Origin of the sequence: Dyadobacter crusticola DSM 16708, assembly GCF_000701505.1 — a bacterium.
GTDB lineage: Bacteria > Bacteroidota > Bacteroidia > Cytophagales > Spirosomataceae > Dyadobacter > Dyadobacter crusticola.
On the sequence record NZ_JNJB01000007.1, the window covers coordinates 23,302 to 80,972 of the forward strand.

Consider the following 57,671-nt stretch of genomic DNA (forward strand, 5'->3'; position numbering starts at 1 on the left):
CTGCGCGTCCCGTCCCGCGCAGAGAAGTTGAGCCGGGGGGCTAGCCCAGAACCGCAGATGATACCTGGCCCGCGCGGCGCGAAGCAAGCCGGGTAAAGTAGGTCGGGCCGCACAGGTAGTCGCCACAATACCATTACTAATACAAAAGCGCCTTGCAGAAATGTAAGGCGTTTTTTGTGCATAAGACCTGGTGTTTGCCTCTTGCCAGACTGCGCGCCCCGTCCCGCGCGGAGAAGTTGAGCCGCGGGTGTCTAGCCCAGAACCGCCGATGATACTTGGCCTGTTCGGCACGGATCAAACCTGGCAAAGTAGGTCGGGCCGCGCAGGTAGTCGCCACAATACTATCAATACCTAAACGCCTTGCAGAAATGTAGGCGTTTTTTATGCCTGAGACCTTCGTGTTCCCAGGTTCACTATCCGTTCCGGGCCAGAGAGGGTATGCGGATGCCGATGCGTTGCGCTGTTCAGAAAAGGTAAATATCTCTGTCCGGATTAAGCCTTTAACCCTTTCAATTGAAAGACTGCCTGAAAGCAAGTGGAGAAAGACTGGTTTTGATTTTGAACAGGCGACTGAAAGACTGCGGGTACTCGAATCCGAGCTCGTAAGCGATTTCAGAAACAGACATATCTGAGGTCGACAATTTTTCTTTCGCTTTTTCAATAATCTTTTCATGGATATGATGCTGCGCGTTTTCTCCTGTTAGGGAGCGCAGCATATCACTAAGATAACTTGCCGACATTCCGAGTTTTTCTGCCAGCACCTGAACTGTTGGAATCCCGCTCTCAGCTGCATTGCCTTTTGTGAAATACTCGTCTAAGATGTCCTCGATATTTTGCAGCAAATTATTGTTAGCTGCTTTTCTGGTAATAAATTGACGACCATAAAACCGGTTGCTGTAATTAAGTAAAAGCTCGATCTGTGAGACTAGTACGTCCTGACTAAAGTGATCGATCCTGCTGTTTAGTTCTTCTTCAATGATATTGAAAACTGAGAAAATAGCAGTACGCTCTTTGTCTGAAAGATGTAATGCCTCATTGGCAGCATAGGTGAAAAAGCCAAACTGTTTAATTGTGCTTGCCAGCGGGTAGGATAGTAAAAAGTCGGGGTGAACAAGCAATATGTAGCCGGAGCTTGCATTGCCGCTGGGGCCTTCAAGGATTTGCCCGGGTGCTGTAAATACCAAACCACCTTCGCCGAAGTCATAGAAGTTCTGCCCGTATTTGGCTTTTCCGCCAAGGGTTGCTTTATAGGCGATCTTATAAAAAGGCATAACAATCGACGGCGGTAATGCACCAGGGTTGATCGTCATGTCTTTAATGTTGATAAAACTTACCATCGGGTGCACAGGCTTGAAAAGCCCGAACACCCGATGAAAGTCGGTCAAAGATTCAAATTTGTACAAAGCAGGAGCTGCTGTTTTCATAGTTTAAAGATATTGAACTTTAACCTGAATAACCTACCAGGGAGTTACGCCTGTTTCCGGGTTATATTCTTCGCTAAAAAATTGCCCGGTTGGATCATCGCTGCCAATCATTGCGTATTTGGCGATCCGTGCGCCGCCTTCCTGAACTGTTCCGGTGCCCCGGTGCGCATTAAAATCAGTAGCGACAAAGCCTGGACAAACTGCATTAACTTTGAATGGGGTATCCCGCAGCACGTAAGCTAAATCTATGGTGTACATATTCATTGCAGCTTTTGATGCGGGGTATACTGCTGCTTTGTGACTATAATATTTCCAGGATGGATCGCCGTGCAGCGTTAGGGAGCATCCACTTGATGATACATTTACAATGCGGGGCGCTGGTGCATTGCGCAGCAGGTCGATAAATGCTTGCGTTACCCGGACAACCCCGTATAAATTGGTATCAAATACCGCTTTAAACTGTTCAATACTCGCCTCCAAAGCCGACTGCGGCATTCCACCATTGATCCCGGCATTGTTAATCAGCACATCCAATACATCTGTTTTATCTCCAATGATGTTGCGGGCGGCCAGTACAGACGCTCCGTCCGTTACATCCAACTGGATCGCCTCTACATTGTCCAGGCCTTCTGCTTGCAACTTTCCTATTGCTTTCCAGCCGTTTTCTAAAACGCGGCTTCCGAGGAATACATAGTAGCCCTGTCTGAGAAGCTGCCGTGCTGTTTCAAAGCCAACACCTTTGTTCGCTCCGGTGATCAAAACTTTTTTCATGATTACTCTATTGTTTGTGATATGTCAATGCAAATTCTTTTGCGAAATCGGCCAGCTTCACTTGGCCCCAGGTTGGTTTGTTGCGGTAAAAGTCTTCGTACAGACTTCCGTTTTGTTGCGCCGCTTGCATTTGAACCATGCCGTTTGCGATCCATTCGTTCATGCCTGCATCCAGCATTTGTTGCAGCATTTTTTCACGCGGAATCACCTGCCATTCCAAATCGGGCATACCAATAGCTTCACCGATTGTTTTCGCGATCTCGTTGGGAGACAATTCTTCACTAGCCAGGTAATGCACTGACCTGCCATTGAATGGTTTTTCCATTTCCTCAGCTACCACAGCCGCAATGTCCAGCGGGGAAACCCAGGGCTCCTTCTGGTCACCTCCATAAGTTTGTATGATCGCCGATTGGGATTTGATCGAGGCTATGAACTTGTATAGGTTGGTATAAAAACCGACCGGTCGCATGAATTTGATTGAGACGTTGTCCGGTAGCTGGTTCAGGATGGTCTCAACTGTATTATGCAGATAAAGGCTGCCAATCTCTTTGTTAGTATGAGCTCCGATGCTACTTAAATGTACAATCTGCTTTACGCCGGAAGTCTCAACTGCTTGCCTATAGTTGTTTGCTATCCTCGTAAAAGCAGCAACAAAATCTACGTTTTTATCAAAAACGCTGCCGATACCTTCATGCTTCCATCAAATACACGATGTCGGCGCCTTTGAAAGTTTCTGTGAGAAATTCTGCGTCCTGTATGGTACCGATTGCCACTCTCGCACCCAATGCTTCAATCGCCACGTGGCGCTCTGCTTTACTGCTGATGATGGTAACCGCATGTTTCTTTCGGATCAATTCTTCTGCCAACGGCTTACTGATGTTGCCCAGTGAGCCAGTGATTACGATTTTCATAATGTTCTGTTTTTTGATAGTGCAAAGTTGTGCAGCCGCCAAAAAGCAGATCTAACAGAATCGACTGAGTTTATAACAAAATTGAGGGTAAAGAAAGTTAGCGGGCGCCTGAGAGGCGGCCAACGCCCATTGTTTTAAGAATTCAAGTTACCGTCCATATAAAATGAATCATGCACTTGTTTGGCGAGCAGGGATAAATGTTCTAGCAACGGCACAGGCTCGATAACTTTTATAGCTCCGGCAAACGGCAGCAACCAGGTTGCCAGATAAGGGAGAGAGCCTACAAGAAGTAAAACTTCCAGGCTTCCATCTGCCAGCGCTTGTTCGTGCGTCCAACCATATCTATGCTTGGTGTCATGAAAATGCTGAACCTGGGCAGGCAGCAACATGGAAGGGTTGAAGTGGATCACCACTTTCTCCTGGTCTCTTCTTTTAGCTTCGTCAGCCCAATATTGTTGCAGTGTTTCCTGACGTGCAGGGAACACCTCATCGCCCATTGCGAGGCTGTTGATGCGGTCAAGTCTGAAATCTCTGAATGCTTGCCGGAGCCTGCAATATGCTACCACATGCCAGTGCTGGCTGAGATACAGACCGATAGGTTCAATGTCACGCATGGTAGCTTCTCCGGATTCCGCAGCCTGATAACCAATGCATACAACCCGGTGAGATGTGACGGCGGTGACCAGCTGCTGATACGTGTTAGGTCGCTCTGACGCGCTGGCTGGCTCCATTACATGGATATAGGGAGCTATTGTTTCCAAATGGTCGCGATCTGAATGGCGGAGTGCCGCCCGGACTTTATCCATTGCCGCGCCACTTAGCCGGGCAGTTGCAGTATCTGTCAGTCTTGATGCAAGCTTTTCGGCTGTGAGCAGTGAGATCGCTTCTTCACGGGTAAACATGACTGGCGGAAGGCGGTATCCTTCCAGCATTGCATAGCCTTTTCCCTCCTGGGTGACAATGGGTATTCCCGCACTTTCGAGCGTCCGGATGTCACGGTAAATAGTGCGGGTGCTCACCGAGAAGCGCTCTGCAAGTTCGGTCGCAGTCACTGTCCGTTTTGTCTGCAGCAGAGTAAGCAGGGCTACTAAGCGGGAGAGACGGGTAACTTCGGAGTCGATCATAAGATCAGTTAGATTTAGCGGCTATGCAAAAGAGCCCGCAGCCGGGCTCTTTTAATCTGGTCAAGATAGCAAATTACTTTACCACAGTAGCCTCCAGTTCGATGGTAAGTCCACCAAAAAGGTTCTTAACTTCAAGCAGGGTAGTTGCTTGCTTGATGCCGTGATTGGCAATCCAGGTTTGATAAGTTTGCAAGCAGCTTGTAAAAAATTCCTGCGTCGAAGTGGTGTAAACATTCAGTCTGACGATGCCGCCGGGTTCGTATCCTGCCTCGGTGATAAGTTGTTCCAGGTTTCGGATAGTCAGCTCAAGTTGCGCATTCATATCGCCCGCAAGTGGCTGGCCATTAGCGTCCATTGCAACTTGCCCCGAACAGTAAAGCGTTCCAGCCGGCTGTTTCACTTCGACTGCTTGTACCGAATTCGTGTACTTACCCCATTCCCAGGGATCGGTTGTGTTCTTTTCCATTTTTGTTTGTGGTAACGTTTAATTGTTTTTTGTTTCCACAAATTTCAACCGACCGGGTGACAGCCCTATGTCATACCTGTTTTAGTGAGAAAAAATTTATTTAATAAACTTCCAAACTGAATACAAAGCCTAGTTTCTGGCGTAAACTTTACTAATGAAATCTCCCATTGTCATCGGCTTTCTGCCCAGAAAGGTTTCCAGCGTGGGATCATTCACGTCCATTGTACCTTGTGAGATAGCGACGGCCCACATGGTGAACATTCCAATATATTGTTCCGGAACACCAAGGCTTTTCAGCGTTGATTCAAATTCCGCGACCGGAGGCGTTTTGTACAAAACCTCTTTTCCCAAGACCCTAGATAGCTCACCGGCGATGTCGTAAAAAGAATAAGATGCTCCATTTGTCAGCTGATAAACCCTGTTAACGTGGCCGTCCGAGGTCAAAACATGCGCAGCAGCTTCTGCCAGTTCTTCCCGCAGTACATAGCTGGCTTTCCCATAATCAGCAGGGAATAGAATGGAACCTTTATCAGCCACCTGCTCACCGGAGAAGACAGGTATCATTTCCAGGTATATTCCGTTTCGAAGAATGGTATACTCGATCCCGCTATTCTTTAACACTGTTTCTGATTCCACGTGCGAGTTTTGAAAGGCAGCGATTGCGGAGTGCTCAAAGTCTGGTTTTCTGATAAAAGACGTGTAAGTGATGTGCTTAACACCAGCTTCCTTAGCTGCATTGATCACATTGATGTGGTGATTTGTGCGGTTCTCAAAAGCCTGCCTGTCGTTGCTGGACACCAGTAATATTTTCTCCACATCGCTGAAAGCATTCACCAGCGAATGATGATCGGTGTAGTCGCCGATTCTGATGCTGATGCCTTTTTCTTGAAGTACTTTGGCCTTGGCTGCGTCTCTGACCAATGCTGAAATGTTGGAAGGATTAACCCGCTTTTTCAAAAGATGGTCGATTGCATGAGCGCCGAATTGACCAGTTGCGCCTGTTACTAAAATCATTTTGCTACCTGTTTTATGAGATGATACATAAAGGTACCCATGCAGGTATACTTTATATACTTTGTTCTCATATAATATTGATATACTTTTGTATACTGAGATACATAAATAGTTGATGATGACCAAGTTTAAAGAATTTGTTGGGGCAGAGAAGGGGCCGCAGTGTCCGCGTAGCTACATTCTGGCACTCACAGACACACTCAATGTGATCAACGGAAAGTGGAAGCTGCCGATTATCGCATCGCTGTTGCGTGGTGTAAACCGGTTCAAAGATCTGCTGGAAAAAACCGAAAAGATCACGCCCAGGATGCTATCAAAAGAACTTAAAGAACTGGAAGCCAATGGTGTTGTACAGCGGGTGGTCTATAATCAGACACCCGTCCTGATCGAATACCAGCTGACTGAATCCGGTAAAGATATCGCCGATGTGATTGATTCCATGATTGATTGGGGAATGACCCATCGTTCACATGTGATAAAAAAAGGAGTGGAGTAGATAAAACGGCATTTCACCTGACAGTCAGCGGTGTTTGCGTCTGATCCAACTTCTGACAAGCTGCACGGCATAAAGCAGGATTAAACCCAAGAAAATGAAATTAAACACCTTCCCGACAGTGTCAAAAGCGCCCTGGTATTTATTGCCAAAGTAGAATGCGGCAAAAAAGACGATTGACGACCATAACAGTGTACCTATGAAGGTGTAGATCAGGAATTTCGCAAGTTTCATCTTCACCAGTCCGGCGGGAATGGATATGAAAGTCCTGAAAGTTGGCACCATTCTTCCCCAGAAGACAGCAACCGCCGCGTGCCTGTCGAAAAACCGAAGCGCTTTTTGGTATGAATCTTCCGAGAGTCCGATCCAAACTCCGTTCCGAATAATCCATTTCTCCAAACGATCGTGTCCGACTTTATTCCCTACCCAATACCAGAAACCAGCCCCGGCCAGTGAACCGAAAGTGGCGGAAAGTACCGCCAGGATAGGATTTATCTCACCTTCCACAGCCGCCATTCCGCTGAGCGACAGGATAATCTCCGAAGGAAGAGGTGGAAAAACATTTTCCAGGAGCATTAAAAGGAAAATTGCGAAATAACCGGCTTGGCTAATAAATTCTTCAATCAGGGAGGTCATATCCGGCACTGGCTGCTTGTTGATGATCACAAGTCATAACAAATCCTTGCCAGGTAGGTCCGCCCGACTTTTTCTAAAAGTGGGTTGTGCTCCCATTCGTGATTTTACAACCGGGTTATCTGATTGCAGAAACGGTTGCCTGTCGTCCGATCAACTGCCAGGTCCCATTCCTTTTTAGCCACACGTTTGTGAACCGCCGCGTCAGCTTTGCGCCAGCGTGATCAGTGACGCCCTGCGGCTTTATCTCCTCGCGTCCCATCACAATAGCAGTTTGATTCACAATAGTTATCTTCTCAATAATTCTTGCAAAATCTTCATAATCCAATTTCCCGGATCTGATCAGAAGAGTAATATCTTTTTTAGATACAACCACATTCGCCGGATTGTTTACAACGAATTCGGGTGCCCATAATTTTTGGTACAATGCGTTTGTGTCACCCTTCAACACCGCAACGGCTTCTTGCTGTTCCAGCGCCCTGATTAGGGACTCAGGATCAGTTTGGGCTGATAACGCGCGGCTACACAGCATGAGAATGGAAAAAAGAGCGTTGTACATAAGTCGTGATTTTGTAAATGCCGCCTTATCAGTGAGTAAGTCGTGCAAAATAAATTGTTCAACCGATTGGTCAGGTGTAAAAAAACGACAACCTAGGCTAGATGCAGCTTTTTATGAATGCTGACTGATTCCTCCTGAATGAGGGCGGAAGGCGTAACTGAGGAGAATTGTTTGAAATCCTTAATGAGGTGTTGCAAATCGGAGTACCCGCATTGGAGGGCAATGGTTAGCCAGCTGTTTGCCATATCAGCCTCTTTCAGGTTCATAGCGTAGTTAAAGCGTTGAATACGTTGAAAAACGACCGGACTGACGCCGACATATTGAATGTACTTTCTTTGTAGCTGCCTTGCTGACAAACAAGCCTGATCCGCGAGCCATTCCAGGGAATGACCAGGCCGGGCACTTTCCAGCAAATCGTAAATCCGATCCCTTGGGCGCAGCCGTTCATTCACTTGTTTGATTTTGCCGGTCAAGTAGCGTTCAATAACCTGAATGATGCCACCGTAATCCGCCGCCTCCAATAACATCTCATTGACCGCGCTCACATCGGCAGGGATGACTTGTTCTGCGTCTAAATAATTTTCAACCAGTTCATTCATAGGTATTCCGAGGAGCCGATACAGACTGCCAGGCTTAAATACAATTTTCAGCATCATGTACTCACTTTCAAACCGAAGGTTAAAGGCAGAGGTCTGTTGGCGGGACAGATAACTGAAACTGCGTTTTTGCGTTACGCCCGTATTTGTGTTCTCCCCAATCACACGACCTATTATATCAAAAGTGAGACATTGCTCAGGGCGGGGATAGTACAGCTTAACAGGATCAACAGCACTTCCTTTCAGGTCAAAATGAAGCAGATGATAGTGACTGACATACTGCTGAACATGCAATGAAGGTGTATAAATCTTGTAGATCATATCGCATATATGGGTTAGGGTGGGATTAACTGTGCAGTAAATGTTTAATCTCTTCCTTTTTACTTCTGGATACAGACAGTGAATGATACAACAACCACTGTGAATTCTGCTCCCTCTGAAATGTATTGTAAAACAGTACGGTACCTATAACCCAGCTTGCAAAGCTTGGGAATAGTAGTACATTTGCGCCCCCAAATCTGAAAATATCCCCGTGTCAGCTACTAACCAGCTCGGGCATGCGCCCGTAAGATATCTGTTTTTTCAAAATTATGGCCCTGCGATTATCAGCCTGCTGTCTTCCATTCTTCACCAGGTGATTAATGGGATTATACTCGGACAGCAGGTTGGAAAGGAAGGGCTGGCAGCGGTAGGTTTATTCGGTCCGGTGGTTATCATTCTGGTGGCATTGAGCTTGCCCATTATGATTGGCGGTGGAGTGCTGATTGGCAACGGGATTGGTGCTGGCGACTTTGAGAGTGTACAACAGGTATTTCAGTTCGCCACCACTTTGGTTATTATAATCGGCGGCTTCGTGGCCATTTGCGCGCCGTTTTTCTCAGTGCCGCTTGCCCGTTTTCTGGCTGGATCAGAAAATTCATTGCTAACTAAGAATACTGCTGATTATGCTTTCTGGCAGCTGGTTAGTCTGCCGGTCTTCTTTCTTGGAATGGTATGGGGGAATTTCGTCCGCGCCAACAATGAGCCTAAAGTCACAAGAAATGCCTCGGTTTTAGCTGCGGCTGTCAATATCGTTCTGGATCTGATACTCGTTCTCGTTCTGGATATGGGCGTGGAAGGCGCTTCCATTGCAACAGCGATTGCATTAACGTGTGGTGCTGCCTACCTCTTTGTTTTTATTTCAAAAGGCAAAACTCATTTTGGCTTTTCTTGCTTCCGCTTCACTTTGAAACTTTCGCAATGGAAAGAGTACTTCAAAATCGGCTTACCTTCATTTGCGTCTGAAATCGCATTTTCTTCCGGCCTGCTGTTTATCAATCAGGCATTGATACCTTACGGCGCAACTGCTGTGGCTGCTTTTGGATTAGTCAACTACCTTAGCTTTCTGCTCATCCGGCCGTTTACGGCTGCTATGATTGCCGCGCTTCCGATTATGTCATTCAATATCGGCGCAAAACAGCCGCAGCGGGTGCTGGATACCTTACGGTTCTCCCTGGGCTTTACATTGTTTTTGGGGATTATAGCGGCTGGTAGCGGTTTATTGCTGTCCGATCAGCTCATTCGGCTATTTTCCGGGGATCAAAGTATGGCTTACCGCGAAACTGCCAGTCACGCAATGAATTTGTACTTCCTGCTGTTTCTGGCAGCCGGCCCTAACTACCTGCTTGCAGCCTTCTTGCAAAGTACCGGGAAAACGATTGCTTCTCTTTCTGTTAATCTTCTGAAGGGACTCCTGCTGGTAGTACCCGCCCTTGCGATCCTGCCAAACTATTTGGGTCTGCCCGGCATTTGGCTGTCCCGGTCCCTGTCGGAGATTCTGGCGTTTATCGCCATTGCAGCTTATACCTTTTGTTACAAAAAGCGCTATTATACCGCCGATGCAATCCTGCAAAATAGCTAGTCCGATACCGTAAATACTTACTTGTCAAGCTCGTGTATTTCCGTCAGTCCATTATAGTAACAGCAAATTAGTAACGACTCAGCGTGAAGATGTTTTAGTGAATGATTGCGATTATGGTCCACGAAGCACATCAGGAACTTTTAACGCATTATATTCTTTCTAAACCTGAGCCTACTCTATAAATACTAATATGAAAAAAATAGGATTTCTATCGTTCGGGCACTGGGCAAATCACCCGGCATACAACGCCCGGACAGCGAGCGACACATTGCTCCAATCCATTGACCTGGCTGTTGCTGCCGAAGAAATTGGTTTAGATGGCGCTTACTTTCGGGTACACCATTTTGCAGCACAGCTTGCTTCGCCATTTCCATTGCTGGCGGCCGTTGGTGCAAAAACCAGCAAAATCGAAATTGGGACCGGCGTTATTGATATGCGTTACGAAAACCCTTTGTATATGGTGGAGGACGCCGGAGCCGCGGACCTGATCTCGGAAGGGCGATTGCAACTGGGCATCAGCAGAGGATCGCCGGAACAGGTTATCGACGGGTGGCGCTATTTCGGATACGAACCAGCAGACGGAGAGACCGACGCGGACATGGGACGCCGCAAAGCGCTGGAATTTCTTGAAAGGTTGAATGGCGTTGGTTTCGCTGAGCCGAATCCGTACCCAATGTTTCCGAACCCGCCGGGCCTGCTGCGTCTCGAACCCTATTCTGAGGAACTGCGGGAGCGAATCTGGTGGGGTGCTGGTTCCAACGCTACTGCTGTTTGGGCGGCTGAAAACGGAATGAACCTTCAAAGTTCTACATTGAAGTTCGATGAAAGTGGCAAGCCTTTTCACATTCAACAGGCAGAGCAGATCAGGTTGTATAAGGAGGCCTGGAAAAAAGCGGGGCACCAGCGAGAGCCCAGGGTGTCGGTAAGCCGGTCTATTTTCGCATTGGTAAACGATCAGGACCGCTATCTTTTCGGACAGGAATCAAATCGAAGAGATAAGATCGGAATGATCGAACAGGACAAACGCGCTATCTTCGGCAGAAGCTATGCCGCTGAACCTGATCAGCTTATCAAGGATTTAGCACAGGACGAAGCGATCCAGGAAGCAGATACTGTTTTATTGACAATCCCCAATACACTGGGCGTAGACTACAATGTGCATGTGCTCTCTTCTATCTTGGAGCATGTAGCACCCGGATTAGGCTGGCGCTGAGTTTTTGAATTGGAATTTGATTTTCGTGGCAACCGGTGCAAAGCTGGTTGCCACTTGTTATTTTGGTGCAATGAGTTGATTGGGTTTGGCACGAGGACGTGCATTGTTCGATTTACTAGGTTATTCAAGACCTCATTTTTTGTACTTTCGCCTAAACTCCTGCTAAACCAATCTTTAAGATGAATCCGATCTGGGCTATCGTGGCTATCATTCTTGGCGTCACTTTATACAAACAATTTGATTTTCAAACCCTGCAGTTCGAAAAGCCAGCGTTGGGTGTTGTGTATTTGCTAACATTTGTTGCTTCGGTCTATTTTCTGATCAAAAGCAGGAAGCAATCGACTAAGTAAGTTCCACAGTCATGAAAGTGTGTATTGCTGAAAAGCCCAGCGTTGCGAAGGATATTGCGGGAGTGATCGGGGCCAACCAGCGACGAGACGGTTACTACGAAGGTAACGGGTACCAGGTAACCTGGACATTCGGGCATTTTTGTACATTGAAAGAGCCTCACGACTATACGGAACGCTGGAAAGCTTGGCGGCTGGAAGATCTGCCCATGATCCCGTCGAGCTTTGGTATCAAGCTGATCGACAATGCGGGTGCATTGAAGCAGTTTGCCGTAATTGAAAGTCTGGTCAGTCAGTGCGAAGAGGTGATCAATTGCGGGGATGCAGGGCAGGAGGGAGAGCTGATCCAGCGATGGGTTTTGCTGAAAGCCAAATGCAATGTGCCTGTCAAGCGCCTCTGGATTTCTTCACTGACAGAGCAGGCGATCCGTGAGGGTTTTGAAAAGTTGAAAGACAGCGAGGTTTACAACAACTTGTATGCAGCCGGCAGCGCCCGCGCGATCGGTGACTGGCTGCTCGGTATGAATGCGACCCGACTTTTTACCAAAAAATTCGGTCAGGGGAAAGTGGTACTGAGCATTGGTCGCGTACAAACACCAACCCTCGCGCTCATCGTGCAGCGGCAAAAAGAAATCAATGCATTTGTTTCGGAAGAATATTGGGAATTAAAAACCATTTACCGGGAGACGGAATTCACAGCAACCATTGACCGGATCAGAAACGAAGAGAAAGCAAACAAAGGCCTCGCATACTTGCTTCAACACGATTTTGAAATAACCTCTTTTGAAAAGAAAGAAGGAAAAGAGGGAAACCCCAAGCTATTTGACCTGACCGGCCTGCAGGTAGAGGCGAACAAAAAATACGGCTACTCGGCCGAAGACACATTAAAGCACACGCAAAATCTTTACGAAAAGAAGTTCATCACGTACCCGAGGGTAGATACCACTTATCTGTCCGAAGATCTGCATCCGAAAATCGAAGGGATACTCAGGGAACTTACCTACTATGCGCAATTCACTGCGCCGCTGCTGGAAAAACCAATTCCAAAGTCGAAGGCCGTTTTTGATGATAAAAAGGTAACAGATCACCATGCCATTATCCCCACGGGCGTGCTGCCGAGCCACGTTAGTCAGGATGAAAAACGGATTTATGACCTGATCGCACGCCGTTTTATCGCCGTGTTTTATCCTGAATGCAAGGTTTCTAACACGACGGTTTTAGGGAAAGTCGGACAGGTGGAATTCAAGGCGACGGGAAAGCAGATCCTCGAACCTGGCTGGCGTGTTTTGTATGCCAATGATGCAAGCGCAAAAAAGGAAGCTGCGGAAGAAGAGAAGCTGATGCCCAATTTTGAAGCAGGTGAAAGAGGCCTGCACAAGCCGCGCGTGCACCAGGGGAAAACCACGCCTCCGAAAGCATATACAGAAGCTACATTGCTCCGCGCTATGGAAACAGCCGGCAAGCAAGTAGAAGACGAAGAAATGCGGGAGCTCCTGAAAGACAATGGTATCGGAAGACCTTCCACCCGGGCCAACATCATCGAAACGCTCTTCAAGAGGCGCTACATTGAAAAGAAAAAGAAGAATATTTTCGCCACACAAACCGGTATCGACCTGATCGACACGATCCAGAACGAGCTGCTCAAAAGCGCGGAACTGACCGGAAACTGGGAACGCAAGCTGCGGCTGATTGAAAAAGGCGAGTACTCCATGGATACGTTCAAGCAGGAACTGATCCAGATGGTCGTGGACCTGACGCAGGAAGTGAAAAATAACCGCGGACGTGCGATCAGCATAGCAGAAGAGGCTCCGGCGGAAGTTGAAAAAGAAGTAAAAGAGAAGAAGCCTGCCAAGCCGAAAGAGTCCAAAGAAGAGATTCACATTGAATCCCTAACCTGTCCAAAATGCAAAGCGCATTTACTGAAAAGAGGAAAAACAGCGTACGGCTGCTCTAACTTTCAGGTATGCGGCTTCAAGATTCCATTTGAATTTTTAGGTAAAAAGCTGACCGACAAGCATGTTTATGATTTGTTGAGCAAAGGAAAAACAGCCAGGATAAAAGGCTTGCAGATCCCCGGAAATCCCGAAACTACCGACGCTAAGCTCGTCATGAACGGTGATTTCAACTTCGAAGTGGGATAGCCCGGCGCGGCTAACAGCGATTCCTGAATGGAGGCACATACTTACCTTTCTCGCAGCTAGGTAGCGAGCACCACGATCACCGGCACCGCATTGTTCAGCATGTGCAGTAAGATGCTCCATTGGATACCATAACGCAGGGCGACGAATGCAAAGAGGATACCTGAAACGAAATGTGGAAGGAGGTTCAACGTGATCTCAAATGCATTTGCCTGGCTGAAATTGAAATTAGAGTGGTGCCATAAAGCAAAGCAGGCAGAACTGATCAATATGGTTGCAATGCGGTTTTTGCCCGTCACACTAATCAAAGCGCCACTGATCGGCTTACTGAACAGAAAAACAAACAACGCAGCGAGCACGAAGATCAAACCCGAATCCATGCCGGGCACATAGAAATTGACGCCGGTGAAACGGGCCGCCAGCATGTAGAGCAGGAACACGGAAGATATCACTACAACCCTGCGCACATGCACAATCGTGCCCCTGAACGCCAGTTCCTCCATGATCGGTCCGGCAATGGCGACTTCAAAAAGGAAAGACAGAGTGATCCAGGCAGAAGAGAGTGTCCGCATGGAGCTCGCCCGTTCTGCCTCGCCGATCAGACCTTTGCTCTTCAAAAACACAAGAAAATTCGCGTAAATAAATTTGAATAGCACAACGGCCAGGTATGCCAGCAAGATCCGTTGGAGTTTGTATTTTGTACTGACCTCTTGTGATTCTTGCATTGCCAATTATCAGATCTTTCGAATGTAGCTTTGGTTTTTGAGGCAGCTAACAGCGTTACTAGCACAAGTCGGCAATATTCGTCAACTTATGTAATTATTTTAGATTGTAGAGCTGGTGTTCCGCTGTGTTCCCCAGCTCTATATTTCCCTGTTTCAATACCAGCCAATTTCCTAAGCTTCGCTTTTCAAAGACGCCATGTCAATAACAAACCTATACTGCACGTCGCCTTTGAGTAATCTTTCGTAAGCTTCGTTGATATCCTGCATATCGATCATTTCGATATCGGCAACGATGTTGTGCTCTCCACAGAAATCAAGCATTTCCTGCGTTTCAGCGATACCGCCGATCATGGAACCTGCGAAGCTCTTGCGACCAATTATCAGGCTGAATGCGGCCACAGGCAGCGGATGCTCAGGTGCGCCAACCAGCGCCAGTGATCCGTCCACGCGTAACAAATTCAGGTACGCATTAATGTCATGCTCCGCCGACACTGCATCCAGAATAAAGTGCAGCTTTCCGCGAAATGCGGCCATTTGATCTGCATCTTTCGACAATACCACCTCGTCCGCTCCCAGACGCTTCGCTTCGCCGAACTTGGCTTCGGATGTAGTAAATGCAACAACCTCAGCGCCCATTGCTTTTGCAATTTTGATCGCCATATGACCAAGCCCGCCAATACCGACTACCCCCACCTTTTTACCCGGGCCCACATTCCAGTGCCGCAGCGGCGAGTAAGTGGTGATTCCTGCACACAACAACGGGGCCGTAGCAGCAAGGTCAAGATTCTCGGGAATGCGAAGTACGAAATTCTCATCTACCACAACGCGTTCCGAGTACCCGCCGAAAGTGGGTGTGTCCAGGTACTTGTCCGGTGAGTTGTAAGTCTGCGTAGCGCCGGGCTCGCAAAATTGTTCCAATCCTTCCTGGCAGTACTGGCATTCGCGGCAGGAGTCCACAAGGCAGCCCACACCCACAACATCGCCTACTTTAAACTTCGTAACGTGTTCTCCGACACTGACGATCTTGCCCACGATCTCGTGGCCGGGTACGCATGGATACTGGGTCCCATGCCACTCATTGCGTATGGTATGCAGGTCGGAATGGCACACGCCGCAGTAGAGAATGTCAATTTCGACATCGTGTGCTGTCGGTTTTCTACGGTGAATGTCCAGCTGGTCGAGATCCGCATCCGCCGCTTCTGTTCCGTAAGCTTTTACGTTGATTGTATCTATCATATTAGTAGTTAAATGGATGTGTATTGCATTGCTAACAAATCTGTACCGCGCCTGCAAACTGGTGCGAAATGTGCTGACAAATTTCGGTAAGCGTCCCAGGTGAAATATAAAGACATTCAAACAGATTAGTAAGAAAATCAAGGCTAACCGGATTGCGGCTTTTTGCATTGTCCAATTTCGGACACCGCACGTTCTTTCCCGAACAAATATCTTTTTGAAAATCCATTCAAATTGCGCTTTCACGCACTATCTGGCTGTTTTTGACAAGTGGCACATATTTGTACTATAAAATATAAACTAATACACCAGCCTGATGCGACGTACCTATCTGGGAGAATTTGAAGAACTCGTTTTACTGATGATCGCCATTCTCGACGGTCAGGCTTACGGGGTGACCGTAAGTCAGGAAATTGAGCAACATACGGGGCGGGTAGTCACATTGGGGGCTATTCATAACACGCTGATCCGCCTGGAAGAAAAGGGCTTTGTCCGCTCCGAGCTCGGCGGCGCTACCACGGAGCGCGGCGGGCGACGGAAAAGGCTTTTTAAAGTAACAGCGCTCGGGGCCGCGGCGCTCCGGGATATCCAGGATCTGCGGAGCAAGCTTTGGCAAATGATGCCCGACAATGCATTAAACATCAGTTCAATATGAACACACCACAGCCTCCCCGCTGGGCCCGGCACGTGCTCAGGTGGTTGCATCCGGATAATACGCTGGAAGAAACAGAAGGCGACCTGGACGAACTTTATGCCCACTGGTACCGGCACTCGGGAAAGGCGCAGGCAGTACTCCGTTATCTTCTGAATGTGATCTCCGTGCTCCCGCCATTCGTAAGGAGGCGGCATAGTGAATACGAATACGACCGACCTTTCATCTTGAATCCTGCTATGCTTAAAAATTACTTCAAAATCGCGTGGCGCAACATTGTCCGCCAGAAAGCCTATTCGATACTGAATATCTCGGGCCTATCCATTGGAATGGCATGTAGCATCCTCATTCTGCTTTGGGTACAAAACGAGCTGAGCTACGATCGCTTTCACGCGGAGGCAGACCGGCTTTTCAGGCTTACCTGCAATGCCGGCGATTTCAAAGCGGCAGTTAGCCCGGCGGGTGTTGCGCGCGGTATGCAGCAGCAAATGCCGCAAATCGAAACCAGTGTGCGGCTTAGTAAGCCCCACACCAGCCTTTTTGAAGCGGGTGATAAGAAGTTTGAAGAAAAACGCGTCTTTTTTGCCGATTCCAATTTCCTCCGCGTGTTTTCCTTCGCTTTGCTGAAAGGGGATGCAGCAACGGCGCTCAGCGATCCGGGTGCATTGCTGATCACGGAGGACATGGCCAGAAAGTATTTCGGGAATGAAGATGCATTGGGCAAAATCCTCAGGAGAAACAATCAGGAGAACCTCAGGGTAGCGGGTGTCCTGGCCAATGCGCCTTCCAACTCGCACTTGCAGTTTGATGTGATTATCCCTATGTCAAACCTCGCCAGGAGAGACCGGGATTTGCAGACGGATACCTGGGGAAACTTCAATTTTTACACCTATTTCAGACTTGCTGAAAAGACGGATATGTCGCCCTCAGGCTTGAATAGGCTCGCCGGACGGATGTTTGAGATCTATAAGGCGCACGGACAAACGTTGAAGATCGATTTTCATTTGCAGCCTCTGACCGCCATTCACTTGCATTCCGACCTTCAAATCGACCTGGCGGGACACGGTAATATCCAGTATGTCAACATATTTTTCGTGGTAGCGATTTTCATACTGATTGTGGCATGTATCAATTTCATGAACCTGGCCACTGCCCGTTCAGAGCGCCGCGCGAAGGAAGTGGGGCTGCGCAAGGTAGTAGGAGCTGGGCGCTACCAGCTGGTGTTCCAATTTCTGGGCGAGTCGCTGATCTTCTCATTTCTGTCGCTTTTCATTGCAATCGGGATCGTTTTTCTGATGCTGCCGATTTTCAAAATGCTGACAGAGAAGGAACTTGCCATTCAATTGCTCGACGGCGAGCTCTGGCTCGCTTTGGGCGGAATTGCTCTCCTGACGGGCCTGATCTCGGGCAGCTATCCAGCTTTGTTTTTGTCCGGATTTGCTCCCGTTAAGGTTTTGAAAGGCAAGATGAGGGTTGCAGGCGCCAATCTTCTTTTCAGGAACGGACTGGTAGTGGGGCAGTTTGTCGTAGCAATCGTGTTGCTCGTAGGAACTTCGGTCGTGTACAAGCAGCTGAATTTTATCAAAAACAGAAACCTGGGCTTTGACAAATCCAACCTTCTTTACGTGCCGATGACAGGAGAAATATGGGGAAAGCAGCAGAGTCTGAAAGCCGCATTGTCCCAGGAACCGCTCACCGCCGATTTTTCCATTATCTCAGACTTACCAACCGCGCTGACTACCGGCACGACAGACCTGGAATGGCCGGGGCAGGTGACGAAGAACGAGCTGGTTGTACCTTCGCTGGACGTTGATGAGCACTTTGTTGATGTTTTTAGAACCAAAATACTGGCGGGCCGCGGCTTTTCCCGCGCATTCTCTGGCGATAGTTCCAATTATATCATCAATGAAAAAGCAATGCAGGTAATGGGAATGAACCTGCAAAATGCGGTGGGACAGGATATCGTGTTCAGCGAAGCCAAGGGGACTATCGTCGGGGTTGTAAAAGATTTTCACTTTAAGTCTTTACAGCACGAGGTCGAGCCGCTCGTGCTCAGGCTGAACAGGTGGGGTGGACATGTCATTGTGCGTGCCAGGGCTGGCAGCAACGAAGCTACTATTCAGGCGCTCAGCCAAATTAATGCACAGCTGAACCCCGCTTATCCGTTTACTTACGGCTTTCTGGACAACGACCTGGATAATCTATATCGCAGCGAGCAGCAGATGGGCAACATATTCAATCTTTTTGCAGGCCTGGCAATCTTCATATCCTGCCTGGGACTTTACGGTTTGTCGGCTTTCATGGCAGAGCAGCGGAACAAAGAAATTGGTGTCAGAAAAGTGCTGGGCGCGACTGTGGCGGGTGTGGTGGCCTTGCTTTCACAGGATTTTTTGAAACTGATCCTGATCGCGATTGTTGTGGCGTCGCCCATTGCGTGGTATGCAATGCACAAATGGTTGCAGGACTTTGCCTATCAAACAAGTATCGACTGGTGGGTGTTTGTCCTGGCGGGTGCGCTGGCAGCTTCCATTGCTTTGCTGAGGGTCAGTTTTCAAAGTATCAAAGCTGCATTGATGAACCCGGTTAAAAGTTTAAGGAGCGAGTAACTGGCGGGAATTATGTTCGATAATGTTTAACCTGGTCAAACACAAAGAAGAGCAGTTCCATTGACTTATTGTTTCCTACTACCTGACCACGCGGCACTAAATTTCAGGCACGGCCATAGCTTACAGCAGGATTGTTTCCTGAATGCGGTTGTCAGGGTTGTTCAATCCTGATAACCGCGTTGGCGAGTGAATGATCAATCGCCACTGAGCACGACAATGCATTTCGGCCATTCATTTCGACGATGCACGTGCCGCAGCTTCCCATTCCAGAGCAAAGTCCAAAGCCGGGGATCGCCAGCTGCTCAGATATCAGGCTCATCAAAGAGAAATGCCGGTTCTCGCCCGCTTGCACCTGGTATTCCTTTCCGTTGAAAACGATTGTGAATGAAGTCATGAGATTTGAGCCAAAAGAAAGGTGCCGGCCTCAACTACCAGCAAAGACAACAACAGTTTCGTATTCATTCCCCTGAAAAGCTTTCGCAAACCGGTTTTTACGCAAAACCGATGAAATGCTCGATAGGTATTCTTCCACTCCGATGTGCTTTATACTGGAAAGAAATCGGCTTACATGCTGATAGAGATAATCTATTGAATGATAGAATCAATCAATTTTCAATATAATCTTCAATTATATATCTTGCCGGCCTGCATTGATATCCGGTGCAGGTGTTGACAGTAAATCGTGAACTTACAAAATGGAAAAAGAATCGAACGACATTAGTAAATGCCCGTTTCATAACGGCACTATGAACAACAATGTAGGCGGAGGCGGTACACGTAACCGTGACTGGTGGCCGAACCAGCTCAAACTGAACATTTTGCGTCAGCATTCTTCCAAGACAAACCCAATGGGCGAGGACTTCGACTATGCAGAAGCGTTCAAGACTCTTGACCTGGCAGCTGTAAAGCAGGATTTGCACGCACTTATGACTGACTCTCAGGATTGGTGGCCGGCAGACTTCGGGCACTATGGTCCATTGTTTGTCCGCATGGCGTGGCATAGTGCAGGTACCTACCGCGTGTTCGATGGTCGCGGAGGCGGTGGTTCGGGACAGCAGCGTTTTGCTCCGCTTAACAGCTGGCCCGACAACGTAAGTCTTGACAAAGCGCGGCGTTTGCTTTGGCCGATCAAACAAAAATATGGAAATAAACTCTCCTGGGCTGACTTAATGATCCTGACCGGGAATGTGGCGCTTGAATCAATGGGCTTCAAGACATTCGGATTTGCCGGTGGACGCGCAGATGTTTGGGAACCGGATGAGGACGTTTACTGGGGATCGGAGAAAACCTGGCTTGGTAATGACCGCCGCTATCCGCAGGGTGTTCCGGGTGTAGCTGGTGAGGGCGTGGTTTCTTCTGATGAAGACGCAGGTCGTGGCATTCACTCACGCAATCTGGAAAAGCCGCTTGCCGCAGCACACATGGGCCTTATATATGTAAATCCCGAAGGTCCGGACGGAACTCCTGACCCTATTGCATCTGCACGCGATATCCGCGATACATTCGGCCGCATGGCGATGAACGATGAAGAGACTGTTGCACTGATTGCGGGTGGTCATAGTTTTGGTAAAACACACGGAGCAGCACCGTCTGAGCACGTAGGGAAAGAGCCCGAAGCTGCTGATGTGGAACTGCAGGGTTTGGGATGGAGAAACAGCTTTGGCTCAGGTAACGGACCCGATACAATTACCAGCGGACTGGAAGTAACGTGGACCAAGACGCCCACCCAATGGAGCAACAACTTCTTTGAAAACCTTTTTGGGTTTGAATGGGAACTGACAAAAAGCCCCGGCGGCGCACACCAATGGGTTGCCAAAGATGCGGAGCATATTATTCCGGATGCATACGACAATTCGAGGAAACATGCGCCGACTATGCTTACGACCGATCTTGCATTGAGGTTTGATCCGGCTTACGAGAAAATATCCCGGCACTTCCTTGAAAACCCGGATGCATTTGCAGATGCATTTGCCCGTGCCTGGTTCAAATTGACGCACCGCGATATGGGCCCTCGCGCCCGCTACCTGGGTCCTGAGGTACCGGACGAAGTGTTGATCTGGCAAGATCCGGTTCCTGCTGTCGACCATGCATTGATCGATGACGCAGATGTTGCCGCATTAAAATCGAATATCCTGGCTTCCGGGCTGACTGTATCTGAGCTGGTATCTACTGCCTGGGCATCTGCAAGTACTTTCCGTGGTTCCGACAAGCGTGGCGGCGCGAATGGTGCGCGCATCAGGCTTGCGCCTCAGAGAGAATGGGAGGTAAATAATCCGGTGCAGCTGCAAAAAGTACTGAGTACCCTGGAAAGCATTCAAGGCGAATTTAACAGCATTCAGACGGGCGGAAAGAAAGTCTCACTGGCTGACCTGATTGTGCTGGCTGGCTGCGCAGGTGTTGAAAAGGCAGCTCAGGATGCAGGGCACGCGATTATAGTTCCTTTCACACCCGGACGGACCGACGCTTCGCAAGAACAGACAGATATCGAATCGGTATCTTACCTCGAACCGGCTGCTGACGGGTTCCGCAACTACCGCCAGACCAAAGCGGAGGTATCTACCGAAGAGTTACTGATCGACAAAGCACAATTGCTTACACTTTCAGCACCTGAACTGACGGTTCTGGTAGGTGGAATGCGCGCATTGAGCACCAATTTCGACGGTTCCAAAAATGGTGTGTTCACATCACGCCCGGGCGTACTTACCAATGATTTCTTCGTTAACCTGCTCGATATGCGCACGGCGTGGAAAGCAATGGGCGAAGACAGGGAATTGTATCTTGGCACCGATCGCACGAGCGGACAACCTAAATGGACTGCAACACGCGCAGACCTGGTTTTCGGTTCAAACTCCGAGCTGCGGGCGATCGCCGAAGTATATGCAAGTGCAGATGCACAAAGTAAGTTTGTAAAAGACTTTGTGGCAGCCTGGAACAAGGTCATGAACCTGGACAGATTTGATCTGGCCTGACAGCCAAGTTATTATAGAGAATGATGTGAGCGCCCGGGTCGATCCCGGGCGTTTTTTATATTGAAGCAATGCAGCGAAATGCGTAAATTTTGTGTCTGAAAGTAAATAACATTTATTTCCATCTCATGAAGCGATCAGTACTTCCTTGTACCTTGTTAATTTGCTGCCTGTTGCTGACTATCTGCCTGTTTACTGGTTGTGACAATCGTGTAGAATGCCAGGCTCCGCCTGCGCAGATTGCTGTCCAAGTAATGGATGGAACGCTTACTTATCCAGCTGATCTGGATACTGCTGCCCGGATCAGGGTATTCTATCAGGATAACAACCAGAAAAAGTATCTTGCTGATCTCACCAGAATGGGTGATTTACTCTTTTCAAATATGCTGATTGAGGAATGCCGTTACGCGAATGATCCGGAATTTTCCTTCGAATTAAACGGCAGAGTCTTGGCAAAAATGAAAATGGAAACCTATATCAACAATGCGAAATGCAATGGCTGGGCGGCTATTTCAAGGGTTTACCAAAACGGAGAAGAGGTTCCAAGATCGTCAAATGGAGCTTATGTGATTAAATAGATTTTTTACAACCAGTTTCCATTTTCGGCGCCTGGCAGCGATGTGGTACCTAAAAAAAGAAATAGTGAAGCTAAGACAGTCAGATTCAGTAACCAGAATGCTGCCGCTCACATTTTATCATATATAAGCTTAATCGTATTTTCTCCGGAAATGGAAGTCGTGTTGATCTGGACAGACATCGAGTTTCCATTGTTAATTAATTTCCAGACCTCAGTCACTTTAATGTCAGGATCGTCAGAAATGGGCTTGAAATATTTAACCGAGCTAATGGTCATTGTTTGACCGTCCTCCGACCATTTTGCATTGGATTTTTCCCTTGCGCTTCCGACAAGGCTTGCTTCACTTTCTTCACCACCAAAAGTAACTATCTCCTGACCCGTAACAAACCTTCCGTATGGAAGAGGTCTCGCCACGGTTACCGTGAGAAAATCTCCGTGTGCTGCAACTTTGAATGTTTTAGAAGTTGCACGATCCCCCTCCCCGAAAATACAAACAGGAAATTTGCGATCCAATTCGCTCTCCGACTCATTTAATTTCCATTCACCAGAAAAGTTGGCCCGTTCAGCAGGCCTTCCTAATAGCGTGTAAGTAGTAGTCGCTGGTTTGGTTGCGAGCGTTGCATTGCCGCTCAATGGCTGCATTTCGCTTTCATTCTTCCAAGCGGTGCAAAAAGCTATGATCAATACCAGGGCGGAAAAGTGTAAGTGTTTCATCATGTTTTGTTTAGATGTAGGACTTCTGTAAAACTGGACGATTTTCCTGACCCGGTTAGTTAATGCATTGTTAAGCAGTGTGAACGAAAAGCTAATCCAAGTACAAGCCTGACGCTTTTTTACCAATAGCGTTGAGGTGCTTAGCCACAGTTATATACCCCCGCAAGAACCTGTTCACAAACGCCTAACTTATTTGTTCTGTACAAACCATTCGACGATCGCGGGGTAAAGGTCCGCGACAGTCTGGCCTGATTTTCGGCTGCGGTATTGCGCGACAAGAAACTGGCTGAATTCCGGAAACTTCTTAAATCCCCGTCGGTTTTTCATGACCTGTTCAATGTTTGCAATTAATTTCTCTTGCTCCTCACCGGGTACCAGGTCGACGTAGCGCAGATTGACAAGTCCCCAGTTCATATATTCATCAAAGCTTGTCATGGGAGAATCGTAATGTTTAGCCGGACTATCGAAATCATTCCAGACGGACATATCTGTGAATGCCTGATTGATTTTGTCAGCAAATTTCACACTCTCCGGGCCAATGAATGCGTGATTTAATTCAGTGAAAACGATATCGCCGGCGCGCGCGTCCACCGCCGCTTTTGACATTACTTCATAGTCCGAACTTCGTCGGGACGGAAAATTAACATGCGCCTGGGCTTCCGCGAAACCATCGTGCAGGAACCAGGTTGCCGACTGATTCGCATTGACAAGCGGGGAGAAAACAATTTTAAAACAATCGTAACGTGTCGATGGAAAATTGACACCAAGCCATCGCTGCATTTCTGCCACGCCGATTGGTTCGTAGCCTTGGATCAATTCCTGGTAAAAAGATTGGTGTTTGTGGTAGAAATCGGCAAAATGCGACCGCTTTGCTAATGCTTCCAGCTCTTCAATATAAGGAAGTAAATGATTGACAGGATCAAGCCCGAGCCGGTCGTAAACATCGCTTGGCGTGATCTTCTCGCCCGTTAAATCAAATGAATAAGCGTCCATTTTAAGGCCATGATAATTGCCGTGCATCAATTCCTCGTTGAGTCTTTTCACAACGGGCTCCCCGGCAAACGGCGTAAACCATTTCATGACCTCGTGGTAATAATCGAGGTCTCGTTGGATCAGTCCATTGTTCTTCTGTCCTTCGCTGGTAATTGCGAAAACAATATTAACCAGCTCATAGACTGCCGGGATTTCGACCTTTGTTTTACCGCGATGCTTACGCTGATATGCGTCGCTGAACTTTGCACGGGGAACTTCCAGGTTGCCCCTGATAGCGGTAAATGCACTGTCCATACCATTAAGCAGCACAACAAACTGGTAATAGTCGCCTGGTTTTACACTGAAACTGATGGAATCCTGATCAGTGATAAATGTAGTTTCCACCGCTTTGCCAGGAGTATAAACATCGAAAATATCAGGCCGCGCTTCGGGGACTATGTTCCAGGTACCTTTGCGGAGATCATTATCCACGCGAATATCCACTTTCGCAGTCTTTGCCTGGATGACTCTAATCTTCTGCGAGAAGACTTTTGGAGCGAAAACTAGTAAAATCAGTAGTGTGATAATCTTGCTGTGCATAGGCCCAAGTAGAGATATTGTTGTACCTAAAAGCCGCAGTCCAAAGAATATCTATGGGTTTTGCTGAAAAAAGTTATTTGCAGACCTGAGATCCTGCCATTTCATCAAAATAAAATTCACAAAGACACTTGCGTAGTTAAGTGGCTACATATATATTCGTAGCCAAATAACTACGCAATGAATTTAAGAAGAGACGTATTCCAGGCGATTGCTGACCCGACCCGGCGGGCGATCCTGCTGCTGGTAGCTTCGCAGTCGCTCACAGCCGGCGCGATCGCGGCCAACTTTGACTCAGCCCGGCCCACCATTTCGAAACACTTATCTATTCTGACCGAATGCGAACTGCTTGAATCCCAGCAGAACGGGAGGGAGGTGTACTACCACATCAATGCTAGGAAGATGAAAGAAGTAGCCGATTTCATTGAGCCTTTCCGTCAGATGTGGGATGACAGGTTTAACAAATTGGAAGAGATCATGAAAAATTATAAACCGAAAGAATAGTAACAATGGAAAGAAAAACCAGAGTGGATGCCGAGGAAGGCAAGCAGGAAATTGTAATTACCAGGGAGTTTGATCTGCCGCTGGATCTGCTTTTCAAAGCCTATGTGGAGCCGGATATTGTGGGCCAATGGATGGGGACAAAGGTGCTGAAACTGGAAAGCCGAAAACACGGCGCTTACGAGTTTGAGACTTCCGATCCGCAGGGCAATGTGGTTTTCCGGGCTAATGGAGTGATCCCCGAATTTGTTCCTAATGAGAAAATTACGCGGACTTTCGAGATGGAAAACACCTTCGCCACGGCGCCGCCTTTCGCAGTACAGCTTGAATTTCTTGAATTCGAAAAAGTGACGGAGGGTACCAGCAAGCTCACCATGCAGATCATCTACAAATCTGTCGAGCTCCGCGATCAGATGCTGAAAATGCCTTTTGCGTATGGATTGAACATGGCGCACAACCGCTTGGAGGAAGTTGTAAAACAGTTGAATTAAACCGAAAATGGAAAAACGTAACAGAATCATCTACTGGATTGCCACAGTCTGGCTTGCGTTGGGAATGACCTCGACCGGCGTGGTACAAATCATGAAAATGAAGGAAGAAGTAGACATGATGGCGCGGCTGGGGTACCCTTCGTATTTCCTGACACTCATCGGGGTATGGAAAATCCTGGGAGTTGTCGCATTGCTCATTCCGAGGTTTCCATTGTTGAAGGAATGGACTTATGCTGGCTTTTTCTTCGCTATGTCGGGTGCCGTGTTCTCACATCTGGCGGTAGGGGATGAAGCCAAAGATCTGTTCGGGCCGGTGTTATTGATCGTACTGACCGTTATTTCCTGGTACTTCCGCCCCGCAGACCGCAAATTGCTGGCAAGTAACCAGTTCAGCAAACTCTGACAGATCCTTGACACTGCCAAAAAACAATAGTAGCCCTAGCCAAGAAGCCGCAAGATACTTGCGGGAGAAAATGGTGAATGCATACTTTGAATGGAAGCACAAACAATGCATTCGTGAAAATTCGTGCCTTCGTGGCAAAAAACTTGAACAAAGAACAGCATCCAAAATCATTGACCCATGAAAACAACGAAAAAGCAACTATCCCCCGACCAAACCTCCGAGCTGCTTGCGACATTGAAAGCACGTTTTGAAAAAAACAAAAACCGTCACAACGGCATAGAATGGGAACAGGTACAGGCCAGGCTGGAAGCCAATCCCGAAAAACTGTGGACGCTCGATGAAATGGAAGTAACCGGCGGCGAGCCGGACGTGGTCGGAATGGATGCAAAAACGGGCGAGTACGTGTTTTTCGACTGCTCGCCTGAAACGCCAAAAGATCGGAGAAGTTTGTGCTACGACCGCCAGGCTTGGGAATCGCGCAAAGCCAATAAGCCAGAAAACACCGCTATGGACATGGCTGCCGAAATGGGTGTCGAACTCCTGACCGAAGAACAATACCATGAATTACAGGAGCTGGGGAATTTTGACCAAAAAACATCAAGCTGGCTGAAAACACCAGCGGACGTGCGCAAAGCCGGCGGAGCGATCTTCGGAGATCGCCGTTTCGGCAGGGTTTTCATTTACCACAACGGCGCCGATTCTTACTACGGAGCAAGAGGTTTCCGCGGCTCGCTCCGGGTATAGCAAACAATTCGAAAAACTGGTATTAGAACTGCTGCAAGTGCTGCTTTACAGATCATTACAAAAAGTGATCGAAATACACGAAGATATGACGCTCGAAGAAATGCTGAGTAAGCTCGAAGCACTAGGCAGTGAAAAAATGCGCGCTTTTAATGCAAAGAATGGCGCAGGTAACAACCAGTTTGGTATCAAGCTCGGGGACATTCGCGCGGTAGCGACCCAAATCAAATCGGATCATGCGCTCGCGCTTGCACTTTGGGCAACCGGGAATGTCGACGCGCGCCTGCTCGCCATTTTGATCATCAATCCGAAGAAGCTCTCCATAGATGAGCTCGACAGGATGGTGAAGTCGGAGCGGTACGTGCAGGTATCTGACTGGCTCTATGCGTATGTAATCAAAAACTATCCCGATACAGAAATCCTGCGCGGGCAGTGGCATCAATCCGAAGATGCCATGTGCAGGCGCCTGGCATGGAGCCTGACGAGCGGCTGTGTGGCGCGGAATCCTGATCTGGTTGATCTTCCCGCGCTTCTTGACACGATTGAAACCGAAATGCCCACCGAAGCTCCGGAGGTACAATGGACTATGAATTCTGCGCTTGCAAACATCGGCATTCATTTCCCGGAACACCGGGAGCGGGCATTGGCGATCGGGGAGAAGCTGGGTATTTACAGGGACTATCCGGTTTCCAAAGGATGCACATCTCCATTTGCCCCGGTATGGATCAACGAAATGGTACGCCGGCAAACTAAGTAATGCGTGCTGAAAGGGTTTTACGATTTCGTTTGTAAATTCCCTCCATGTTCCCCATTGCTTTTGACCCTATATATAAGTACCCGGTACCGGAAGGTCACCGCTTTCCAATGAACAAATACGAGCTGCTGCCCGTGCAGCTCCTGCGGGAAGGTATTGCAGCCGAACGTGATTTTTTCAGTCCGCCGCCAGTTGAGTTGCAGTATGTATACGCAGTGCACGAGCGGGATTACATTGACAGGCTTGTTGCGGGAGAGCTAAGCAGACAGGAAATGCGGCGGATTGGTTTTGAGCAAAGTCCGCTGCTGGCCGAGCGCGAGCTGCGGATCACCAATGGGACTGTGCTCGGTGCGGTCAAAGCCCTGGAAAGTGGCTGCGCATTCAACATTGCCGGCGGAACGCACCACGCAGGCTACAATTTCGGCGAAGGTTTTTGTATGATCAACGACCAGGCCGTAGCAGCACAGTACCTGCTTGATCACGGAAAAGCAAAGCAGGTGCTGATCATCGACCTGGATGTGCACCAGGGAAATGGTACCGCACATATTTTCCGCAAAGAACCCCGTGTTTTCACTTTCTCCATGCACGGGAAAAACAATTACCCATTCAGAAAAGAACAGAGCGACCTCGACGTGCCGCTTGATGACAAAACCGGCGACGCGACCTACCTGCGCCTGCTGGAAAAACATCTGCCCGATCTGATCAACCGCATCAAGCCCGATTTCATTTTTTACCAGGCTGGCGTGGATATTCTGCATACGGACAAAATTGGGAGAATGGCTTGTACGGTCGAAGGCTGCCGCATGCGCGACCGGCTCGTTTTTGCGCTCGCTGCACAGCACCGCATTCCGGTACAGGTGAGCATGGGAGGCGGTTACTCGCCCCAGTTACGTACCATTCTCGACGCGCACGTCAACACATTCCGGTCCGCTGCCGAGCTCTTGTAAATTCCCGCGAAAATTTTTTGTCTGAAATACATTGCATTATCAGATTCATATTTAACTTTGAAATACAAAGTACTTTGGTTAACACGACAAAATGAATTTTCTATGCGCGAACAAATCCTGTTGAACATCGACAATCCGGGACAACTTGAGAAGCTGTACCGGACCAACAAGCCGAACTTCAAGTCGGCCTTTAACGACCTTTATCCTCAGCTGCGCGAGAACATGCTCGCGGAGACCTGGTACCAGCGGCTGAATTTCAGTCAGGATGAACTGTTTTGGGGAACACCGGCGGAGCGGACTTTCGTAGTGATCGCGTCGCTGGTTGCCGGCTTACTTGCACAGTTACCCAGGCTGCTGCCCATCAATGAGGAGATTTACTATCCCCGCAACATGAGCTTTATCGTATTCCCCATTCTGATCGCCTACTTTGCCTGGAAAAACAGGGTTTCGTTCAAGACCGGTGCGGTATTAGCCAGCCTTACACTTGCTGCCGCTTTGTACATCAATGCACTTCCGGCGGAAAAGCCCGAGCTGCCGGGTGACACACTGGTCCTTGCTTTCATCCATTTGCCCCTGCTGCTGTGGTCGCTGCTGGGCTTTGCATTCAGCGGGGGTGAGCTTAGGAACCGGGAGAACTGGCTGGGCTTCCTGCGCTACAATGGTGAGCTTGCCGTCATGGCCGCGCTGCTGCTGATTGCGGGTGGATTAACTACCGCTATTACGATCAACCTCTTTATGCTCATTGGTCTGCGTATCGAAGAGTTCTATTTCAATTACGTGGTGATTTGCGGCTTGGCTGCCGTGCCGGTGATCGCTACTTTCCTGACCCAGGCGCAACCCGCGCTTGTGAACAGGGTAGCTCCGCTGATCGCCAAACTTTTTAGTCCCATTGCGCTGGTCATACTCATTATTTACCTGGGTGCAATGGTATTTTCGGGTAAAAACCCTTACCAGGACCGCGAGTTTCTGCTGCTTTTCAATGCATTGCTGATCGGAGTTATGGCGCTGATATTCTTCTCTGTATCGGGCAGCGATTCCGATAAGAAGAATGCAGGTCAGGTACTGATGCTTTTTCTGCTGTCGGCTGTCACGATCCTCGTCAATGGAATTGCGCTTTCAGCAGTTCTGTTCCGGATCTCGGAGTGGGGGATTACACCTAACCGTACCGCCGTGCTGGGGGCGAACGTACTGATGCTTATCCATTTGTTTTTTGTTTCCGCAAGCCTCTGGAATGCATTGCGGAAAAACACCGGCTTGTCGCACGTAGGCAAACTCATGGTCGCATTTCTGCCGGTTTACGCATTGTGGGCCGCTGTTGTGACCTTCCTGTTCCCGCTGATCTTCGGTTTCAAATAAGCAGCAGGCTGGCAATCTGAGCCATATCAATTCTGGAAAGCCGGTCACTCTCAGCAGTGGCCGGCTCTTATTAAAATAATATACTCTATTAAATAGATAGATTTAATGTTTTTATTTTAGTTTTGCACGCAGTCACAAAATAGAACAGCCAGTGTCACCAATTTTCTCCTGCAATCGCAGCCGATGTCAACCCAGTTACCCTGTCCGAAAATGCACGGACGTGAGCCATTTTATTTTTAACACCACCAAAAAATAAGCAGATACCTCTCTATGAAGACATTTTTAAAAACCATTCTAAGTTCCGGCTTTCTTCTGGTTTCGTTTTTTGTTCAAGCGCAGGACCAGCCGATGATCAATGCAACTGTAAGCGGTACGATCCTCGATGCTGCCACAGACGCCCCCCTGGTAGGTGCTACTGTGACCATAAAAGGTACTACCAACGGCGATGCAACAGACGCGAACGGGCAGTTTGACCTGATTACCGGTCAAAAACTCCCATTTACATTGATCGTGTCTTTCCTGGGATACCAGAAAAAAGAAGTGCTCGTCAGTGAAAGCAAGGTGACGATCAAGCTGGACCCCGCGGCCGACAATCTGGAAGATGTGATCATATCTTCACGCCGCCGCCAGGAATCGGCGCAGGAAGTACCCATCCCCATTTCGGTAATCCGCGGCTCAGCGGCCGAGGATGCCGGCGCGTTCAATGTCAACCGTTTGAAAGAACTGGTGCCAACAGTGCAGCTTTATGTGTCCAATGCACGGAATACAACCCTGAACATTCGCGGGTTAGGGTCTACTTATGGCTTAACCAACGACGGTGTTGATCCGGGCGTTGGTTTCTATGTAGACGGTGTGTATTATGCCCGTCCCGCTGCGACTGCCCTCGACTTTATTGATATTGAAAGAATTGAAGTGCTGCGTGGCCCACAGGGTACTTTGTTTGGGAAAAACACCACGGCAGGCGCGTTCAACATCAGCACACGTGCCGCAAGCTTCGATCCGGGCGGCAGCTTTGAGCTGAGCTATGGTAACTTCGGATTTGTGCAGGCCAAAGCATCTGTAACCGGTCCTATCACCAAGAAACTCGCAGCACGAGTTTCCTTCACGGGAACACAGCGAAATGGATTGTTCTACAACGTACATACCCAGCAACCAATCAATGATATCAACAACATTGGAGTGCGCGGACAGTTCTTGTACACACCGAATTCCAAAATCAACATTACAGTTATTGGTGATATTTCAGACCAGAAACCAAACGGCTACGGCTGGCCGGTGGCCGGCGTTGTTCCCACAAAACGTGCCGCTTACCGCCAGTTCAATGCGATCATCGCGGATCTGAACTACAAGCTGCCTTATAGCAGCGCATTTGAAAGGAAGCTGGACCTGGATACACCTTCCAAAGCAGATAACCAGCTGGGAGGCGTTTCGGTGAATGCGGATTTCAAAATCGGGAATGGAACGCTGACTTCTACTTCGGCGTGGCGTTACTGGAAGTGGGTGCCTTTGAATGACCGTGATTACATTGGTCTACCTGTATTCACCATCTCGTCGGGTAACTCGAAACACGACCAATGGTCACAGGAACTACGCTACTCGGGCCGGATTTCTCCTAAGCTGAGCGGTGTAGTCGGTTTGTTCGGCCTTTGGCAGGATTTAGCTTCTGATCCGGTACAAACCGAAGAAGCCGGTTCGGCGCAGTGGCGTTTTGCCCAGAGTTCAAACAGTCCATTGTGGAACACACCAGGCTTATTTGACAATTTCGGTATCCGCACTACAAACCGCATCAAGAGCACGAGTTTGGCAGTGTTTGCCAATGTAGACTGGGCTATTACCGACAAGCTGCACGTATTGCCGGGTATTCGTTACAACTATGACAAGAAGGTAGTAGACTACGATCGTAAAGCTTACGGCGGTCTGCAAACCGCCGATCCCGCATTGCTCGCACTGAAAAGAGGTGTTTACTCCGACCAATCTTTTAACACTGACTACGATCAGGGAAATTTTTCGGGACAGCTGTCAATCCAATACAAAGCCAGTACAAGGTTCAATGCATTTGCGACTTACTCCATTGGTTACAAGCCAATTGGCGTAAATGTGGGCGGTTTACCGACTGCAAACGGCGCGGTCCTGCTCGACCTGGCGAATGTGAAGCCTGAGCACGTGGAGCATAAGGAGCTGGGCTTTAAAACCAAGCCGACTGCCAACTCGATTCTGAACCTGACTGTGTACCGCTCCGATATCCGTGATTATCAAACGCAGGTACAAACGCCTGAACCGGGTGTAAACCGCGGGTACCTGGCTAATGCTGAGAAAGTGCGCGTACAGGGAATTGAGCTGGATGGTAACATCCGCTGGACGCACCTGACCCTGAATGCAGCTGTGGCTTACACCGATGGTAAGTATGTGAAATTTGCCAATGCGCCCGTTCCGCTGGAAGAAGTTGGCGGCGAGCAGGCGTTTAAAGATATATCGGGCGGCGCGTTGCCGGGTATATCGAAATGGTCAGGGTCAATAGGAGGGGAGGTGAATGTGAAAGGTACTTTTCTGGGATTGAAAGGAAACTACTTCCTGGGTATCGATGAATTTTACCGCTCTAAGTTCTCGTCAAGTCCGTCGCCTTCACAGTACCTGAACATTGATGGGTACGGTCTGACAAACGGCCGGCTGGGCTTCCGCGCTTCAAACGGGATCTCATTCTTTGTTTGGGCAAGAAACATTTTCAACAAAGACTACTATGAATTGCTCCTGGCAGCACCAGGCAGCTACGGTCAGTATGCAGGCATCGTGGGCGACCAGCGGACCTACGGCGTTACAATGCGCTACTCGTTCTAAGCAGAACAGAAGGCAGTTTCAAAACACATTTTGCAGGCTCTTTTTAACCTGTGAAATGTGTTTTTTTATTTGACTTGGATCGACACTCCACTCGGATAAACACTTTCAAATAAAATTGGCTCAGAATTGTTTTGAGCTCTACAAAGCAGATTTCTCCGCATTTTCAATCCAATATCAAGCCTGTTCAAAATTCAGTTCATTAACGCTTTGTCCGCTATACTCGGCAAAACTCCGCCAATTGTACGATTCACATATTTTTTTCTTGAAATTATTCATTATTGTGCCATTTTTGATGAAGAATGCCCAAGTAGCTAAGATTAACTTACATTAGTATTCACCTGTCAGGCCAATGATTATGCAGCAATTTCTTTCCCTGATCTTGTGGTGGATGTTCGGATTGCTGTCCGGGTTTTATATGGCGGATTACTCGATATTTCCATTCAAGCCTCTTTCCACCAGATCAATAGAAAAGGATTTGCCTTTTGAATTGACCGTATCAGCAAAAGGTAATGTCCGTAACATCATTTTGCAATATCAGAACCCTTCAAACGGGTACATCATTCACAAAGACACTTTAAGAAAGAATAGCAGCTCATTTAGCTTAAAAATCAATTTAAGCTCACCTACCATTGCTACTTTGATCAGTGATTCAGTATCTGCTGACTTATATATTGTGCCTGCTGGAAAACTACATTTGGAATTCCTTGATGATACATATTCAGTCTCTGGAACGCAGAAAATTGAGAACGAATATCTGTTGAAAGTAAGTCGTGAAAAGGTCAGCATTCCAAAAATATTCTCATTCAGCAAAATGAACGATTATGAGAAATACTTGATGGATGTAGACAGATACTATCATAATCAGCTACTGACTTTGAGAACTTTCCAAGATAAAGCTGACCAACAATATAGTAATGCGCTTTCAACCAAACGGTTCTTTCTGAACAGGAAGCAAAACCTCCACTATGTGCGACTTAAACTTATTATGAACTACTTACGCCAACTACATTCAGATAAACTCCTCGCGAAAGAAAAAGAATTTCAAAAATACTTTTCGCAAACGGAACAGAGCAATCAAACGGTCAGCATAAACTCTTCCCCCGATGTTAGGTTTTATTATGAATATACAGTCAATGCGCTACTAAAACTTGCCTTTGCGAAAGGTGATAGCGTAAGGATTTTAAGAGATGGGACTTATGCATCAAATATGGCTATTGCAAAAAAGTACTTCAATGGAAGTACGAAACAATACTTAATGGAAGCAAGTCTTATTGATTTGTTCGTTTTTTGGGACCATCCGGCCATGAAGAGTCTGCCATCGATAGAAGACTTGATTAATAAGTACTCAGAAGATATAAGTGAAAATGGATTAAACTATATTATGAACCGAAATCTGCTGGCGAAGCAAACGATTTCGTATATCATCCAAGAGAACACACTTCTACCGAACTATCTACTTTATAATTCTAAGAAAGACTCAGTCAGATTTTATGATATTTTAAAAGACAAGGATATTGTAATTGATGTGTGGGCCACCTGGTGCGGCAACTGTATAGAAAGCTTCCCGATAATAGATCAAATCAAGAATGAGGTCGGAGCCGGATCGATCATGTTTGTAAAAGTCTCGATAGACGACAAGATAGACCGCTGGAAGAAAGGTTCAATTAAATTAAAAATACCACCGCGGAATTCGTACTATATACCCGGCGCAACAGCATCGTCATTTTGTAAAGATCTCGGAATCTCAGCATTGCCAAGATATATCTTGGTCAGCAAGGACGGCATATTAAAGAATCGTATGTTGCCTGATCCCCGCACGCATAAGAAACTATTTAGCCAGAGAATCACTGCAAAACCGAATTGATACCGACCATAACTTGCCAACAAATGTTTCACTTGAATGAATAAACAAGTGAAATGAGTAACAGTTATAAAGAACAATGCTGCCGGTACTAGTTTGAAATGTAAACCGTTCTGAAATGCTTTTCAGGGCATCCCTGTAAGCTTTCCTGGTATACCGCCGATCGCTCCTGATCATTTTGCAGGCTCCTGCAATCCGGGTTTCGCCGCTCTTGACCCAAAGCAGATATTAGTGCAGAATAGCCCCGACCGTTAGTCCCTGGCACATAATTTGTGCATAATGGCGATTAAGCAATGTTGCCTTCACAACCGTGTGAGGCGCATTCAAAATCACCTTTCAACTTTTCTTTACCGAATGACGACAGAACAGATACAGGAAAATGTCCTGAAACTCGGCAAATGGTTTCATAACATTGATCTGCATGGCGTGAAAACTGCGCCCGATCACTTCCTGGGAGATTATCCCAGCTTCAAGTACCAGAATTTCTCCAAAGCAATACCCGCAGATCTGACTGGCAAGACCGTGCTGGATATCGGATGTAACGCTGGCTTTTATTCCATTGAGATGAAAAAGCGGGGAGCGGACCGGGTTGTCGCCATTGATTCCGACGAGCGGTACTTGAACCAGGCACGCTTTGCTGCGGAGACGCTCGGGTTTGATATTGAGTTCCGTAACATGTCCGTATATGAGGTAGCGGAACTGGGTGAGAAGTTCGATGTGGTCATTTTCATGGGCGTACTCTATCACCTGCGCCACCCGCTGCTTGCGCTGGATCTGCTGTACGACAACGTGGTAGGGGATATCCTGATTTTCCAATCCATGCAGCGTGGGGGAGATGTCGTAGAGCCATTGAATGCAGATTACGAGTTTACGGAGACCGACATGTTTATGTCGCCCAACTTCCCCCAGATGTATTTCATAGAAAAAAATTACTCACACGATCCGACCAACTGGTGGATCCCGAACCGTGCAGGTGCAGAAGCAATGCTCCGCAGCGCGGGATTTGAAATTACCGCACATCCTGAACCGGAAGTATATATCTGCCGCCGGGCAGAGCTGGCCGATAACCAGCCACGCGCAGTTTACCCAAGCCGACAACCGAATAAATAATTATGATAGAAGCAGTTAAATTCTGGAACGAACCGAACAATAAGTCGCATTGGGATTTTGAGATTGATGGAGATTGGCGCATTTTTTCTGAGATGGTCAAGCTGGCCGCTCAGGCAGTAAGAGCAGAGAATCCCGGGATTCTCAGGGTAATGGGCGGGATTTCTCCCATTGATCCTTCATTTATACAAAAATTGGATCATTTTGGCGCATTGACCGATATTGACCGCGTAGCTGTACACGGCTTTCCACTCGACTGGAACCACTGGCAGCTTAATCAATGGCCAGAAAAGATCGCCGAAATCGAAGCGGTAACCAACAAACCGGTTTGGGTTACCGAAGTGGGGATATCTACTTTCGGGGCGGAAGAAGTTCAGGAATTTGGTTTAAGAAGAACCGCGGAATTGCTCTCCGGCAGGGTAGAGCGCGTTCACTGGTACAGCCTGTTTGACCTGCCGATGGCGTGGGGCGCTACTACACGTCACCGCGAGGCAGAGGGATCTTCTTACTACCGTCACTTCTACATGGGGCTGATCCGGGAAGATGGTACGCCCAAGCTGGCATTGAAGCACTTCTCAGATTTTACTCCCGAGTTCGGTATTTGCCAGTGGTTTCACTTCAATGACGAAAGACTCGAATCCGCTGTGCAGTGGCTGCGCAAGCTGGGCGTAAAGAAGCTTCGCACGGGACTCAGCTGGGCTGACTGGCTGCGGCCTGATGCACAAATCTGGTTCGACAAGATGATGAAAGCGCTGGAAGAGTTTGATCTTACGGTGACATTTTGCTTTACACCGGAAGAAAAGGGCATTGCGCCGCATCATACCAGTGCGCCGAAGAACATCGAAGAATTCGCAGCTTTTTGTGTAGAGATGATGCGCAGATATGCCTGAGCCTTTAACGTGTTCAATATGAGTGAAGAAGTACAGCAAAATGCCGCCGAAAGGTGGTTCGAGCTGATGCTCCATGGTGAGCTCGAAGAAGTCTGGAAAATAAGCGACGAAGGTTTGAAAGCCAGGGCCGGGAAGTCCGAGCATCATTTACCGCGTCACCTTCAACATATCTGGCAGGGCGGATCGCTGGCGGACAAGCGTGTGCTTGTCCGCTGCTACCACGGCCTCGGCGATACCATCCAGTTCATCCGCTATGCACCGCTAATCAAGGATATTGCCAAAGAAGTGATTGTCTGGGCGCAGCCTGCGCTGATTCCTTTGCTCGAAAGAAGTGCAGGAATCGACAAGCTCCTGCCACTCCACGATGGTATTCCAGAAGTGGAATATGATGTTGACATCGAGATTATGGAATGCCAGCATATTTTCAGGACAACTCTTGCTAGGATCCCCCGTGAAGTGCCTTACATCTTTGTACAGGCCAAACATTTACCTCGCCCCGAGGGAAATCTGGCGGTTGGCTTAATCTGGAAATCAGGTGGATGGGATGCGCGGAGGGATGTGCCTTTTGAGCTCTTGAAAAGCTTGTTCGATGTACCTGGAATTACAATTTTCATCATGCAGGCTGATGCGGCAGCGGCGGGCTGGGAGGAGGGTTTCGGTAACTGTCCCGGTGCATTCGAAGTTCCTGCTTATGCAGCTGTGCTCAAAGGGCTGGACCTGGTTATTTCCGTAGACTCCATGCCGGTACACCTCGCAGGCGCATTGGGCGTGCCCGTATGGAACCTGCTGCACGCGCATGCAGACTGGCGCTGGATGAAAGACCGGGAAGATAGTCCCTGGTACCCGACAATGCGCATTTTCAGACAGGAAAGCGCAGGTGAATGGGAGCCGGTGATTGAAAAAGTGACCGCGGAGCTAACAAAGCTCAGCGGCCGTTCAGTTGCAAATACCGTTTCTTGATTTCACTGAACTTACCTTGATGATAAGCGAGTCCGTGGTATATGGCGGCAGCAATGCGAGCCCATTTCAGATAAATTTCCGGCGCATGCTGCCCCCGTGCACGACGGAAGTTTCGGTGGCTCCAATGTGAAATATAGTATCGCGTCCGGTAAATGAGCTTGCGCTGAAAAGTGGGGCTAGCCGCGTCTGGCGCAACACGTTTCCGCGTTTTACTGCGACCGGCTGCCCAGGTAAGGCGGTATGCAAGTCCCTCTCGCCGCTGGCGGAAACCCGCTGCCTGCGTCTGCGCGACAAAATCTCCATTTACAGCTTCAAGCTGCAGGCGGCCCGCAGTTATCGCATCTTTCACAAGTCCTGAGATCAGCTCGTTTCTGACAACAACTACATTTGTTCCCCGTCCGTCAGAAGAATAAGGTTCCACCCACGCATCGCCGAAGGCGATATCCGCTGTTTCCGCTACCACGTCATCGCAAAAGTTGCACGCGTGATTCATGAAAAAGCCGGCGCCCCAGTCACCATCGGCAAGGTGCCACCAGTCTTTATAAATCGAACCTCCATTGTTCAGTGTCAGCTCAGCGGTGTACAGGTTTGCAGGGCGGGTCGGGTCTTTACGGCGGTAGTCTACACGGGTAATGTCAGTCGCCGGAACTTGCATTTGCCAGGCAAAACTGTCCACAAAACGCGCGCTTTTCATGTGACCGCAAAACAGTCCTAATGTAAATTTGATCCGCTCACGAAAAACAGGATCTTCCCGCCGCAGCAGGTGGACTGCCTTAATGAAACAGGGAATCCCTACAACAGCATAATTCCCTGGCTTTTCACGGATCAAGTCGAGTATCCCCGACATTTCAATGGGATGGTAGCGCGACTTGGCGCCTTCCAGGATTTCTGTTTCGGTTGTGGATATACGATAATGGAAATACCGCCCATTCGTCTGCGGATCTGAATCAGCAACAACGTGTGCGACACCGTCGATCAGCCCGAGCCGGAGCAGCTCAGTGGCAACCCAGCTGACCATCCCGCCGGAGCTGCCCAGCAGTCGGAATTCCTTCTCGGCCACGTGTCCCACATAAGTGGAATTGACCACGCCGAGCAGCGGATGTTTTTCAACTTTGTTGCCGAACCTTTCAGCAGAGAGCTGATCTTCGTCGGCAGCACCGCGTGAAAAGGGGCAGGTACGTGTGAACGTTTCTGAATCCTGGTGCAGCCAGTGTTGCGGAGCAGCTGGTTTGAGCTGGCCGAATTCGTCAAACTCCATTCGGATGTCGCCTGATCCCGCCTGCGCCACGCAGCTGCCGCATCCAATGCACAAACCTGCATCAATGATCTCGCCGGGGCTAAGCAGTTGGTTCATGCGTCAATTTATTAAGACTGAGCGCCTCATCAAGGTACTGGTCCGATACCTGGCGAAGTCGCACTATGTTTTGGAAAATGGCCTGATCAAGCGGTTGTGAAAGCAGGTTACTAACAGCCGTGACGTTGGTTTCTTCGTTGATCAGGTGCTTATCTGCACCCACCGTAGCCAGCAAGCCCTGCACTTTGAAGCTGCGGTAGGAAGTGACTTCCGTTACAAATGGACGTTCATTCCGTATCGCAAAAACGCAGCCATGAAAGAAGTTGGTCGCAACAGCTTCTGCTTTCGCCATGAAATGCGCAAAATCATGCGGATCCGCAGTAATCCATTGCTGGTCGGCCCAATCATTCCGGTAGCCGATGCTGATCAGCGGCAACTTGCTGGAAGCAGCATATTCCTTGATTTTGGCAATATAAGAAGCTGAAAAATTATGTCCGTAAACAGCTATATAAGGTTTTTCCCAATATTCACTTTCACGATGATCGGGTGTGATCGGGAATTGAAGACATGGGTCCAAAACGATTACAGGCTCGAAACCGAGTGCATTTTTGACGATAGTTTGTGAGTTCTCATCCCTGACGGCAATGCTCCCGAAGTTACGCAGCTTCTGTGCCCAGCTTTCTTCCAATCCTTCCGACGCAGGGTAGTTACCGTAGCTTGCCGCATACGAGATCAGGTGTTTGGCTTTTACACCATCTCCATAAAAAAGCGGGTTGCGTCCATACCAGGGATGGTACAGGTTCCATACTTCGTCGCTGCCTACTACCACTACATCATAGTGCTCCATTTGTTCGGGATGATCGAGCTCGAAGCGCGTCGAAAGTGGGAGTGATTCAAAAATCTTGAAAAAGCGTTCGACTTTCTTGCGGTAGATCGGGTGGTCGGATTCAGGAACGTGGGTGGGCAGCGTGGGCTGCAATGCACATTTCCATTCCGCCATATTCACGCGCCGCGAATCGTGGTCGAGGATTGTGGCGTTGTGTCCGCGTGATTGAATGCCTTCCGTCAGACAGCGTGCCTGCCAGTAGCTTCCGTAATTGATGCAACGATGAAAAGTTAAAACTCCGGTTTTTAAAACACTCATTCGGTATAAAGACAGTTATTTTAGGAAAGTGCAGTGCTCAAACTGCTGTTCGCACGGTTTTTGAGCCGAGTTATTATCTTCATTATTTATGTAAAAAGAATGCCAAAGCACGATGCGGGGGCATTCTCACAAACTTGCATTAGCAGCAACCCACATTTGTCCATGACCAGATTTCTTCTGATCCGGCACGCCACTACCGACTCCGTTGGAAAGCGCCTGTCCGGCCGAACGCCAGAGGTATTTTTGAATGAAGCCGGAAGAGCCGAGGCAGAGAAGCTCGCGCGGCAGCTCGCCGCAGTTACGATACACGCCATTTACACCAGTCCGCTGGAACGTACCACCGAAACGGCGGCCTGCATTGCCCGGCCTCACAACCTGCAATATATCAGTCAGGAAGATTTTCTCGAAATTAATTTTGGAGAATGGACCAATGCCACCTTTGCCGATCTCGACGCGCTGCCTTCGTTTCGACATTTCAACACATTCCGAAGCGGGACGCGCATTCCTGGTGGTGAAACCATGCTGGAAGCCCAGGCAAGAATGGTCGGCGGCATTGAAAAGCTTTGTCGGACGCACCCGGGCGAAACGGTCGCCATTGTGAGCCACTCGGATATGATCAAAGCGACGATAGCTTACTACAGCGGGGTACATCTTGATCTTTTCCAGCGCATTGAAGTCAGTCCGGCCTCAGTGAGTATTATAGAAGTAGGCGATGATTATGCCAGTATTAAGCTGGTAAACTATACCGGAGACCTCGCGTTCTGATCCGATTATTTATCTTTTTTGGGTCCAGCCTTGTCTCCGTGCTGCTCCATGGTTTCAAGCACCTGTTCGGGACGCACATCTTTGGCAAGGCTGTCGATCTCAGCATCATAGGATTCAGGGATATCCATTTTTTTCGCCATGGCGGTAATCAGCTGGATCAGGCGCGTGATTTCGTGCTCGGCCAGCAGGTTTACCTGCAGGTTTAGCTCGGCGCGCCGGTCAGCCTCTGCATTCATCCGGTTCTGACTGATCAGTACAAACGTGGAAAGGAAAATGGCTTCCACTGACGCAATCATCGCAAGCACCACAAAAGACTCGTCGAAGGGTTTCAGGCCAAGCCAGCCCAGGTTCCAGATAATCCAGATTCCGAACATGGTCAGGTGAATGTACACGAATGCCATGCTTCCAGTGAAGCTGGTGATGGAGTCGGCCAGTTTTTCCTCAAAGGTTTTCCTGCGCTCCTCTTCCTTACTCCGTTCGAGGAGCGCGTCGATGTTGCGCGTAACCACCTTCATCTCAGGGCGGTGTTCATCACCCGGCATATTCTCTGTTTGACTGCCCATTTTCAGTTTGTTTAAATCCGGCCGTGCTGGTCTACTTTCATGCCACTGAAAAAGGTATCTCAAAAATAGCATTATTCCTGGGTATGCAATCCAGCATCAACTCACCTCTGTATTCGGGGACTTACCAACGCGTTTTTTCAAATACGCAAAACAGCTGGCTTCTGTCTTGTTCTTGCGTACCGGTTTTGCTGTTGAAAATTCAAAAATTGATAATGAGAATGTTTTATGGAAGTACAATTTTAATGTTAAAATTGTCTGAGGTTTGTAGGGAAACATCCCCAAATGGGATCAATAGGAGGTTTGTTCTCCACACGTGGTGATACGGTTTAAGAAAATAATCACCTTTTTTAGCGGCGTTCAGTTGAAGAAACTGGCCAGGGCCAATTGTTTGCGGCTGCGAAGCGGTCCCATTCAATTTTCCCACTTCAGGTACTTACCAGCTTGATTTTCTTGCAAATGACATGCCGGTTTTCTGGCAGCCCGATTTGCAATGAAGCATCTTCTTCTACTACTTTATTGCTCAGGGCCAAGCTTCGTATACCGACTTAGGTACAAAGCTTGTATTGAAATGCGACGGTAAATCTGGTTTACACAACTGATCACACCGTTTGAATTAAAGCCCCGCAGCAGGATCAAGGCGTCATATTCCTGCAAGTTGTGAGCCTGAATATCCCGGATATGCAGGAACCTGGCTTGTGAATGAATTTCCACTCCCACAAGCGACATGCGGGATTGGATTACGGGCAGAATTGTAATTTTTATAGAAATTAAATTGAACGAATAACTAACCTCAAAGATCACACAATGAGCAAAACAGTTCTAATAACAGGAGGTGCTGGTTTCATAGGTTCTCATTTGGCAAATGAGCTACTCGAAAGAGGGTATAACGTAAAGGCGCTGGACAATTTGAGTGAACAGGTTCACGGCAAAGATTGCAAGCGCCCCGATTACCTCAACGAGGAAGTTGAACTGATCGTAGGTGACGTGCGCGACCCGGAAAAAGTAAAGCAGGCGTTAAAGGGCGTCGACGCTGTTTATCACTATGCCGCAATGGTAGGAGTGGGACAGAGCATGTACCAGATCAAGGAATACACAGATGTCAACAATTGCGGAACCGCTGTCCTGTTAGAAGCACTGATCAACAATCCCGTTGAAAAACTGGTCGTAGCAAGCAGCATGAGCATTTACGGCGAAGGTTTGTACCGCGACAAAGCGGGCAAAATCAGTCCGGGCTACGAGCGCGATCTCAATCATCTGAAATCTGGCAACTGGGAGTTGATGGATGCGAATGGCGATCTGCTGACACCTTATCCGACACCGGAAACCAAGACGCCTTCACTGGCCTCGGTGTACGCGCTTTCCAAATACGATCAGGAGCGCATGTGCCTGATGATCGGCAAGGCTTACAATATTCCTACTGTGGCATTGCGGTTTTTCAATGTGTACGGTACCAATCAGGCGTTATCCAATCCATACACCGGCGTACTCGCCATTTTCGCTTCGCGACTGCTTAACGGGAATGCGCCGATGATTTTCGAAGACGGCCGCCAGCAACGCGATTTCGTAAGTGTGCAGGATATCGCCCAGGCTTCACGGCTTGCGCTTGAAACCAAAGCGGCAGAATACGAATCGTTCAATGTCGGCAGCGGAAATGCTTATACAGTTGTGGAAATAGCCGAGAAAATGGCGCGGGTACTTGGTAAAGAGCATCTTGAGGCGGAGATTTCGGGTAAATACCGCGTGGGCGATATCCGCCATTGCTTCGCTGACATTACCAAAACCAAGGAAGTCCTGGGTTATCAGCCAAAAATCTCGCTGGAAGAAGGACTGGTGGAACTGGCAACCTGGCTGGAAGGACAAACCGCGGAAGACAAAGTTGCACACGCTAAAAACGAGTTGATGACGAGAGGTCTGACCGTTTGAAATATAGTTTCTAATCTATAAACACGCAAACGAAATATGGTGCCGGAAATCCCCTTGAATAGAAAAGATATGGAATATGAAAACAATAATGTGGGACTTGTACAATGGTTCCATATCAATCAGCACCGGGAAGTGGAAAAGGCAGTGGAGGAGTTTGAGAAATTAGGTGTTGCACGCATTCGTACGAATATCTCATGGGCAGACTGGCATCTGCCGGAAGGAAGAGAATGGTTTGACTGGCTGTTTGCGACAATTGGCAAGAAGCTGGAAATCCTGCCTTGCATACTGTACACACCGCCGTCGATCGGATTGAAGCCGAAGTCATCTGCACCGCCGAAAAACGCGAAGGATTATGCAGATTTCGTAGACACAATCATCACCCGGTACGGCGAATATTTCGATTATGTGGAGCTCTGGAACGAGCCTAACAACCAGGCTGAATACGATTTTACACTTGATCCCGACTGGAATATCTTCTGCGAAATGATCGGCTCGGCTGCAAACTGGGCCCGCCAGCGCGGGAAGAAAACAGTACTGGGCGGCATGAGCCCCATTGATGCCAACTGGCTAAACGAAATGTTCAGAAAAGGCTTGATGGAGCACATTGACGTAGTGGGTGTGCACGGTTTCCCCGATGTATTTGATTACAACTGGGAAGGCTGGCAGGCCGAAATCAGCAAGGTACGTGAAGTACTGAATAATCATCAGTCCAATGCGGCACTGTGGATTACCGAGGCGGGTTTTTCTACCTGGCAAAAGAATGAGCGCAAGCAGGTGAAGGAGTTTATCAATGCGCTGGAAGCCGGTGCCGACCGGGTTTATTGGTATACATTGAAAGATCTTTCCGCCGAGCTCCCGGCTGTTGACAGGTTTCATCTCGACGAGCGGGAATATTATTTTGGCATAAAAAACGAAGATAACTCGCCCAAGCTGCTCTACACACTGCTGGCCGACAGCGGGGTGAGCGGCGTGAAGCAATATGAATGGCTTACGCAGCCTTTGCAGGGAGCGGACGCGGACGAACAATATACATTGATTACAGGCGGCGCGGGCTTTGTAGGTACCAACCTCGCAGAGCGGATCCTGAGCTCAGGTAAATCTGTGCTCATTTTCGACAACCTTTCCCGCGCGGGCGTACAGAATAACCTGTACTGGCTGAAAGAAAGATACCCTGAGAAATTGCTGGTAATGGTAGGCGATATCCGCGATAAGCAGGCTGTGAAGCAGGCTGTTTCGGGTGCTTCGCAGATATTCCATTTTGCCGCACAAGTGGCAGTCACATCCAGTCTTACCAATCCGTACCACGATTTTGAGGTAAATGCATTGGGTACGCTCAACCTGCTGGAAGCGATCAGAAATACCGATCACAAGCCGCCGGTTGTTTTCACATCGACTAACAAAGTGTACGGTGATCTTCACGATCTCGGCATGTCGATGAACGAGACGCGCTATTTTCCTGAAAATAAATACGTGGCTGAGAATGGCATTGATGAGGAACGTAACCTTGATTTTCACAGTCCGTATGGTTGTACCAAGGGAGTAGCCGACCAGTATATCCTCGATTACGCGCGCACTTTCGGATTAAAGAGCGTAGTGTTCCGGATGAGCTGCATTTACGGTCCACACCAGTTTGGTACCGAAGACCAGGGCTGGGTGGCCCACTTCCTGATCCAGGCATTGAAAGGCAAGCCGATCACGCTTTACGGCGACGGCAAGCAGGTGCGTGATATTCTTTTTGTTGAAGACCTGGTAGACGCGTTCCTGCTTGCGGAGAAGCACATCGACAGGATCAGCGGCAATGCATTTAATATTGGCGGCGGTGTTGGAAATACAGTAAGTCTGCTGGAACTGATCGATATGATCAAGCTCATTACAGGCGACAAGCCGGAGGTGAGAATGGAAGAATGGCGGTCCAGCGATCAGAAATACTATGTGTCGAATTTTGATAAGCTGAAAGCGGCCACAGGATGGAGCCCTGCCACGGGTACGATGGAGGGTATTGCCAAGCTGCACGAGTGGTTGCTGGAAAACGCAGACATTTCACTAGATAAGTCGAAAAAGGCAAAAGACACACAAAAGAAGAAAACAACCCCTGTTTTTTAAAATACTCGAAAATGATTGCTGCTGTACTGACTAAACCTGGTCTTTTTGAAATACAAAAGGTAGAAATTCCTGAATTGAAGGATGAAGATGTAAGAATAAAAGTGGAAGGCTGCGGCGTATGTGCTTCGAGCCTGCCATTGTGGGAAGGGCGGGAGTGGTTTGGATATCCGGTAGAAGCCGGCTCGCCAGGACACGAAGGCTGGGGAATTGTGGATCAGGTAGGTGATAAGGTAACCGGACTGAAATCCGGCGACAGAGTTGCATTCCTATCCGGCAAGGCTTATGCAGAATACGATACTGCGCTCGAAAGTGCAGTAGTGAAACTCCCTGACAATTTAAATGGCGTACAATTTCCCGGTGAGCCGCTGGGCTGCGCGATGAACATTTTCGAGCGGAGCGACATTTCGGAAGGCGATACTGTCGCAATTATCGGAATGGGCTTTCTGGGTGTTTTGCTTTGTCAGCTTGCCAAGAAGCGCGGTGCAAAGGTGATCGCAATCTCCAAAAGAGACTTCTCTCTGGGTTACGCAGAGCGGAATGGCGCTGATGAAGTGATCCCGCTGACAAGTACCTGGGAAGTTGCCAACAAGGTTTCTGAAATTACGGGCGGCGCATTTTGCAGTCGCGTGATAGAAGCTACCGGCAAGCAGGAAGCCATTGATATCGCCACAGAAATAGTTGCAGAGGGCGGCAGGCTGATGATCGCAGGGTACCATCAGGACGGAATGCGCCAGGTTAACTTTCAGAAATGGAACTGGAAAGGTATTGATGTGATCAATGCGCATGAGCGCAAACCCGAAAGATACCTCAGCGGAATGCAGCAGGCAGTAGCCGCTATTGTGGATGGGACAATCCGCCCGGCCGATTTGTACACACATATTTTCCGGATCGATGAGCTGGCAAAAGGTTTTGAAATGACCGCCAGTCGGCCGGATGGATTTATGAAAGCGCTTATTCAGATATAACATTCACAAGTTTGGAAATTTTGACTAACACAAAGCCGGCGCTGGCTTTCGCAGGAGTAGGCTGGATAGGCCGCAGCAGAATGCAGGCAGCGATCGACAGCGGCACTGCCGAGATTGCACTGCTAACTGACCCTTCTGCAGAATGTATTGCCGAAGCATTGAAAATGGCCCCCGGCTCGAAAACCGTGGCTTCATTTGAGGAAGCGATTGCGGACCCAAATGTAGATGGTGTGGTGATCGCTACACCAAGTGCGCTTCACATGGAGCAGGCAGTTGCTGCATTTGAAAGTAATAAAGCTGTTTTTTGCCAAAAACCGCTAGGCCGGAATGCAGCTGAAGTGGCAGCTGTAATCGCCGCTGCCGAAAAAGCCAATAAGTTGCTCGGCGCCGATTTTTCTTACCGTTATACCGCCGCTTTTCAGCAGATCCTGCCCATTATTTCCTCTGGCGAGCTCGGACAGATTTTCGCGGTCGACCTGAAATTTCACAATGCATACGGTCCCGACAAAGCTTGGTTTTACGATATGAAACAATCCGGCGGCGGCTGCGTGCTCGACCTGGGCATTCACCTGATCGACCTGATGCTTTACGCGCTCGACTTTCCGGAGGTAACCACATTGCATAGCAGCCTGTACAGCAAAGGTGTTTCTGTAAAAGGAAAAAACGAAGTGGAAGATTACGCCAACGTTTCACTTGAACTGGCCACAGGCACCAATGCACAGCTTTCGTGCAGCTGGAATTTGCAGGCAGGGCAGGAGGCAGTTATCGAAGCTTCTTTTTACGGTACCAAGGGCGGCGTTTCACTCAAAAATGTGAACGGTTCCTTCTATGACTTTACCGGTTCCCGCTACTGGGGTACCAAAACAGAAACGCTCGTGAGTCCGCCCGACGCCTGGGGAGGAAGGGCATTGACAAACTGGATACAAAAACTTTCGGTGAACGCGGCCTTCGACGCATCGGCAGCGCAATACCTGCCGTCAGCCGAAGTGCTCGACCGCATCTATGGACGAAACTAGCAACATATCACCACTCAAAGTGCTCATGACCGCCGACACGGTGGGCGGCGTGTGGACCTATTCGGTGGAGCTTTGCCGAGCGCTGGCTGATTATAATGTGCATTTTCACTTAGTGACAATGGGCGCGAAAATGCAACCCTGGCAAGCCGCAGAGATAGGTGCGCTGGGCAATGTGACCGTCTACGAAACCGGTTACAAGCTCGAATGGATGGAAAATCCGTGGGAGGAAGTGGATGAGGCAGGCTCATACTTGCTGTCCTTGCAAAAGGCAGTTCAGGCGGATCTCGTTCATTTAAATGGGTTTGTCCATGGCGCATTGAAATGGGACGTACCTGTGATTTCGGTTGCGCACAGCGATGTATTTTCCTGGTTCAGGGCAGTTGAGAAAACGACCCCGCCGGCCGACTGGGATACTTATTTCGCAAAAGTCCAGCGTGGTTTACAGCATGCAGATCACATTGTAGCGCCATCAAGGGCGATGATGACTGAGCTGGATGCGATTTATTCTTTACACAAAAACCATTCGGTGATCTACAATACCCGCCGCGCAGACAGGTTTTTTTGTGGTAAAAAAGAAAAATCGGTACTGTGTATGGGCCGGATCTGGGATGAAGCCAAAAACGTGAAGCTGCTGACCGACGCAGCACCTTCAATCCACTATCCGATTCAGATCGCAGGCGAAACGCATTTCGAAAATAACAGCACGGAAGTGCAGCAAAGCAACATCATACACCTGGGCAAGCTAGGCTCCGAGGCGATTTCAAAAGCGCTTTCCACGGCCAGCGTGTATGCATTACCGGCCAGGTACGAACCATTTGGCCTGTCGGTACTGGAAGCAGCATTGTCGCACTGTGCATTGGTACTTGGCGACATTCCTTCCTTGCGGGAAATCTGGCAGGACCATGCGATTTATGTTGACACAGGTAATCCGCAGGAGCTTGCAGATACGATCAATGCATTGATGCAGGACGAGGAAAACCTCAACAAAATGGCTGAAAAAGCATTTCAGCGCGCACAGCAGTTCACGACCAGCAAAATGGGCAGCAGCTATGCCGGACTGTACCAGCAACTTGTCAAGCAATTTGAAGCGGCACAACGAAACATCCTTTAACTATGAATATTGTCCTTTTTTACCATTCTCTGCTTTCTGACTGGAACCACGGAAATGCGCATTTCCTGAGAGGGATCGCCACCGAGCTGATCAAAAGAGGGAATACCGTGAACATTTACGAACCCAAAGATGCGTGGAGCCTGCAAAATCTGATGGCAGATTACGGGCAGGAAGCAGTGCAGGAACTGCAAAATTATTACCCGCTCCTGAGCAGCATTCAGTATGATCCCGCTACGCTGGACCTGGATGAAGTACTCAAAGATGCAGACCTGGTACTTGTGCATGAGTGGAATGAGCATGCATTGGTAAAGGCGATTGGTGAAAAAAGGAAGAAGTACTCTTTTAAGCTGCTATTCCACGATTCGCACCACCGCGCGGTGACTCAGAAGGCCAGCATGGGCGCTTATGATATTTCAAATTACGACGGCGTGCTCGCATTCGGCGGCAAAATCAGGGACATATATCTTGCCGAAAAATGGACTAAAAACGCCTGGACCTGGCATGAAGCCGCGGATACCAACGTTTTTCACCCCATTGAAAACACGGACTACGAAGGTGATTTTGTGTGGGTGGGCAACTGGGGCGACGAGGAGCGTACTAAAGAGCTTTTCGAGTTCATCATCGAGCCGGTCAAGGAAATGAAATTGAAGGCAAAGATCTACGGCGTACGCTATCCTGATCACGCAAAGGCTGCATTGGCCGACGCGGGTATCGAGTATGCAGGCTGGCTGCCAAACTTCAAAGCGCCGGAGGTTTTCTCCAAATACCGTTTTACAGCCCACGTACCCCGCGGCCCGTACGTAAAAGCGCTTCCAGGAATCCCGACAATCCGCCCATTTGAGGCGCTTGCCTGCGGTATCCCACTGATTTCAGCTCCGTGGGATGATACTGAAAACCTGTTTACGCCCGGAAAGGATTTTGTTTTTGCCAACAATAAAGAAGAAATGAAGCGGTGGATCGACCGCGTACTGACTGACGACAAGCTGGTAAAAGAAATGACAGCGCACGGTCTGGAAACGATCCGCAACAAGCATACCTGTGCACACCGTACAGATGAATTATACCAGATATGTGAGGAACTGGGTGTTAACAACTTAAACCAAACTATTACGCTATGAAATTCGCATTCTTCGGTTCGAGCCTCGTTTCAGCTTACTGGAACGGCGCAGCAACCTACTACCGCGGCATTATCCGTGCTATGAATGAACTTGGGCACGAGGTTACATTTTACGAGCCCGACGCTTATGACCGCCAGAAGAACCGGGACATGGAAGATCCAGAATGGGCACGGATCGTGGTGTACCAACCCAATGAAGAGGATGTCGCTAAGGCGCTGAACGACGCGATGGATGCAGATGTGATCATTAAAACGAGCGGGGTAGGGGTGTTTGACGAGCTATTGGAAAAAGAAGTAGCAGCGCTCGGTCAGCGAGATAAGTTCGTGATCTTCTGGGATGTGGACGCGCCTGCGACGCTGGATCGGGTACATCATAATGAAGACGATTATTTCAAGACGCTCATTCCGCAATATGATCTGGTGCTGACTTATGGCGGCGGTGATCCTGTGATCAATGCATATACGCAGCTAGGCGCAAGAAAGTGCGTACCGATCTACAATGCGCTCGATCCCGCCACGCACCACCCGGTAGAAATGCAGAGCCGCTTCGAAGGCGATCTGGTTTTCTTAGGTAACCGATTACCCGACAGGGAAAAGCGGGTTGAGGATTTCTTCTTGAAAGTAGCGTCGGAAATGCCGGAGCAACGCTTTATTCTGGGCGGGAATGGCTGGCACGATAAGCCGATGACCAGCAATATCAACTACATCGGACATGTGTTTACCAAAGACCATAATGCACTCAACTGCTCCCCGAAAGCGATCCTGAATATCAGTCGCGACAGCATGGCAAAATATGGATTTTCGCCCGCAACACGCGTATTCGAAGCTGCCGGTGCCGGTGCGTGCATTATCACGGATTACTGGGAAGGAATCGAATTCTTTTTCGAGCCGGGTGTAGAGATTCTGGTTGCTAGAAGCGGGGATGAAGTAAAGGAAATTCTTTCGTCCCTCACGACAGAAAAAGCTGCTCAGATCGGCCAGGCTGCGTTAAGGAAAGTATTGGAGAAACATACCTATACGCACCGCGCAGTTGAGCTGGATAAGCTTTTAAAAGATGAGCTTACATTCAACAAGGCTGCGGTATGACTGAGGGTAATTTGAAAATAGTTGTCCTGGGTTTGTCCATTACCTCTTCCTGGGGAAACGGGCACGCTACTACATTCAGGGGCTTGATCCGCGAGCTGCACCGGAACGGGCACGATGTTACATTCCTGGAACGCGATGTGCCCTGGTATGCATCAAACCGCGATTTGAAAGACTTTTCTTATTGCAAAACGATCCTTTACCAGGATATCAGTGAACTGAAATCGCTGCACACGGAAACGATAAAGAATGCAGACCTGGTGGTTGTAGGATCTTATGTTCCGGAAGGTGTGGAGGCAGGGAGGTTTGTGACTGAAACAGCCGAGGGGATCACGGCATTTTACGACATTGATACGCCGGTTACCCTGGCGAAGATCAAAAAGGCGGATTACGAATACCTGCATCCGGACCTGGTTCCGCTATATAATATTTACCTGAGTTTCACAGGCGGGCCAACTTTGACATACCTCGAAGAACATTACGGCTCCCCAATGGCGCGCCCATTCTATTGCTCTTTTGATCCCGAACTTTATTATCCCGAGGAACACGAAAAGCAATGGGACCTCGGCTACCTGGGCACTTACAGCGACGACCGTCAGCCTCCGCTAACAGCATTGATGCTCGACGCAGCGGAAAAGCTGCCTGAGGGAAAGTTTGTAGTAGCCGGTCCCCAATATCCTGCGGACATTCAGTGGCCGGGCAATGTAGCGCGCATTGAGCACCTGCCGCCGTCGGAACACAGGAAGTTTTACAACAGTCAGCGCTTTGCGATGAACATTACACGCGCAGATATGATCCGCGCAGGTTACTCACCCAGCGTGCGACTATTTGAAGCGGCTGCCTGCAACACACCCATCATCAGCGACTACTGGGATGGTCTTGACACAATATTTGAGCACGGCAAAGAGATCCTGATATCGCGCTCAGCGGAGGATACCCTTGATTTTCTAACAAACATCACCGAAAGCGAGCGGCAGACAATTGCCGAAAACGCAAGGCGCAAAGTGCTTGAATTCCACACCGCCGCCCACCGCGCTACCGAGCTCGAACGCTATTATGCCGAGGCAATGCGAAATCGCGAAGTGAATATTGCGTAGGTCAGACCTGATACTTGTTAAGGTTATTTTGTGGCAGAATGTGGAAGTTTTTAGAATTAATAGCATAAAGTTTGCAGAAAAGCGCATTAAATTTAACTTACGGTCAACTAGTTAAACAGGAACCTGCTTCGGTTCCTGTTTTATTTGGGTTTTACGATACTTGGTAGCCACTGTCCAGTCAAACGGACTTACTCAAACTACTCCGTTCTTCATAGCTTTTCTAACGGCTGCAAGACTTCCGTTAGGATCGGCGTTTGCATCGCCACAACTTTAAACCTCAGTCAGGCATGGTGCCTGGTTGTAAACTGTAATGCTATGAAAAAAGAACGCCACATGCCTTATCCTTCAATGACCAATTTGGTCCCTATCCACAGGCATACGGGCGGGTATCTAACATTTTCCTGATTATACACCGCCGGCATTTTCATGCTGGCAGCTGTCTCTATGTCTAATCAATACCTTCCAAATTACGATGAGTAAAAGCACAAATGCCAAAATACCTCCCACCAGTTTAGATTTTGTAAATGGTGCAGATACACTCAGTTCACACGGATGAGATTTGATTCTGTTACAAAAAATATCAAAGTGCTTTTATATACAAAATGACAATCAACCACACATGAAAAATCAATTATCCCAACTGCTTCTTGTACTTACTATTGCATTGGTCTTTTTAGGATGTAAAATGGATGCAGACCCCGGGAAACAAAATGAAAAATGTGAGCTGATATCATATTCTAAACATGGTTTTCCTTCCTACATTATCTACGATGAAGACGGATTCTTTATCTATGGGAGCTATATTATTAATCCAGGTAAGAACGGAATAAGGTGCGATCGAGACAGTAAAGGAAACTTGTCCAGAGTGTTGAATCTTAGCGAGCTTATTTTGGGAGACACATTAATAGCGGATTATGTGTATGACGGAGGCAATTTGCAAACCCTAAGATATTATGATCGTCAGTATGATATAACTGGGGGACCGAGCAAAAAGCAAATTCTGACTTGTAATTTTTTCTTTGGCAAAAGCGAAAAACCTGATTCGATGCACGTTATCAAGTCACGTGAAGATTCATTAGGGAACGAATATTCGTATGAGCCGACGCGGACTGATAAGTTTTTTTATGATAACAACGGTAATCTTTACAAACAGGAAATATTTAAACAAGAGCTTAATGGAGGGTTTGTGCTTGCATCCACAAATTATCACACCTACGATAGTAAGCCCAACTATTTAAAAAAAATGAAGCAAATATATTTTTTCATAGACCAATCTATTCCGTATTTGTTTTCAAACAATAATCTGCTGTCTACTCGCCATGAAGTGCCAGGGAAGCTTACTACCGAAATCTCCTATAAAGTCACTTATGATGGTGATATGGTACAAGATGATGGAATGGGTTTTTCGGAAATGAAGTGGTCTTGTGATTAGGCTGAATTAGCTTCCAACGGAAGATCACATTCGAAATCGGGCATTTTGCGAATTTCTCGTCAGCGATAACTGAAAAAAAGTGGACATCGCCACGGTTAAGCATACATTATTTGTACAGGCACAATTTTCGGCATAAAAAATCCTGATGCGCAAAAGCTGCTCTGACATAAAGTTAATTTACAACCAAACGCACTGCCACAGCCAGATCAGCTACAAACCGGGGAAGTTGTAGTGACAGCATCCCCGGCGTTGTCAGCTCAATTTCGTGCTGCTCCACCTCAGCTCCATTTAGTGTATCCCAAAAATGAACTGAATAGGTGCCTGCCGACATGCCCGGGATTTGTACGGTTACCTCCATTGCGGGTGCTTTTTCGTCTAAAGTTTTCAGATTCCCGGTTCGCTTCACCAGCGTATTCGTACGCAGTACCCAGCAAATCGCCTGGCTTTCGTCTGCGCAGGCAAAAACAGACACATGGTGGTCGCTTGAAGCTATTTCTTCATTCAGGTTTTTTCGACGGAAGTTTTTCCATTCAATCAGGTTGGTAAAGCCCGCGAGGCTTCGTTGCGCCAGTCTCATGCCGGGTGTAAGACAATGCGGGTGCCTGTTGGGCCAGCGCATTCCGCCGCCCGCCGCGCCCGAAGCCAGGTGCGCCCATTGAATGTGACGGAAATATTCGTCGTCAAAATAGGCAGGAAATGTAATGTGTTTGTCTTTAAAAGCGTGAATAGGTCCGTGCTCGCTGTCGAAAAACGGCCTGGTTGCGGGTAAATGCGAAAGCGCCTCGCGCACAAGCCGGCCCGCAGCAATTGCGGATGCCACGGTATCTTTCGGATTGTCGATCGTGGCGGAATCGTAGAAATGGGTGCTCGCAAAGTCGAGATCGCTGTGACGGAAAATGACATCGGCGGCGGCGGGCTGCTCATTCAGCACCGGTCCGAATATGGATACTGTCTGCGGGTGCGTGCGTCCATATAATCGCATTTCAATATCTCTCAGGTGTGTGCTGAGTTCGCGGACGAAAGTCTCAAAAACGTCTGTGCGGCCGCCTGCGTGCGCCGGGTGAATTTCATTCCAGAGATCCCACGCAAACAGCACGCCGCTGCCGCCCCAGCGCTCGGCAACAAAGCTCAGCCTGTTTTTGATCGCCTGCAAAGTGTCCGGACAAATCAGCCACTCAGAGCGTTTCTTGCAGGGACCTCCGTGTAATTTGTTATAGGGGTGGTGCCGCCAGCGTATCCACATCCAGAAAGTATCCACGGGAGTAAGGAGAATGCGGATGTTGTATTTCGCGCAAAGCAGGAAAAGATCGTCCCACAGCTTGATCATATTAGGCGAGAATTTTCCGGCGGGTTTCTCGAAATACCGGTGCTCCCCCTGCGCATATTCCAGCATCAGGCGAATGCAGGTAACCCCGTGTGCGGCAAGCCAGGCGAGATAATCCTCTACCTGTTGCACATTTTTACGTCTGAAAAGACCATTCAGCTCTGGCCAGGTAATGGCGTCGTTCTGCCCGATCGGAGTCCAGTTCTCACCATCTTCGGTCACAAAATAAGGAGCATCCGGCGCAACCTGCACCCAGGACAACTCCCGCGCCCCATTCAGCAAAGGCAAGCTCAAATTACGACTATCCAAAGCAGGACGAACGTCCCCGCCCATAAGCTCATTCACTTTTCCTTCAAATAAATCCATTCAAACTGCAGGTGACGATAGCTAAAATACCAACAAACCCCTCACCCAAAAACCACCCCCAACAAGCCAAAATCATGCCAGACAGAATGGAAGGCGCTTGGAGTAAAGGTCATTCCCGGTTCCCGGCGGCTAATTTATTCGGTCATTCAAACATTCAGTCATTAGGTCATTAAGTCATTCCCCGCTCCACCGCAGCCCATTCATTCATTCAATCATTCATTCATTCAATCATTCATTCATTGAACAAACGACAAACGCCCTTCGTCAACGCCAGCGTACCGTCTGCCGATGATAATTTCAAATGTCGCTAAATGAGTCTTACTTCCTTTTTTGTCCTGTTTCAATTCTGTTATGTCCATGAAAAAACATCTATTATTCATCTTCTTCCTGTTTGCCGGCGCGATGGAAACGCTGCTGGCCCAGAACAGGGCAGTTACCGGAAAGGTAACGGACGCCAATACTCGTGAGGCTTTGCCCGGGGTCAGTATTCTGGTCAAAGGCACCCAGGTAGGTACCGTATCCGATGCGGAAGGTAACTTCAAGATTGACGTGCCGGCCAATGCTACCGTGCTTGTTTTCAGCTTTATAGGCTACACCACGAGTGAAATTCCGGTGGGTTCCTCAGTCAATCTGGATGTGACCTTGCAGGCCGACACGCGCCAGCTGAGCGAAGTGGTGGTGACGGCGCTGGGTGTGGAGCGTACACGTAACGCATTGCCCTATGCAGCCACACAGATAGACGGAACCGCAATTACCGCCGGAAGAAACCCGAACATGATCAATTCACTCGCGGGCAAAGTGGCCGGTCTCAATATCACGCAGACCAACACGCTCGGCGGTTCTTCGAATGTGGTGATCCGAGGTATCAAATCGCTGACAGGCAACAATCAGGCGCTGTTTGTTGTCGACGGCGTACCCGTGAACAACGATGTAGCGAATACGCGAAGCCAGGTTAGCGGTGGCGGCGGGTTCGATTATGGTAACCCTGCCTCCGACATTAATCCCGACGATATCGCCTCCGTAACTGTATTGAAAGGCGCTGCCTCTACGGCGTTATACGGCTCCCGGGCTTCCAACGGGGTCATTTTGATTACCACCAAAAAAGGGAAAAAGGGTCTGGGAGTAACGATCAATACCGGACTGACAGTCGGGGCTGTGGATAAGAAAACTCTGCCCGTTTATCAGAAAGAATACGGCGCGGGCTATTCGGCAAAATGGGGCGCTTTCGATGTAGATGGTGACGGTGTAGAGGATAACATTGTGCCACTCAGTGACGATGCTTCTTATGGACACAAGTTTGATCCCAATGTGATGGTATATCACTGGGATGCATTCGACCCTACTTCACCGAACTACAAAAAAGCGAGACCCTGGGTTGCCGCAGCAAACGGACCAGAGTACTTTTTCGAGCGATCGGTTTCTACCAATAACAGCATTACCATAGATGGCGGGAGCGACAAGGCTACTTTCAAAGTCGGCTACAATCGCACTACTGATAAGGGGATTTTGCCAAACAGCCAGATCTCTAAAAATATGATCAATTTCGGAGGTAACCTCAATATGACCTCCAAATTGTCTGTCAATGCAAGCGCAAATTTCACGGAGCAGGAAGGGCTCGGCCGCTACGGATCGGGTTACGGGTCTATTAACCCGATGCTCGGCTTCCGCCAGTGGTTCCAGACCAATGTGGATCTGAAGGAGCAAAAGGAAGCTTATTTCCGCACGAAACAGAATGTAGCCTGGAACTGGAAAGGACCGGACGATCTCGAAGCCGCGTATTCCGACAATGCCTATTTCACCCGCTATGAAAACTACCAGAATGACAAACGATACCGCACATTCGGCAATATTTCAACGGTTTACAATGCAGCCGACTGGCTAAAAATCACAGGCCGCGTGTCTCTCGACAGCTACGACGAGATACAGGAAGAGCGTTTCGCGGTGGGCAGTACGACAAATGAGAATATGCCCTATTACATCAAGTATAACCGTACTTTCCGCGAGTTCAACTTCGATCTTTTTGCCAATATGCACAAGACGCTGTCCAAAGACCTCGATCTGACTGGGTTAATCGGTGCTAACATGCGACGGTCTCAGCTGAATTCGATGCGGGCTTCGACAAGCGGCGGGCTGGTAGTGCCGCGGCTGTATGCGCTGTCCAACTCGCGTAACCTGCTATCTCCGCCGATCGAAAGCGAGCAGAATATTGCCGTCGACGGCGTGTACGCCAATGCGACATTAGGATTTCGGGAGATGGTATTCCTTGATCTGTCAGCGCGCCGGGAGCAATCTTCGACTTTGCCGAAGGGCAGCAATGCCTATTTTTATCCCTCGGTGGCGCTCAGCTTTGCTTTCTCTGAACTGTTAAAAACGACCCCGTGGCTCTCCTATGGAAAGCTGCGCGCCAACTATGCCGAAGTGGGCAGTGACGCGCCATTTGGCGCGCTGGATAAATACTACAACAAGCAGGATGAAGAGATTGGCCTGCCGATCGGCGGTTTCAATGGTATCCCGCTGTTCTCGGTGCCCAATACCCGCTTCAATCCCAACCTGAAACCGGAAAGGACCAAAAGCAGAGAGTTCGGTATCGAAATGGCATTTATGAACAGCAGGGTAGGTTTCGATGTAACTACTTATCAGGCCAACACGATCAACCAGATCTTGCCGGTGACGGTGCCTACAACAAGTGGTTATAGCTACAAGTACACGAATGCGGGCGAAGTTTCGAATAAAGGCTGGGAAGTTTCGGTGTTTGCTACACCTGTGAAAACCAACAATTTTTCGTGGACGATCAATGCAAACTGGGCCCGGAACAGGAACAGGGTAGAGTCGCTGGCAGAGGGCGATAATATGATCATTGCGACTTACCAGTCAAGTGTTACCTCCAATGC

At 48.6% G+C, this 57,671-nt stretch carries 51 protein-coding genes and 1 other annotated feature (2 of these 52 only partly in view); of the genes, 31 read left to right on the forward strand and 20 right to left on the reverse strand.

Translation table 11 applies throughout. From position 1 onward, the window contains the following. Positions 1–111, forward strand: a sequence feature (16S ribosomal RNA rRNA prediction is too short); it begins 230 nt to the left of the window's first position. A 398-nt stretch (positions 112–509) separates the two neighbouring features. The 7 genes from Q369_RS0110605 to Q369_RS0110630 all read right to left on the reverse strand — a co-directional run bounded on the left by Q369_RS0110605 (position 510) and on the right by Q369_RS0110630 (position 5,710). Further along, positions 510–1,424, reverse strand: coding sequence for a helix-turn-helix domain-containing protein (locus tag Q369_RS0110605; RefSeq protein ID WP_031527786.1), 915 nt, complete (start codon positions 1,422–1,424; stop codon positions 510–512). Positions 1,425–1,457: 33 nt separating this feature from the next. Beyond that, complete coding sequence (locus tag Q369_RS0110610; RefSeq protein WP_031527787.1) at positions 1,458–2,195, reverse strand: SDR family oxidoreductase; 738 nt, start codon at positions 2,193–2,195, stop codon at positions 1,458–1,460. Between the two features lie 7 nt (positions 2,196–2,202). Further along, complete coding sequence (locus Q369_RS29370) at positions 2,203–2,664, reverse strand: Rossmann-fold NAD(P)-binding domain-containing protein (RefSeq protein ID WP_205624310.1); 462 nt, start codon at positions 2,662–2,664, stop codon at positions 2,203–2,205. Positions 2,665–2,884: 220 nt separating this feature from the next. Further along, positions 2,885–3,106: an NAD(P)H-binding protein gene (locus Q369_RS29375; RefSeq protein ID WP_205624311.1), complete on the reverse strand. Its 222-nt coding sequence runs from the start codon at positions 3,104–3,106 to the stop codon at positions 2,885–2,887. A gap of 134 nt (positions 3,107–3,240) precedes the next feature. Beyond that, entirely contained in the window at positions 3,241–4,230 is a 990-nt protein-coding gene (locus Q369_RS0110620; RefSeq protein ID WP_051664017.1) for a helix-turn-helix transcriptional regulator, read from the reverse strand. 73 nt (positions 4,231–4,303) lie between these two features. Then, positions 4,304–4,696 carry a RidA family protein gene (locus Q369_RS0110625; protein WP_031527789.1) on the reverse strand — a complete coding sequence of 131 codons (393 nt, stop codon included), beginning with the start codon at positions 4,694–4,696 and terminating at the stop codon, positions 4,304–4,306. 129 nt (positions 4,697–4,825) lie between these two features. Then, a complete protein-coding gene (locus Q369_RS0110630; protein ID WP_031527790.1) occupies positions 4,826–5,710 on the reverse strand; it encodes an SDR family oxidoreductase in 885 nt (294 codons plus the stop codon). 115 nt (positions 5,711–5,825) lie between these two features. On the opposite strand from Q369_RS0110630, the gene Q369_RS0110635 reads away from it, so the two are divergent. Then, complete coding sequence (locus Q369_RS0110635) at positions 5,826–6,206, forward strand: winged helix-turn-helix transcriptional regulator (protein WP_229206801.1); 381 nt, start codon at positions 5,826–5,828, stop codon at positions 6,204–6,206. A gap of 24 nt (positions 6,207–6,230) precedes the next feature. On the opposite strand, the gene Q369_RS0110640 is transcribed toward Q369_RS0110635, so the two are convergent. The 3 genes from Q369_RS0110640 to Q369_RS0110650 form a co-directional block, all read right to left on the reverse strand. Further along, on the reverse strand, positions 6,231–6,779 hold the full coding sequence (locus Q369_RS0110640) for a DedA family protein (protein WP_169739249.1): 549 nt from the start codon (positions 6,777–6,779) through the stop codon (positions 6,231–6,233). 175 nt (positions 6,780–6,954) lie between these two features. Beyond that, a complete protein-coding gene (locus tag Q369_RS0110645) occupies positions 6,955–7,395 on the reverse strand; it encodes a nuclear transport factor 2 family protein (protein ID WP_031527793.1) in 441 nt (146 codons plus the stop codon). 92 nt (positions 7,396–7,487) lie between these two features. Next, positions 7,488–8,312, reverse strand: coding sequence for a helix-turn-helix transcriptional regulator (locus Q369_RS0110650; RefSeq protein WP_051664019.1), 825 nt, complete (start codon positions 8,310–8,312; stop codon positions 7,488–7,490). 211 nt (positions 8,313–8,523) lie between these two features. Here Q369_RS0110650 and Q369_RS0110655 point away from each other — a divergent pair, with 211 nt between their 5' ends. The 3 genes from Q369_RS0110655 to Q369_RS0110670 all read left to right on the forward strand — a co-directional run bounded on the left by Q369_RS0110655 (position 8,524) and on the right by Q369_RS0110670 (position 13,592). Next, entirely contained in the window at positions 8,524–9,891 is a 1,368-nt protein-coding gene (locus tag Q369_RS0110655; protein WP_031527795.1) for an MATE family efflux transporter, read from the forward strand. Between the two features lie 190 nt (positions 9,892–10,081). Beyond that, entirely contained in the window at positions 10,082–11,104 is a 1,023-nt protein-coding gene (locus tag Q369_RS0110660; RefSeq protein ID WP_031527796.1) for an LLM class flavin-dependent oxidoreductase, read from the forward strand. Positions 11,105–11,465: 361 nt separating this feature from the next. Continuing rightward, positions 11,466–13,592, forward strand: a complete 2,127-nt coding sequence (locus tag Q369_RS0110670) for a type IA DNA topoisomerase (protein WP_031527797.1) — start codon at positions 11,466–11,468, stop codon at positions 13,590–13,592. Between the two features lie 56 nt (positions 13,593–13,648). On the opposite strand, the gene Q369_RS0110675 is transcribed toward Q369_RS0110670, so the two are convergent. Next, on the reverse strand, positions 13,649–14,314 hold the full coding sequence (locus Q369_RS0110675) for a CPBP family intramembrane glutamic endopeptidase (RefSeq protein WP_031527798.1): 666 nt from the start codon (positions 14,312–14,314) through the stop codon (positions 13,649–13,651). 171 nt (positions 14,315–14,485) lie between these two features. Next, entirely contained in the window at positions 14,486–15,550 is a 1,065-nt protein-coding gene (locus tag Q369_RS0110680) for an NAD(P)-dependent alcohol dehydrogenase (protein WP_310588985.1), read from the reverse strand. A gap of 313 nt (positions 15,551–15,863) precedes the next feature. On the opposite strand from Q369_RS0110680, the gene Q369_RS0110690 reads away from it, so the two are divergent. Continuing rightward, entirely contained in the window at positions 15,864–16,202 is a 339-nt protein-coding gene (locus Q369_RS0110690) for a PadR family transcriptional regulator (protein WP_031527801.1), read from the forward strand. After that, positions 16,199–18,805: an ABC transporter permease gene (locus Q369_RS0110695; RefSeq protein ID WP_084165719.1), complete on the forward strand. Its 2,607-nt coding sequence runs from the start codon at positions 16,199–16,201 to the stop codon at positions 18,803–18,805. Before Q369_RS0110690 ends, Q369_RS0110695 begins: the two co-directional genes overlap by 4 nt. A gap of 151 nt (positions 18,806–18,956) precedes the next feature. Here the strand turns inward: Q369_RS0110695 and Q369_RS27640 are convergent, their stop codons facing one another. Next, on the reverse strand, positions 18,957–19,199 hold the full coding sequence (locus Q369_RS27640) for a (2Fe-2S)-binding protein (RefSeq protein WP_035333300.1): 243 nt from the start codon (positions 19,197–19,199) through the stop codon (positions 18,957–18,959). Positions 19,200–19,500: 301 nt separating this feature from the next. Here Q369_RS27640 and katG point away from each other — a divergent pair, with 301 nt between their 5' ends. Further along, positions 19,501–21,774, forward strand: coding sequence for a catalase/peroxidase HPI (gene katG / locus Q369_RS0110705; RefSeq protein WP_031527803.1), 2,274 nt, complete (start codon positions 19,501–19,503; stop codon positions 21,772–21,774). 125 nt (positions 21,775–21,899) lie between these two features. Continuing rightward, entirely contained in the window at positions 21,900–22,349 is a 450-nt protein-coding gene (locus Q369_RS0110710; protein WP_157488146.1) for a hypothetical protein, read from the forward strand. A gap of 107 nt (positions 22,350–22,456) precedes the next feature. Here Q369_RS0110710 and Q369_RS28320 read toward each other — a convergent pair whose 3' ends face one another. Beyond that, the gene (locus Q369_RS28320; protein WP_051664020.1) at positions 22,457–23,065 is read right to left on the reverse strand and encodes a hypothetical protein; all 609 of its coding nucleotides are present in this window, start codon (positions 23,063–23,065) and stop codon (positions 22,457–22,459) included. A gap of 186 nt (positions 23,066–23,251) precedes the next feature. Next, a complete protein-coding gene (locus Q369_RS0110720) occupies positions 23,252–24,634 on the reverse strand; it encodes a DUF4932 domain-containing protein (RefSeq protein ID WP_031527806.1) in 1,383 nt (460 codons plus the stop codon). Positions 24,635–24,811: 177 nt separating this feature from the next. On the opposite strand from Q369_RS0110720, the gene Q369_RS0110725 reads away from it, so the two are divergent. The 12 genes from Q369_RS0110725 to Q369_RS0110780 all read left to right on the forward strand — a co-directional run bounded on the left by Q369_RS0110725 (position 24,812) and on the right by Q369_RS0110780 (position 37,477). Continuing rightward, on the forward strand, positions 24,812–25,135 hold the full coding sequence (locus Q369_RS0110725) for an ArsR/SmtB family transcription factor (RefSeq protein WP_031527807.1): 324 nt from the start codon (positions 24,812–24,814) through the stop codon (positions 25,133–25,135). Between the two features lie 5 nt (positions 25,136–25,140). Beyond that, positions 25,141–25,623 carry an SRPBCC domain-containing protein gene (locus Q369_RS0110730; RefSeq protein ID WP_031527808.1) on the forward strand — a complete coding sequence of 161 codons (483 nt, stop codon included), beginning with the start codon at positions 25,141–25,143 and terminating at the stop codon, positions 25,621–25,623. A 7-nt stretch (positions 25,624–25,630) separates the two neighbouring features. Further along, positions 25,631–26,026 carry a DoxX family protein gene (locus tag Q369_RS0110735; RefSeq protein ID WP_031527809.1) on the forward strand — a complete coding sequence of 132 codons (396 nt, stop codon included), beginning with the start codon at positions 25,631–25,633 and terminating at the stop codon, positions 26,024–26,026. 177 nt (positions 26,027–26,203) lie between these two features. Continuing rightward, positions 26,204–26,770 carry a DUF4256 domain-containing protein gene (locus tag Q369_RS0110740; protein WP_031527810.1) on the forward strand — a complete coding sequence of 189 codons (567 nt, stop codon included), beginning with the start codon at positions 26,204–26,206 and terminating at the stop codon, positions 26,768–26,770. A gap of 64 nt (positions 26,771–26,834) precedes the next feature. Continuing rightward, the gene (locus Q369_RS0110745) at positions 26,835–27,524 is read left to right on the forward strand and encodes a DNA alkylation repair protein (RefSeq protein WP_229206802.1); all 690 of its coding nucleotides are present in this window, start codon (positions 26,835–26,837) and stop codon (positions 27,522–27,524) included. 44 nt (positions 27,525–27,568) lie between these two features. Continuing rightward, a complete protein-coding gene (locus tag Q369_RS0110750) occupies positions 27,569–28,468 on the forward strand; it encodes a histone deacetylase family protein (RefSeq protein WP_031527812.1) in 900 nt (299 codons plus the stop codon). A 102-nt stretch (positions 28,469–28,570) separates the two neighbouring features. After that, positions 28,571–29,824, forward strand: a complete 1,254-nt coding sequence (locus Q369_RS0110755) for a hypothetical protein (protein ID WP_031527813.1) — start codon at positions 28,571–28,573, stop codon at positions 29,822–29,824. A 270-nt stretch (positions 29,825–30,094) separates the two neighbouring features. After that, positions 30,095–32,659, forward strand: coding sequence for a TonB-dependent receptor (locus tag Q369_RS0110760; protein ID WP_031527814.1), 2,565 nt, complete (start codon positions 30,095–30,097; stop codon positions 32,657–32,659). Between the two features lie 349 nt (positions 32,660–33,008). Beyond that, positions 33,009–34,523: a TlpA family protein disulfide reductase gene (locus tag Q369_RS28325; RefSeq protein ID WP_051664021.1), complete on the forward strand. Its 1,515-nt coding sequence runs from the start codon at positions 33,009–33,011 to the stop codon at positions 34,521–34,523. Between the two features lie 351 nt (positions 34,524–34,874). Next, the gene (locus tag Q369_RS0110770) at positions 34,875–35,630 is read left to right on the forward strand and encodes a TIGR04290 family methyltransferase (protein WP_051664022.1); all 756 of its coding nucleotides are present in this window, start codon (positions 34,875–34,877) and stop codon (positions 35,628–35,630) included. A gap of 2 nt (positions 35,631–35,632) precedes the next feature. Continuing rightward, positions 35,633–36,517, forward strand: a complete 885-nt coding sequence (locus Q369_RS0110775) for a glycosyl hydrolase (protein WP_031527817.1) — start codon at positions 35,633–35,635, stop codon at positions 36,515–36,517. A gap of 18 nt (positions 36,518–36,535) precedes the next feature. Continuing rightward, positions 36,536–37,477 (forward strand): glycosyltransferase family 9 protein, encoded by a 942-nt coding sequence (locus Q369_RS0110780; protein WP_051664023.1) that lies wholly within the window; start codon positions 36,536–36,538, stop codon positions 37,475–37,477. Here Q369_RS0110780 and Q369_RS0110785 read toward each other — a convergent pair. Both Q369_RS0110785 and Q369_RS0110790 read right to left on the reverse strand, forming a co-directional pair. Beyond that, a complete protein-coding gene (locus tag Q369_RS0110785) occupies positions 37,443–38,831 on the reverse strand; it encodes a Coenzyme F420 hydrogenase/dehydrogenase, beta subunit C-terminal domain (RefSeq protein ID WP_031527819.1) in 1,389 nt (462 codons plus the stop codon). The two genes, Q369_RS0110780 and Q369_RS0110785, sit on opposite strands and share 35 nt — an antisense overlap. After that, on the reverse strand, positions 38,815–39,915 hold the full coding sequence (locus tag Q369_RS0110790) for a polysaccharide pyruvyl transferase family protein (protein WP_031527820.1): 1,101 nt from the start codon (positions 39,913–39,915) through the stop codon (positions 38,815–38,817). Before Q369_RS0110790 ends, Q369_RS0110785 begins: the two co-directional genes overlap by 17 nt. A 162-nt stretch (positions 39,916–40,077) precedes the next feature. Here Q369_RS0110790 and Q369_RS0110795 point away from each other — a divergent pair, with 162 nt between their 5' ends. Continuing rightward, the gene (locus tag Q369_RS0110795; protein WP_031527821.1) at positions 40,078–40,680 is read left to right on the forward strand and encodes a histidine phosphatase family protein; all 603 of its coding nucleotides are present in this window, start codon (positions 40,078–40,080) and stop codon (positions 40,678–40,680) included. A 5-nt stretch (positions 40,681–40,685) separates the two neighbouring features. Here the strand turns inward: Q369_RS0110795 and Q369_RS0110800 are convergent, their stop codons facing one another. Both Q369_RS0110800 and Q369_RS0110815 read right to left on the reverse strand, forming a co-directional pair. Then, positions 40,686–41,243 (reverse strand): DUF1003 domain-containing protein, encoded by a 558-nt coding sequence (locus Q369_RS0110800; protein WP_035333304.1) that lies wholly within the window; start codon positions 41,241–41,243, stop codon positions 40,686–40,688. 513 nt (positions 41,244–41,756) lie between these two features. Next, entirely contained in the window at positions 41,757–41,969 is a 213-nt protein-coding gene (locus Q369_RS0110815; protein ID WP_031527824.1) for a hypothetical protein, read from the reverse strand. Positions 41,970–42,047: 78 nt separating this feature from the next. Between Q369_RS0110815 and Q369_RS0110820 the strand changes: the two genes are divergently transcribed. The 9 genes from Q369_RS0110820 to Q369_RS0110860 all read left to right on the forward strand — a co-directional run bounded on the left by Q369_RS0110820 (position 42,048) and on the right by Q369_RS0110860 (position 53,090). Further along, positions 42,048–43,166: an NAD-dependent epimerase/dehydratase family protein gene (locus tag Q369_RS0110820; protein ID WP_031527825.1), complete on the forward strand. Its 1,119-nt coding sequence runs from the start codon at positions 42,048–42,050 to the stop codon at positions 43,164–43,166. A 69-nt stretch (positions 43,167–43,235) separates the two neighbouring features. After that, positions 43,236–45,269, forward strand: coding sequence for an NAD-dependent epimerase/dehydratase family protein (locus tag Q369_RS0110825; RefSeq protein ID WP_035333365.1), 2,034 nt, complete (start codon positions 43,236–43,238; stop codon positions 45,267–45,269). 11 nt (positions 45,270–45,280) lie between these two features. Next, positions 45,281–46,234, forward strand: coding sequence for an MDR/zinc-dependent alcohol dehydrogenase-like family protein (locus tag Q369_RS0110830; protein WP_031527827.1), 954 nt, complete (start codon positions 45,281–45,283; stop codon positions 46,232–46,234). Between the two features lie 20 nt (positions 46,235–46,254). Further along, positions 46,255–47,250: a Gfo/Idh/MocA family protein gene (locus tag Q369_RS0110835; protein WP_229206803.1), complete on the forward strand. Its 996-nt coding sequence runs from the start codon at positions 46,255–46,257 to the stop codon at positions 47,248–47,250. After that, positions 47,237–48,361 (forward strand): glycosyltransferase family 4 protein, encoded by a 1,125-nt coding sequence (locus Q369_RS0110840; RefSeq protein WP_084165721.1) that lies wholly within the window; start codon positions 47,237–47,239, stop codon positions 48,359–48,361. The genes Q369_RS0110835 and Q369_RS0110840 overlap by 14 nt, the downstream gene beginning before the upstream one ends. A 2-nt stretch (positions 48,362–48,363) precedes the next feature. Continuing rightward, a complete protein-coding gene (locus Q369_RS0110845) occupies positions 48,364–49,479 on the forward strand; it encodes a CgeB family protein (protein ID WP_031527830.1) in 1,116 nt (371 codons plus the stop codon). After that, positions 49,476–50,564, forward strand: a complete 1,089-nt coding sequence (locus tag Q369_RS0110850) for a CgeB family protein (protein WP_035333317.1) — start codon at positions 49,476–49,478, stop codon at positions 50,562–50,564. The genes Q369_RS0110845 and Q369_RS0110850 overlap by 4 nt, the downstream gene beginning before the upstream one ends. Beyond that, positions 50,561–51,658 carry a CgeB family protein gene (locus tag Q369_RS0110855; protein WP_229206804.1) on the forward strand — a complete coding sequence of 366 codons (1,098 nt, stop codon included), beginning with the start codon at positions 50,561–50,563 and terminating at the stop codon, positions 51,656–51,658. The genes Q369_RS0110850 and Q369_RS0110855 overlap by 4 nt, the downstream gene beginning before the upstream one ends. A gap of 619 nt (positions 51,659–52,277) precedes the next feature. Further along, positions 52,278–53,090 (forward strand): hypothetical protein, encoded by an 813-nt coding sequence (locus Q369_RS0110860; protein ID WP_031527833.1) that lies wholly within the window; start codon positions 52,278–52,280, stop codon positions 53,088–53,090. Positions 53,091–53,262: 172 nt separating this feature from the next. Here Q369_RS0110860 and Q369_RS0110865 read toward each other — a convergent pair whose 3' ends face one another. Beyond that, positions 53,263–54,780, reverse strand: coding sequence for a glycoside hydrolase 5 family protein (locus Q369_RS0110865; protein ID WP_157488149.1), 1,518 nt, complete (start codon positions 54,778–54,780; stop codon positions 53,263–53,265). Positions 54,781–55,137: 357 nt separating this feature from the next. Between Q369_RS0110865 and Q369_RS0110875 the strand changes: the two genes are divergently transcribed. Beyond that, positions 55,138–57,671: the 5' portion of a SusC/RagA family TonB-linked outer membrane protein gene (locus Q369_RS0110875; RefSeq protein ID WP_031527835.1), read on the forward strand. The gene runs 685 nt beyond the window's last position; the window shows 2,534 of its 3,219 coding nt (coding positions 1–2,534); its start codon is at positions 55,138–55,140; its stop codon lies beyond the right edge, outside the window.

Coding starts and splice junctions, on each gene's coding strand:
- Q369_RS0110605 (WP_031527786.1), bottom strand. CDS start 1,424: ATGAAAACAGCAGCTCCTGCTTTGTACAAATTTGAATCTTTGACCGAC.
- Q369_RS0110610 (WP_031527787.1), bottom strand. CDS start 2,195: ATGAAAAAAGTTTTGATCACCGGAGCGAACAAAGGTGTTGGCTTTGAA.
- Q369_RS29370 (WP_205624310.1), bottom strand. CDS start 2,664: ATGCGACCGGTCGGTTTTTATACCAACCTATACAAGTTCATAGCCTCG.
- Q369_RS29375 (WP_205624311.1), bottom strand. CDS start 3,106: ATGAAAATCGTAATCACTGGCTCACTGGGCAACATCAGTAAGCCGTTG.
- Q369_RS0110620 (WP_051664017.1), bottom strand. CDS start 4,230: ATGATCGACTCCGAAGTTACCCGTCTCTCCCGCTTAGTAGCCCTGCTT.
- Q369_RS0110625 (WP_031527789.1), bottom strand. CDS start 4,696: ATGGAAAAGAACACAACCGATCCCTGGGAATGGGGTAAGTACACGAAT.
- Q369_RS0110630 (WP_031527790.1), bottom strand. CDS start 5,710: ATGATTTTAGTAACAGGCGCAACTGGTCAATTCGGCGCTCATGCAATC.
- Q369_RS0110635 (WP_229206801.1), top strand. CDS start 5,826: ATGATGACCAAGTTTAAAGAATTTGTTGGGGCAGAGAAGGGGCCGCAG.
- Q369_RS0110640 (WP_169739249.1), bottom strand. CDS start 6,779: ATGCTCCTGGAAAATGTTTTTCCACCTCTTCCTTCGGAGATTATCCTG.
- Q369_RS0110645 (WP_031527793.1), bottom strand. CDS start 7,395: ATGTACAACGCTCTTTTTTCCATTCTCATGCTGTGTAGCCGCGCGTTA.
- Q369_RS0110650 (WP_051664019.1), bottom strand. CDS start 8,312: ATGATCTACAAGATTTATACACCTTCATTGCATGTTCAGCAGTATGTC.
- Q369_RS0110660 (WP_031527796.1), top strand. CDS start 10,082: ATGAAAAAAATAGGATTTCTATCGTTCGGGCACTGGGCAAATCACCCG.
- Q369_RS0110670 (WP_031527797.1), top strand. CDS start 11,466: ATGAAAGTGTGTATTGCTGAAAAGCCCAGCGTTGCGAAGGATATTGCG.
- Q369_RS0110675 (WP_031527798.1), bottom strand. CDS start 14,314: ATGCAAGAATCACAAGAGGTCAGTACAAAATACAAACTCCAACGGATC.
- Q369_RS0110680 (WP_310588985.1), bottom strand. CDS start 15,550: ATGATAGATACAATCAACGTAAAAGCTTACGGAACAGAAGCGGCGGAT.
- Q369_RS0110690 (WP_031527801.1), top strand. CDS start 15,864: ATGCGACGTACCTATCTGGGAGAATTTGAAGAACTCGTTTTACTGATG.
- Q369_RS0110695 (WP_084165719.1), top strand. CDS start 16,199: ATGAACACACCACAGCCTCCCCGCTGGGCCCGGCACGTGCTCAGGTGG.
- Q369_RS27640 (WP_035333300.1), bottom strand. CDS start 19,199: ATGACTTCATTCACAATCGTTTTCAACGGAAAGGAATACCAGGTGCAA.
- katG (WP_031527803.1), top strand. CDS start 19,501: ATGGAAAAAGAATCGAACGACATTAGTAAATGCCCGTTTCATAACGGC.
- Q369_RS0110710 (WP_157488146.1), top strand. CDS start 21,900: ATGAAGCGATCAGTACTTCCTTGTACCTTGTTAATTTGCTGCCTGTTG.
- Q369_RS28320 (WP_051664020.1), bottom strand. CDS start 23,065: ATGATGAAACACTTACACTTTTCCGCCCTGGTATTGATCATAGCTTTT.
- Q369_RS0110720 (WP_031527806.1), bottom strand. CDS start 24,634: ATGCACAGCAAGATTATCACACTACTGATTTTACTAGTTTTCGCTCCA.
- Q369_RS0110725 (WP_031527807.1), top strand. CDS start 24,812: ATGAATTTAAGAAGAGACGTATTCCAGGCGATTGCTGACCCGACCCGG.
- Q369_RS0110730 (WP_031527808.1), top strand. CDS start 25,141: ATGGAAAGAAAAACCAGAGTGGATGCCGAGGAAGGCAAGCAGGAAATT.
- Q369_RS0110735 (WP_031527809.1), top strand. CDS start 25,631: ATGGAAAAACGTAACAGAATCATCTACTGGATTGCCACAGTCTGGCTT.
- Q369_RS0110740 (WP_031527810.1), top strand. CDS start 26,204: ATGAAAACAACGAAAAAGCAACTATCCCCCGACCAAACCTCCGAGCTG.
- Q369_RS0110750 (WP_031527812.1), top strand. CDS start 27,569: ATGTTCCCCATTGCTTTTGACCCTATATATAAGTACCCGGTACCGGAA.
- Q369_RS0110755 (WP_031527813.1), top strand. CDS start 28,571: ATGCGCGAACAAATCCTGTTGAACATCGACAATCCGGGACAACTTGAG.
- Q369_RS0110760 (WP_031527814.1), top strand. CDS start 30,095: ATGAAGACATTTTTAAAAACCATTCTAAGTTCCGGCTTTCTTCTGGTT.
- Q369_RS28325 (WP_051664021.1), top strand. CDS start 33,009: ATGATTATGCAGCAATTTCTTTCCCTGATCTTGTGGTGGATGTTCGGA.
- Q369_RS0110770 (WP_051664022.1), top strand. CDS start 34,875: ATGACGACAGAACAGATACAGGAAAATGTCCTGAAACTCGGCAAATGG.
- Q369_RS0110775 (WP_031527817.1), top strand. CDS start 35,633: ATGATAGAAGCAGTTAAATTCTGGAACGAACCGAACAATAAGTCGCAT.
- Q369_RS0110780 (WP_051664023.1), top strand. CDS start 36,536: ATGAGTGAAGAAGTACAGCAAAATGCCGCCGAAAGGTGGTTCGAGCTG.
- Q369_RS0110785 (WP_031527819.1), bottom strand. CDS start 38,831: ATGAACCAACTGCTTAGCCCCGGCGAGATCATTGATGCAGGTTTGTGC.
- Q369_RS0110790 (WP_031527820.1), bottom strand. CDS start 39,915: ATGAGTGTTTTAAAAACCGGAGTTTTAACTTTTCATCGTTGCATCAAT.
- Q369_RS0110795 (WP_031527821.1), top strand. CDS start 40,078: ATGACCAGATTTCTTCTGATCCGGCACGCCACTACCGACTCCGTTGGA.
- Q369_RS0110800 (WP_035333304.1), bottom strand. CDS start 41,243: ATGGGCAGTCAAACAGAGAATATGCCGGGTGATGAACACCGCCCTGAG.
- Q369_RS0110815 (WP_031527824.1), bottom strand. CDS start 41,969: ATGTCGCTTGTGGGAGTGGAAATTCATTCACAAGCCAGGTTCCTGCAT.
- Q369_RS0110820 (WP_031527825.1), top strand. CDS start 42,048: ATGAGCAAAACAGTTCTAATAACAGGAGGTGCTGGTTTCATAGGTTCT.
- Q369_RS0110825 (WP_035333365.1), top strand. CDS start 43,236: ATGGAATATGAAAACAATAATGTGGGACTTGTACAATGGTTCCATATC.
- Q369_RS0110830 (WP_031527827.1), top strand. CDS start 45,281: ATGATTGCTGCTGTACTGACTAAACCTGGTCTTTTTGAAATACAAAAG.
- Q369_RS0110840 (WP_084165721.1), top strand. CDS start 47,237: ATGGACGAAACTAGCAACATATCACCACTCAAAGTGCTCATGACCGCC.
- Q369_RS0110845 (WP_031527830.1), top strand. CDS start 48,364: ATGAATATTGTCCTTTTTTACCATTCTCTGCTTTCTGACTGGAACCAC.
- Q369_RS0110850 (WP_035333317.1), top strand. CDS start 49,476: ATGAAATTCGCATTCTTCGGTTCGAGCCTCGTTTCAGCTTACTGGAAC.
- Q369_RS0110855 (WP_229206804.1), top strand. CDS start 50,561: ATGACTGAGGGTAATTTGAAAATAGTTGTCCTGGGTTTGTCCATTACC.
- Q369_RS0110860 (WP_031527833.1), top strand. CDS start 52,278: ATGAAAAATCAATTATCCCAACTGCTTCTTGTACTTACTATTGCATTG.
- Q369_RS0110865 (WP_157488149.1), bottom strand. CDS start 54,780: ATGGATTTATTTGAAGGAAAAGTGAATGAGCTTATGGGCGGGGACGTT.